The organism is Microbacterium sp. 22179 (assembly GCF_052045715.1).
In the GTDB taxonomy this organism is placed as follows: domain Bacteria; phylum Actinomycetota; class Actinomycetes; order Actinomycetales; family Microbacteriaceae; genus Microbacterium; species Microbacterium galbinum.
Genome location: NZ_JBQEPJ010000010.1, coordinates 1 through 42,865 on the forward strand (window position 1 = coordinate 1; position 42,865 = coordinate 42,865).

Genomic DNA, 42,865 nt, shown 5'->3' on the forward strand with positions numbered 1-42,865 from the left:
CCGTCAGCACCTGCGCGACCGCCTTGTCGGCCGTGCACGTCGTGACGATGTCGGCGCCGGCGGCGGCCTCCGACGCCGAGGCGCACACCGTGATGTCGAAGCCACGCGGGGCGAGGTTGCGCACGAACTTGGCGGATGCCGCGGGGTCGACGTCGTAGATCCGCAGCCGCGAGACACCCAGCACTCCGCGGAACGCGAGGGCCTGGAACTCGGCCTGGCTGCCCGCCCCGATCATCGCCATCGTCGACGAATCCGCACGCGCGAGCCGCCGGGCCACCATCGCCGACGTCGCCGCCGTCCGCAGCGCCGTGAGCATGGTCATCTCCGCGAGGAACACCGGGTAACCGTTGTGCACATCCGCAAGCACACCGAACGCCGTCACCGTCTGATACCCGCGACCCGGATTGAACGGGTGACCGTTGACGTACTTGAACGCGTAGACGTCGGGATCGCTGATCGGCATCAGCTCGATCACCCCGAACGGCGTGTGGTTGGCGACGCGCTCGCTCTTGTCGAACGACTCCCACCGGCGGAAGTCCGCCTCGATCGTGTCGGCCATCTCCGTCATGATCGTCTCGGCTCCGCGGCGCGAGATCCACTCGACCATGTCACCCACTCCGACGAACGCGGTCATGCGGTCACTTCCTTTCCATCGAGCACGTCGCGGTTCACATCCGCGATGCGATCGGCGAGCTTCGGGTTCTCATAGGGGCCGGGGTTGCGCAGCGCTTCGACGACACGCGCGATCACCTCGGGGGACTTGTCCTGGTGCATCTTCTCCTTGGCCTCGATGCGGGTGGCCCGCAGGCGGAAGCCCACGGTGCCGTGCACGATGCGCTCGGCGTAGGCGGTGTTCTCGAGCGTGCAATGCATCAGGTAGGGGTCGGGCAGCGGGCTCTCGAACCAGCTCACGAGGCGGTCGAGCACCGCGAGGTTCTCGTCGTCGGAGAGGATCTCGGGGGTGCCGAACAGGTGCGCGACGGCGAAGTCCCACGTGGGCACGGCCGGCGAGGTGCCGTACCAGCTCGGCGAGACGTAGCCCTGGGGTCCGTAGACGATCACCATCGTCTCGTGCCGGCCGAGCTGGTGCAGGCGCTCGTCGGGGCGACCGACGTGGCTCACGATCGAGATGCCCTCGGCATCCTCTTCGAGCAGCACCGGGTAGTGCGAGGCGACGAGACCCTCGCCGGGCACGTGGCTGACGATCGTCGCCCACGGGTTCTCGCGCACGAGGGCGCGCACGGTCTCGACGTCGTCGAGGGCGTAATCGGGGTTGTGCCTCACGGTGTCTCCAGGTGGGGGGTGGGGTGGCCGTCAGGCCCAGGTGATGTCGGCGGTGGCCAGCACGACATCGTCGGCGTCGACGGCGGTGACGCGGATGCCGTCGGGCGCGGTGTGTCCGACCAGACGCAGCGGCCGGTCGACGAGCACCGGGGCGATCGCCCGCACGTCGAGACGCGCGGGGACGCGCTCGGGCGTGTGCCGTCGGGCGGCGTCCATCAGCAGGATGCGCGTCAACGGCCCGTGCACGAGCAGGTCGGGCAGGCCCTCCACGTCGCGCGCCCAGGCACGGTCGTAGTGGATGAGGTGCGTGTTGAACGTGAGCGCCGAGAACCGGAACAGTTGGCGGGCGTCGGGCGTGAGCTCCTCGACCCACTCCCCCTCCGCCGCGATCGACGGGTCGGGACGCGGGGCGCGGGCGGGAGCATCCGGATCCGCCGCCTCGAGGAAGACGTCGTGCCACACGCTGCGCACCGCCACCTCGCCTGCGACCGCGTACTCGCGCACGATGTCGACGAAGGTCAGACGCCCGCGCGAACCGGTCTTGTCGACCACCGAGCCCAGCGACGTGGTCTGCACGACCTCGTCCCCCAGGCGGATCGGCCGCAGGAACTCGGTCGTCTCGCCCGCGTACATCCGTCGGGGCAGGTCGATCTCGGGCACCACGCCGTCGCGCGCCGGGGTGCCGTCGGGGCGCAGATCGGCGAGCGGCACCGCGAACGGGAAGAACACGCCCTCCCAGGCGGCGGGTAGCGGGTCGCCCGCGGCGAGCGCCGGATCGGATGCCGCGAACGTGCCGCGGTATGCCTCGACGGTGTCGGTGGTGATGGGCGCGGTGCGCACGACGGGCGCGGGAGTGCTCACGGCAGTGCCCCGGCGGCGCGCAGCTCGGCGATGCGGGCGGCGTCGTACCCGGCGAACCGCGCCAGCACCTCGTCGGCGTGCTCGGCGAAGCGGTTGGCGGTGCGGGCGGGGGTCGCGGGCGTCTCCGACAGTTTGATCGGCTGACCGAACATGCGCAGCACGCCCAGGTCGCCGTAGTCGGCCTCGACGATCATGTCGCGCTCGGCCGTGCCGGGATCGTCGACCACCTCGCCGATCGTCTTCACGGCGGTGAGGGGCACGACGTCGCCCGCGAGGTCCTCGAGCTCCTGCTTGGTGCGGGTCGCGAGCCACCCCGCCACGATCGGCTTGACGCGGCGCTCGTACACATCGGTCTCGAACCGCTTGCGCATGGTGTCGATCTCGGGGTCTTCCTTGAGCTCGGGGGTGCCGAACAGGTCGCAGCTCGCGTTCCAGAGCTTGTCGGTGTAGGCCCCGAAGAAGACCTGACCGTCGGCGCAGTCGAACAGCTCGTAGGGCCGCACCCAGGCGTGCGCGTTGCCCTGCGGCGACGCGACATTGCCCGTGACCGTGTAGTCGACCACCGCGGTCTCGGTGAGGGCGACGATGCTGTCGACCTGCGCGACGTCGACGACCTGGCCGACGCCGGTGGCCTCGGCGTGACGCAGCGCGGCGAGCGTGCCGATCACGGCGAACAGGGTCGCCGAGAGGTCGCCGATCGTGACGCCGACCCGCACCGGCGGATGCTCGGCGTAGCCGTTCATCGACCAGATGCCGCCCGCGGCCTGGGCCGTGTTGTCGAAGGCGGGACGCTTGCTGCGCGACCCCGTGCGGCCGTAGCCGGAGATGGCGGTGTAGACCAGGCGCGGGTTGATCTCGCGCAGCACCTCGTAGCCCACACCGAGCTTCTCCATGGTGCCGGGGCGGAAGTTCTCGACGAGCACGTCGGCGCCGCGCACGAGGTCCCTCAGCACCTCCTTGCCCTCGGGGGTCGCGAGGTCGAGACCGACGCCGAGCTTTCCGCGGTTGTACTGGGCGTAGTACGCGCTGAACTCCTCCTCGCCGTCGGTGAGGTACGGCGGGAAGCCGCGCGACACGTCGGGGTCGCGCGGGTTCTCGACCTTGATGACCGTCGCGCCGAGGTCGGCGAGGGTCTGCGAGGCGTAGGGGCCGGCGAGCACGCGCGACAGGTCGATCACGGTGACTCCGGCGAGCGCGCCGGGGGCGGGGAGGGTGGTGTCGATCATGCGGGAGTGACCTCCTGTGCGGGTTCGGGGGTGTCGAGTCCGGCGGCCGCGAACGCGCGGGCCACGTTCGACGCGGGCCGCACGGTGCGGATGCGGGAGAGCCAGAGCGTGGTGGCGGCCAGGGCTTCGAGATCGAGTCCGGTCTCGATGCCGAGGCCGTGCAGCATCCACACGAGGTCCTCCGTCGCGAGATTACCGGTCGCGCCCTTGGCGTAGGGGCAACGGCCGAGCCCGCCGACCGACGCGTCGAACTCGGCGACGCCCAGTCGCAGGGCGGCGTGCACGTTCGCGAGCGACTGCCCGTAGGTGTCGTGCAGGTGCAGGGCGATCGCCTCGACGGGGATGCCGGCGTCGAGCGCCTCCTCGATGACCGCGATCGTGTGACCGGGCGTGGCGACGCCGATCGTGTCGCTGATCGCGATCTTCCGGGCACCGGCCCCGTGCAGGGCGCGGGCGGCTTCGGTGACGGCATCCGTGTCGACGCTCCCCTCCCAGGGGTCGCCGAAGGCCATCGAGACGTAGCCGCGCACGGGGATGCCCTGCGCGGTCGCCGCGGCGATCACCTCGACCGCGCGGTCGATGGCGCCTGCGCGGGTGGTGTTGAGGTTGGCCTTCGCGAACGACTCGGTGGCGCTGACGACCACCGACACCTCGCGGATGCCGGCGTCGATCGCGCGCTGCAGGCCGCGGAGGTTCGGCACGAGGCCGACGGCGCGGGCGCCCGCGGGCACCTCGAGGCCGGAGACGACCTGCTCGGCGTCGGCGAGCTGGGGGATCCAGGTCGGCGGCACGAAGCTCGTGACCTCGAGGTCACGGCTACCGGCCGCGTACAGCCGCCGGCAGAGCTGGATCTTGACGGCGGCGGGGATGATGTCGGTCTCGGCCTGCAGGCCGTCGCGCGGACCCACCTCGAACACGGTGACGCGCGCGGGGAGCCCGTCCTCGCGGATCACCCGGGGCGCCGGGACCGTGGCGGTCATGCGCCGGCCCCGCCCCCGCGCAGTTCGGCGAGCACCTCGCGGGCGTACTCCACGCGGATGCGGCGGTCGGCGACGATCCGGGCGGCGACCGCGCCGATCTCGTCGACGTCGGCACCCGCGGATGCCGCGATCGTGCGCGCGTGCAGGGTCATGTGTCCGCGCTGGATGCCCTCGGCGGCGAGCGCCCGGCAGGCGGCGAGGTTCTGGGCGAGTCCGACGGCGGCGATGACGCTCGCGAGCTCGCGCGCGGTCTCGACGCCGAGGAGCTTCACGGACGCCTGCGCGGTGGGGTGCGCGCGGGTGGCACCGCCGACGAGCCCGACGGCGAGGGGCACCTCGAGCGTGCCGACGAGGTTGCCGTCGGCATCCTTCTCGAACTGCGACAGCGCCGTGTATCCGCCGGCTCGGGCGGCGTGCGAGTGGCAGCCCGACTCGACCGCGCGGGTGTCGTTGCCGGTGGCGAGCACGACCGCGGTGATGCCGTTCATGATGCCCTTGTTGTGCGTGGCGGCACGGTAGGGGTCGGCCTCGGCGAACGCGCTCGCGGCGACGATGTCGTCGACGACCTGGGGACCGCCCAGCAGTTCGGCGTCGAACACGGCGCGGGCGCGGGTGAGGCGCAGCTCGGCCTTGTTGGTGAGGATGCGCAGCAGTGTGCGAGAGCCGGCGAGCTCGGCGATGCGCGGGGCGATCGCCTCGGCCATCGTGTTGACCGCGTTCGCGCCCATCGCATCGCGCACGTCGACGTGCAGGTGCACGATGACCTGCACTCCGGCGCGGGTGGGGAGCACGCGCACCGAGATGTCGAACGCCCCGCCGCCGAGCGAGACCAGCATCGGGTCCTGCTGGTTGGCGAGCTCGAGCAGCTCGTCCTTCGCCTCGAGCAGGGCGAAGCGCGCGCCGTGCGGGTCGATCGCGTCGAGCACCTGGATCTGGGCGATCATCACATCGCCCGTGTACGAGGTCGTGAAGCCGCCGTGGCCGCGGGCCATGCGGGCGGCGTTCGAGGCGGCGGCGACGACGCTCGGCTCCTCGGTGGCCATCGGGATCAGGCGGTCGCGTCCGTCGATCGTGAAGTTCGTGGCGACGCCGACCGGCACCGCGATGAGACCCACGACGTTCTCGACCATGTGGTCGGCCTGAGCGAGCGAGAGACCGCTGTCGGGGCGCAGCGCCCCCAGAGCATCCGCATCCAGCTCCGCACCCTGCGCGACGAGCGCGAGGCGCTCATCCGGGGTGTGATCGCGGAGTCCGGAGATTCGGCTGTTGATCGACATCGGCCACCTTCCTTCGGGACAGCGACCGGGTCATCGGCGCTGTGGTCAAGGAAGACACTAGGAGCGGGCGGCAGGAGCGACGATGGGTGGAACACTCATCCTCGGGGCCCCGCTGTATGCGGTCGACACATCACCCCGCCTGATCCCGGAACCTAGACTCGCACCATCACCCGGAGCGCGGACCGCGGGTCCCCCGAGCGCGAGGAGTACGCATGCCCTACACCGATTCCGCCGATGTGCGCCTGTACTACGAGGTGTTCGCCGGGGCCGATACCCCCGCCGACGCCCCCGTGCTCGTGCTCGTCTCGGGCGGCGGCGCCCAGCTGCTCAGCTGGGACGAGGAGTTCATCGGCATCCTCACCGCCGGCGGCCTGCGGGTGGTGCGCTTCGACAACCGCGACACCGGTCTCTCGCAGCTCTTCGGCGGACCCGACGACGTCGACGGCGGCTACGACCTCATCGATCTGGCCGAGGACGTGCTGCGCGTGCTCGACGATCTGGGAGTCGAGAAGGCGCACGTCGCCGGGCACTCGATGGGCGGCATGATGGCGCAGATGCTCGCGATCCACCACCCCGAGCGCATCCTCAGCCTCGGGCTGCTGTCGACCATCCCCGGCCAGTCGCGCCGCTGGGTCGCGCACGGCGAGCGCCCCGAGCTCGCCGAGGCGCCCGTGCGCGTCACGCGCGAGCAGGCGGTGGCGTTCACGCGCACAGCCCTCGAGGCCGCACCGGTCGGACGCTTCGACCACCAGGTCGAGTGGCACGTGCGCGCGACCGGCGAGGCCTACGACCGCGGCTACTACCCCGAGGGATTCTCCCGGCAGTGGGCGGCCCTCACGCGCGCGCCCGAGCGCCTCGACGCCCTGCGGTCGGTGACCGCGCCCGCGTTCGTCTTCCACGGTCGCGACGATGACGTGCTGCACTGGGCATCCGCCGTCGACATCGCTGAGGCGATCCCCGGTGCCGAACTGCAGGTGCACCCCGACATGGGGCACCTCATCCCCCACGAGCTGTGGCCCGAACTCGCGGCCGGACTCCTGCGCACTGCCGCACGCGCCGAGGGTCGCGGCTGAGAGATCTGATTTGAGGGCGACCGCGCTCATGCTCGACACTGAAGTCACGCGCCTGTCGGCGCCGCCCTCCCCCGAAGGGACGAAGATGCCCGAGCACGACGACGCCATCGCCTCGCTCCTCGATGCGGCCCACGACCCCGAACTCGTCGGCCCCACCGGTGTCAGCGACGCCCTCCGCGCGCTCGGGGCCAGCGAAGCGGATGCCGCGCTCCTCGCCGAGCGCGTCGCCCGCATCCAGCGCGAGCTGTCGCGGCTGCGCCGCCGCGAGCACGAGCTCACCGCCCTCTTCTCCAGCGCTCGCGAGCTGGCCGAGCTGCGCGACAGCGACGCCGTGCTCGCCCGCCTCGTGCAGCGCGCGCGAGAGATGATGGGCGTCGACCTGGCCTACCTGTCGGAATTCGATCCCGACACCTCCGAGCTGCGGGTGCGCGAGACCAGCGGTTCGGTGAGCGCCTCGTTCCAGCAGTTGCGCGTGCCCCCGGGGCGCGGCCTCGCGAGCGTCGTGGTCGAGTCGCGCACCGCGCAGTGGGTCGCCGACTACACCGCCTACACCGAGGACCGCCACGACACCGGCATCGACGACGCCGTCTCGGCCGAGGGCCTGGTGTCGATGCTCGGCGTGCCGATGCTCAGCAGCGACGACGTGCTCGGTGTGCTGTTCGTCGGCAACCGCGAGACGAAGGAGTTCTCCCCCGACGAGGTCGCGCTGCTGTCGGCGCTCGCCGACCACGCCTCGGTCATCCTGCAGACGACGCAGACGCTGCGCGAGCTGCAGCTGTCGGAGGATGCCAGCCGCCGCACCCTCGAGAGCCTCACCGCGCACCTCGTCGAGCGCGACCGCGCGAACACCGTGCACCAGGAGCTCGTGCAGGCGGTGCTCGCCGGCGGCGGATTCGGGCCGGTGGCCGAGACCCTCGCCTCGGCCCTCGGACGGGCGGTCGCGATCATCGATGCGCAGGAGAACGTGATCGCCGCCGCGGGGCTGCCGCTGGCCCCCGGGATGCTGTCGCTCGACGAGCCCGTGCGCGACGCCCTCGCCGAGAGCCGCCGCAACGGACACTGCGTACCGGTCGCGGGCGCGGGCGTGCGCGCCGTCTCGGCCCTCACCGCCGGCAACCGCCACTTCGGGGCGCTCCTGCTCGGCGACGGCGCCTTCGAGCTCGGCGCCGTCGACTTCCGCACCGTCGAGCGTGCGGCCCAGGTCGGGGCGCTGCTCGAGCTGCAGCAGGAGGCGGCATCCGGAGCCGACCACCGCGTGCGCAGCGAACTGATCGCCGACCTGCTCGACGACGTGCCCGAGCGGCGCTCCGACGTCGAGCGGCGTGCGCGGCGCCTCGGCGTCGACCTCGCGACCCTCGACTCCCTGCTGCTGCTGGCGGTGCCGGGCGATCAGCAGACCGCCGCGGCGCGCGCCGTCGTGCGCTCGCTCGACGACCGAGCGCTGGTCGGCGAGTACCGCGGATTCGTGGTCGCCGCCCTCGCGAGCGACCGCGGCCCCGTCGACCCCGAGCGCCTGCGGAGGGAGGTCGCCTCCGCGATCCAGGAGGCGGTGACCGTCGTCGTACCGCCGCCCGCGAAGGGTCCGCTGCCCTCGGCGTTCCTCGCCGCCCGGCGCACCGCGCGCCTGCTCGCCGCGCTCGAGCTCGCCGATCTCACCGCGCGCGTCGAGGACTTCCTGCCCTATTCGGCCGTGCTCGACACCGACGCGCAGGGGCTCTCGGCGTTCCTGCGCGACACGATCGGGGCGGTGCGCCAGTACGACGCCGAACGCAACGCCGATCTGCTCGGCACGCTGCGGGCGTTCGTGCGCAACAACGCCAGCCCCACCCGCACGGCGCGCGCCCTCAACTTCCACACGAACACGATCCTGCAGCGCCTCGACCGCCTCGACCACGTGCTCGGCGCCGGATGGCGCGACGACGAGCGGATGTTCCGCATCGGCATCGCCGTGCGCCTCGACGAACTGCGCGAGCGCCTGCGGGGCCCCGCCGCGTAACGCGGCTCGTCTGTGTGCACCGATCGGTCATGAATGCCGGTTCTGAGCCATGAAAACCGGCATTTATGACCGATCGGTGCATCCATAGCGCGGATGCCGCGGGGCGGGGCCCTTCGACAAGCTCAGGGACCCAGTGCCTGGCACACCGGGTCACTGGGTCGCTGAGCCCGTCGAAGCGTCCCCCACGCGCGACTCGGGAGGAGAACACAGCCTCCGCAGGAAGCATCCGCCGTTCCGATCCTGCTCAGGCCGCGAACTCCTCCCGAACGGATGCCGCGAGGCGCCCTCACGCGCGACTCCGGCGGAGAACTCCCCGTCGGGCGGAAGCATCCGCCCGAGAACTCCGCCCAACGACGAGAACTCCGCCCATCACGGATCCCGCGAGCGACCCGTCGTCGACCGGTTCCTGAGCGAGCGCAGCGAGACGAAGGGCCCCCGCCCTCACCAACGGAGGAGAACACAGCCTCCGCAGGAAGCATCCGCCGTTCCGATCCTGCCGAACGCGAGAACTCCTCCCGAACGGATGCCCGGGGGCCCTTCGACAAGCTCAGGGACCCAGCTCCTCCTACCGCTCACCCTCCGCGTCGAACGCCTCGACCCCGGTCTGCGGGAACGGATGCGGGCCGCGAGGCCCGAACACGAGCACGAGCTCGGCGACGGCATCCGACTCGTTGCGCACCCCGTGCCGCATGCCCTCGGGCGCGTAGAACGCGTCACCCACCCGCAGCACCCGGCGATCGGACCCCGCCGTGATCACGACCTCGCCGCGCGTGACGATGTACATCTCGTCGGAGCTGTTCGGCGAGCAGCTCGTGGGGTCGTCGTCGAGATGATGGTGCTGCCCCTCCTCGGCGCCCGGCTCGAGCCGGTACATCATGACCGAGGTGGGCAGCGACGACGATTGCTGGAAGTACCACTCGATGCCGATCCGGCCCTCGCCGTGGTACAGCTCCCAGTCGTGCTCGTTGTCGCCGCGTCTCTGCACGCGCATGTGAGACCCCTTTCGAAGAGACCCTCAGCTCCGGTACAGCACCGGCATCGATTCGAGGAGCTTCTGGGTGTACGGATGCTGCGGAGCGTTCATGACCTGCTCGCCGGTGCCCTCCTCGACGACCCGCCCCTGGTGCATCACGGCCACCCGGTGGGCGATGTGGTGCACGACCGAGAGGTTGTGGGTGATGAAGAGGTAGGTGACGCCGGTGTCCTTCTGCAGCTGCACGAGCAGGTTGAGCACCTGCGCCTGCACCGACACGTCGAGCGCCGAGGTGGGCTCGTCGAGCACCACGAACTCGGGTTCGGCGGCCATGGCCCGCGCGATCGCGATGCGCTGGCGCTGTCCGCCCGAGAACTCGTGCGGGTAGCGTCCGGCGGAATCCATCGGCAGCCCCACGCGGTCGAGCGAGTCGGCGATCCGGCGGCGGCGCTCCTTCTGGCCGATGCCGGCGGCCACGAGCGGCTCGGCGATCGAGCGGGCGACCGTGAAGCGCGGGTCGAGGGAGTCGTTGGGGTCCTGGAAGACCATCTGGATACGGCGGCGGTGCGTGCGCAGGGCGCGACCACGGATGCCGGTGACGTCGACGCCGTCGAACTCGATCGTGCCGAGCGTGGGCTTGCGCATGAGCAGGATGGCGCGGGCGAGCGTGCTCTTGCCCGACCCGGATTCGCCGACGAGACCGAGCGTCTCGCCGCGGGGCACGCTGAGGCTCACGTCGTCGAGGGCGGTCATGACGTTGTCGCCGTGCCCGAATCGCTGGGTGATGTTCTTCACCTGCAGCACGTCGTCGGGAAGGGCTGCGGGGGTCTGCAGGGCGTCGGTCACGATGCCTCCTCGAGCACGGCGGGAACGCTGTCGAAGTCGTTCACGGCGGGGATGACGGCGAGCGGCGAGCGCACGGGCACCGAGGGCCGCGGGATGCTCTCGAGCAGCGCCCGGGTGTACGGATGCCGCGGGTCCTCGAGCACGCGTCGGGCCGAACCGGTCTCGACCACGCGTCCGCGGTACATCACGGCGACCCGCTCGCAGAGCTGGCCGATGACACCGAGATCGTGGCTGATGAACAGCACGCCCATGCCGGTCTCGTCGCGGAGGCTCTTGATGAGGTCGAGGATCTGCGCCTGCACGGTCACGTCGAGCGCGGTGGTGGGTTCGTCGGCGACCAGCAGGTCGGGGCCGGCGGCGACGGCGATCGCGATGACGACGCGCTGACGCTGACCGCCGGAGAGCTGGTGGGGGTAGTAGTTCAGGCGCTTCTCGGCATCCGGCATCTGCACGAGCCGGAGGATCTCGAGGGCCCGGGCGCGCGCCTGCTTCTTGTCGGCCTTGCCGTGGATCTGCAGCACCTCGGCGATCTGGGCGCCGATGCGCATGCAGGGGTTGAGCGCCGACATCGGCTCCTGGAAGACCATGGATGCCTTCACCCCGCGCACCTGGGCCCAGTCGCGCTCGGTGGCGTCGTTCATGTCGGAGCCGGCGACGTCGATGCTCGCGGCGGTGACGCGGGCCGAATCGGGCAGCAGCCCCATCATGGCGAGCGCGATGCTCGACTTGCCGCTGCCGGACTCGCCGATCACGCCGACGATCTCGCCCTTGCGCACGCGCAGCGAGACGCCGGAGACCGACGGCGGGGCGCTGCCGTAGGCGATGCTGAGGTCTTCGACGCGGAGGGCGTCGGTGGCGTCGGTCATGCGCGACTCGCTTCTGTGATCGATACGGGAGAGAAAGCGGGGAGGGGTGCCCCGGCGCCTCCGGGGGGGGGGAAGAGGCGCCGGGGCGGGGTGTCACTGCGTCAACCAGGCGTGGTCGAGAGCCGAGCGCGCGTAGAACGCGTCGTTCTCGTAGTCGTGCAGCTTGTTGCTGTCCCAGACCTCGAAGTACACCGGCACCGCGGCGGGCACGAACTCGAGCGCCTTGTCGGCCGCCTCCGTCGCGAGTTCCGCCACGAGCTCGTTGTACTCCTCGGGGGTGGCCGCCGACTTCGCCTGCACGAGCAGTTCGCGGGCCTTCTCGGCGTCGGGGTTGCCGTCCCAGTGGTTGTAGTAGCCGCCCTCGAGCAGCACCGGCTCGAGGTAGTAGGCCGCCGAGGCGCGCGGGCTGCCCGGGATCGCGACGAGGTCGGTCCAGGACTCGCCGGTGGTGAAGATCGGCGAGATCTCGGCGAGCGGCGTGGCCTTGAGGTTGAGGGTGATCCCCGCCTCGGCCAGCTGCTGCTGCATCATCTCGTAGACCGGGTGGTGCGCCGCGGCGACGTCACCCATGTAGCTGAGGGTGATCTCGGGGTTGGGCTGACCGGCCTCTTCGAGCAGACGCTTGGCCTCGTCGACGTCGCGTTCGTGGTACGGGAGCTTCGTGGCGTCGGTGGCGCCGGGGTCTCCGGCGGGCGGCACGAACGAGATGCCGGCGTTGCCGAGCATGGCGGTGTCGACGATCGCCTGTCGGTCGAGCGCGAGCGAGAAGGCGCGGCGCACGTCGACGTCGGCCAGCGGACCCGACTCCGGGTTCACGTAGACGGCGAGGTTCTGACGGAACGCGGCCTCACCGAGCGTGAAGCCCGACGATGCGGCCTGCTGCGCGAGGCTGCCGTCGATGAACGACGCGGCCTGCACGCTGCCCTGCTGCACGGCGGCGAGCAGGGTGTTCTCGTCGGGGTACAGCTCGAACACGATCGTGTCGATGTAGGGCTCCTCGCCCCAGTAGTTCTCGTTCTTCTCCATCGTCACCGAGACGCCCTGGTTCCACTCGGTCACCTGGTAGGCGCCGGTGCCGACGCTCGTGGTCTGACGCTCTTCCTCGGTGGCGTTCCCGTAGGCCTCTTCGCTGACGATGAGGAAGGTCTGCCGCGCGGAGACCGCGTCGAGGAACGTGCCGTCCGGGGCGCTGAAGTGGAACGTCACCTCGTAGTCGCCGGTGGCCTCGACGCTGTCCATCAGGCTGAGGTAGGTGGCGTTCGTGCCGCCGTCCTTGCGGGTCTCGAACGAGTAGACGACGTCACCCGCGTCGAACGGGGTGCCGTCGGCGAACGTGACGTCATCGCGCAGCTGGAACACCCACGTCGTCTCGTCGGTCTGCTCCCACTCGGTGGCGAGGGCCGGCTCGATGGTGCCGTCGTCGTCTCGCGTGAGGAGGGTGTCGTAGGCCATCGAGTAGATGACCTCGGCGGCGATGGCCGAGGCCACCATCGGGTCGATGCCGCCGGCCGAGGGCTCGGCGGGCACGCCCCACGTGAGGGTTCCGCCGGCGACCGGGTCACCGGCATCCTCTCCGCCGGTGCCGGTACCGCCGCCGGACGTGCATCCGGCGATCGCCAGGGTCGCGACGGCGAGTGCCGCCACCCCTGCCCAGTGTCGTCTGTTCATACCTCTACTCCGTTCGGGTGTGCTGCGTGGATGTGGTGGTGCGGTCGGGGTTCGCCGGGCCGCGGCGCTTCGTGCGCCGCCCGAGCGAGAAGGCGGGCTCGCGCCGCGGGGCGAGGTAGTCCTGCATGCCGTCGGCGAGGAGGTTCCAGGCGGCGGAGAGCAGGATGATCACCAGCGAGGGCAGGATGATCAGCAACGGCTGCAGCTGCATGAAGCGGGTGAACTCGCTGATCATGCGGCCGGCCGAGGGCTCGGGCGCCTGCACGCCCTGGCCGAGGTAGCTCAGCGCCGCCTCGATCAGCACGACCTGCGACGCCACCGAGGCGAACTGCACGAACAGCGGGGTGAGCACATTGGGCAGCAGGTGCTCGACGATCACGCGCGCCGGGCGCACGCCGCTGAGAGTCGCCGCGAGCACGAAGTCCCGCTCGCGGAGGGCGATCACCGGAGCCCGCATCACCCGGGCGAAACCGGGGGCGAACACGAGCCCGAGAGCGAGGATCAGCGGCCAAGGCCCGTTGCCGATCACGACGCCGACGACGAGGGCGACGAGGATCGCCGGCAGGGCGAGCACCGCGTCGACGACGCGCATGATGACGGCATCCACCCATCCGCCGACGTACCCGGCCACCAGACCGAAGAAGGTGCCGATCACCGCGCCGAGCAGCGCGGCCGCCCCCGAGATGATGAGGCTGGTGCGGGCGGCGAGCGCGAGGCGGGTGAACGTGTCGCGGCCGAGGTTGTCGGTGCCGAGGATGTGGTCGAGGCTCGGCGCGGCGAGCGCGGGGCCCGAGGCGACGAAAGGATCGTAGAGCGGCGCGACCGTCATCCAGCCGGCGAGGATCAGGATGACGCCGAGGATGCCGGCGCCGCTCCAGAACGCGGGGCCGAACTTGCGGCGGGCCGGGCGCTTGCCGGCGACCTTGGCGAGGGCGAGTTCTCTTGTGACGGTCATCGCGTGTGCACCCTCACTCGGGGATCGATCAACGGATACAGCAGGTCGACCACGAAGTTGATCACCACGTAGACGACACCGATCAGCAGCACGGTGGCCTGGATGATCGGATAGTCGGAGGAGCGGATGCCGGTCAGCAGCAGTGAGCCCATCCCCGGCAGCGAGAACACCGCCTCGATGACGACGGTGCCGCCGACGAGCGCCGCGAGCTCGATGCCGATGACGGTCGTCACCGGGATGAGCGCGTTGCGCAGCGCATGCCGGCCGACCAGTCGTCCGGGCGACGCACCCTTGGCGCGGGCGGTGCGCACGAAGTCCTGACCGAGGGTGTCGAGCAGGGTGCCGCGCGTGTACCGGGCGACGATCGCGGCGAGCACGATACCGATCAGCAGGGCGGGCAGGATCAGCACCCCGATCGCCCGCAGGGGATCGTTCGCCGCCCCCGCGTATCCCACGAGCGGGAGTCGGAGGGTGAGCGAGTTCACCAGGATGAGCACGGTGCCGAGCACGAACGGCGGCGTGGCCAGCAGCACGAACGACAGACCGCGCACGACGTGGTCGGGCAGGCGGCGCCAGCGGGTCGCTGCCAGCACACCGGCCGGGATGCCGAGCACGGTGCCGAACACGGTCGCCATCACCGCGAGGGTGAGGCTGAGCGGCAGGCGCGTCGCGATGAGGGTCGACACCTCGCCCGGCACGGTGATCGCGCGTCCGAAGTCTCCCTGCACGACGCCCAGCAGCCACGAGAAGTACTGCGTGATCCACGGCTGGTCGAGACCGAGCTCGGCGCGCAGGGCCTCGAGCTTCGCGGGGTCGGGGTTGGCCGGGTCGACGAACGCGGCGAGCGGGTCGCCCGGGATGATCCTCACCATCGAGAACACGATGATCGAGAGGATGAAGAGCACGAACAGCGACGAGAGGATGCGCTGGATGATGTAGCGGGTCACCGTCGTGTCACTCCCCCGTGCTCATCACGCGGTGGCGTGCGCCCGCTGTCGCGTGCGTGCGGGGTCCGAGAACGGAGGGTGTCGTCGATGACATGGCGGTCACGCTACCCAGCGCGCGAGGGCGTCTGTACGGTGCGGCGGCCCAGGGGAACGGTCGCATGATGGGCGAAACCTCCATAGCAGGGGCGGAAGAAGGACGCGGCGATCGGGATGCCGCGGGCAGGCGGGTCAGACGACCATCGAGTCCGCCGCGGCGAACTCGCTCAGGTCGTCGGTCGACTCGCCGTCCAGGGCGAGCTCGGCGAGCACCCGACCGAGGGCCGGCGTGAACTTGAAGCCGTGACCCGCAGCGAGGCCGACGATGATGTCGGGGTGCTGCGGCAGCGCGCTGAGCACGAACCGGCGGTCCTTGGTGAGCGCGTACTGGCAGGTGACCGTGCGCAGTTCGGGGCCGGATCCGGGGATCACGTCGTGCATGAATCCGGTGAGCTGTTCGATGAGCTCGGGCGAGGGGACGAACGACCGGTTCTCGGGCGTCATCCGGTTCTCCGACACGTCGCGGGCGGCCTTGATGGTCGGCTCGCCGTAGGTCGGGAACCCGTAGTAGCACTCGTCGTCCTCCCAGATCCACACGGGGAAGACCGAGCGGTCGTAGTTCTCCGGCTCGGCGGGGCGGAAGTAGCTGACCTGCTCCTGCATGATGTCGAGCGGGATCGTCGCACCGAGCGGGTCGAGGAGCGTGTTCGTCCAGGCATCCGTCGCGAGGATCACCTTGCCGGCGCGGATGTCGCCGTTCGACGTGTGCACGATCACGCCGTCACCGTCGGGCGTGAGGCGCTCGACGGCGGTGCGGTCGCGGATGTCGGCGCCGTGCACGCGGGCGCGCATCTGCAGCGTCGCGACCGTGCGGGAGGCATGGGCGATGCCGGTGTCGGCCGTGTAGACCGTCTCGACGTTCTCGGGCACGCGGAACTGCGGCCAGCGCGCCTGCACCTCGGCGGGCGAGAGCAGCTCGTGCGCGACGTCGCACTCGGTGAGGGCGGTGGTGAAATCGGATGCCGAGTAGGGGCCGTCGGAGGGGATGAGGATCACGCCGCCGGTGATGGTGAGCAGGCGCTCGCCCGATTCGGCCTCGAGGTCGGCCCAGTCGCGGTACGCGGACTGGGCGAGGCGCACATAGGCGGTGGATCCGTACGAGGTCCGCACGATGCGCGAGGTGTCGTGCGAGGCTCCCCGCACGTGACCGAGCTCGTACTGCTCGAGCGCGACCACCTTCGCTCCACGACGGGCCAGGTGGTAGGTGGCGGCGCTGCCGAGCGCTCCCATCCCGACGACTGCGACCTCGAACGACTCCATGATGCTCCGTCTCTTCCGCGGACGGTGCACACCACCGGCCTGTTGTCGTTCAGTGTGGATGCCGCCGCGGGGCCGTTGCTATGGGGCGATGTCCCATGTTGTTCGCACAGGAATGTGCCTTCGATACGCGTCCGACCCCGCAGATGACAAGCGTGGGCAGAAGGTGTTTCCGGCGCGTTTCGGCCCTTCGTCTCGTCGCTTCGCTCCTCGCTCAGGAACCGGGTGTCCGAGTAGCCCCGGTTCCTGAGCGAGCGCAGCGAGACGAAGGGCCACCCACGACGAAGCCCCCGCAGACGTGCTGTCTGCGGGGGCTCGGCCGGTCTCGGTAGCGGGGGGGGGTTACTTCGAGACGAGCTCCGACGGGAGGTCCTTCGCCGTGGCGACGGCGCGATGCTGCCGCACGGTCATGGTGAGGATCGCGCCGAGGATCATGATGCCGCCCGTGATGTACAGGGCGACGGTCGCGACGCCGGTGGTGTCCTTCACGAAGCCGATCAGGTATGGGGCGGCGAAGCCCGCGAGGTTTCCGGTCGAGTTGATGAGCGCGATACCGCCGGCGAGGGCGGTGCCGGCGAGCATCGAGGTCTGGAAGCTCCAGAAGATCGCCGGGATCGACAGGGCGCCCGCGTTGGCGAGGCACAGGCCGATGATGCCCCAGACCGGGTCGGTGCCCGCGATGATGCAGATCGCGAAGCCGGTGGCGCTGAGCAGGAAGGCTGCGGCGATGAACTTGCGGCGCTCGCCGGCGCGGTCCGACAGGTAGCCGAACGTGACCATCGAGATGATCGCCGCGAGGCTGGGCAGCGCGCTGAGGAAGCCGATCTGCACGGTGTCGGTGATGCCCAGGTCGCCGATGAGGGTCGGCAGCCAGAAGCTGATGCCGTACAGGGCGAAGTTGTACGAGAAGTACACGGCGGTGAGCAGCCAGATCAGCTTGCTGGTGAAGACCTTGCGCAGAGGGGTCTCGGCCTCGTCGACGCGTTCGGCGGCGAGGAGGGAGCCGAGGCGATCACGCTCGGGTTCGGTGAGCCAGGTGACCTTGCGGTAGTCCTCCTGCAGGCAGAAGAGGATGACGATACCGAGGAGCACGGTGGGGATCGCCTCGATCACGAACAGCCACTGCCAGCCGGTGTGGCCCCAGACGCCGTCCATGCCGCTGAGGATGAAGCCCGATACGGGGCCGCCGATGAGGCCCGACGAGGCGAGCGCGATGTAGAAGATGCCCCAGGCGCGTCCGCGGCGGCTGGCCGGGAACCAGTGCGCCATGTAGAAGAGGATGCCGGGGATGAAGCCGGCCTCGGCGACACCGAGCAGGAAGCGCAGCAGGTAGAACATCCACTCGCTGTCGACGATGAACATGAGGCCCGAGATGAGGCCCCAGGTGATCATGATGCGCGCGATCCACTTGCGCGCGCCGACCTTGGCGAGGATGAGGTTCGAGGGGATCTCGAAGATGAAGTATCCGATGAAGAACAGGCCGGCACCGAGACCGTAGACCACGTTCGAGAAGCCGAGGTCGGCGCTCATGGTGGCCTGCGCGTAACCGATGTTCACACGGTCGAGGTACGAGAGGAAGAAGCCGAGCATCGCGAGCGGGAGCACGCGCAGCATCACCTTCCGAAAGAGCTTGTCGTCGTTGACGGTCGTCATGGGGGGTCCTTCGTCGGTCGGATTTCGGGTGGGAGGGAGGGTGGTGGGCTCAGCCGATCGGGAGCGGCGCGTAGACGCGCTGCGCCGTGTCGTGGAACACCGAGCGCTGCGCGGCCGGATCGAGCTCGGCGAGGATGGTGCGGTAGCCGTCGATGAGCGCGGGGAGAGTGGTGAACATGCCGTCCACCGGGAAGTTGCTCCCGAACATCACGCGCTCGGCGCCGAAGATGCGCACGAGATCGAGGATGGGCCCGCGGTTGGCCTCGACGGTCCAGGGGGTTCCGGCGACGCAGAGCCCGGATGCCTTGATCACGACGTTCGGGGCGTCGGCGATGTGCTCCAACGCGGCGCGCCAGCCCGCGAGCGTCTCGGGGTCGCGATCGGCCAGCACTCCGGCGTGGTCGACGATCAGCGTCGTGTCGGGGAAGTCGTCGACGAGACGCCGGGCTTCGCCGAGATTCCACCACGGCGTCTGCAGGTCGAAGTGCAGTCCGTGGTCGCCGAGAAGCGCATAGCCCTCGCGCCAGGTGTCGTCGCTGAGCAGGGAGCGCACGCCGTCGGACGCCTCGACCGGGGAGGTCGCGCCGCCGGGCTTGTGCCGGACGCTCTTGACCGCCGGGACGGCACCGAGGGCGGCGAGATCGGCCGCGGCATCCGCAGCGTCGAGCCGCGCCTGCGACACCATCGAGCCGGGCACCCCCGAGCTCTCGCGATAGCGCTCGATGAGGGCGACCTCGGCGAGACCGTCGCCGGGGGTCCACTCCGCCTCCATGTAGACCGAGGCCACGATCCCGGTGCCGGCGATGTCGCGCAGGTAGTCGGAGGGGAGGTAGTCGTGCTTGATGGCCTCGTAGTCGCCGTAGCGATGGGCGACGCGACCCTCCGGCGCGAGCCACGGATGCCGACCGAGGGAGAGGTCCCACACGTGGTGGTGCGCGTCGACGATCGGACCCTCGTAGAGGTCAGGCATGGACGGCCGCCTTGCGCACTCCCCGGCCCTCGAAGTCGATCGAGAGAGATCCGATCAGGTAGATCGCGGCGCACACCGCGAGGTAGATCAACACGGCGGTGTATCCGCCGGTGAACTGCACGAGGAGTCCGGCGACGATCGGAACGACGATGCCGGCCGAGGTGCCGGCGAAGTTCATGACGCCGCCGACGATGCCCACGCGCTCGGGCTTGGCCAGACGCCCCGGGATCGTCCAGTACAGTCCGCCGAAGAGGTTGAAGAACACCCCGATGCACAGCAGCGTCACGGCCATGCCCGCGTCGCTGACGAACGGCAGGGCGGCAAGGGCGAGAAGGCTCAGCGCGCCGGAGCCGCCGAAGAGCAGCTTGAACGCGCGGTTCGGGCTCATCCGCTTCTGGAGAGCGTCCGCGAGGATTCCGCTGAGGATCTCACCCGCTGCACCGCAGAGGAAGATGAGGAAGGTCGCGAAGCCCATCGCCGAGAGGTCGAGGCCGCGGGCCTGCGAGAGGTAGGTCGGGCCCCAGGTGACGAGCCCCCAGAACACCATCGCCCAGCCGATGCGGCCGACGACCATCCAGAACACGGTGGCGCGGCTCATGCCCGGCGCTTCGACCTTCGGCCGCTCCTCGACCTCGCCGGCGTCGATGAGCTTCTCCTCGGCGCGGTTGACGAGCGGGTGCTCGGACGGGTGGTTGCGGATGAACAGCGCGACGCCGATGCCGATCACGACGGTCGCGAGGCCGATGATGATGAACGACCAGCGCCACGAGCCGGTGGCCGTGATGAGCCCCGTGACCACGAGGGCGCCGAGTGCCGAGCCCAGCGGGGCGCCGGAGTCGATGAGGGTCACACCCGTGGAGCGGTGCTTGGCGGGGAGCCAGCGGGTGACCAGCTTGTTGGCGGAGGGCATGTAGGGCGCCTCGAACGCGCCGAGGCCCAGACGGCTGAGCACGAGCATCACGGCGTTGACGGCGAGGCCGGCGAGCGCGGTGAACGAGCCCCAGATCACGGCGGCGACACCGATGACGCGGCGTGGACCGAAGCGGTCGGCAGCCGCGCCACCCGGGATCTGGAACAGGCAGTAGGTCCAGAAGAACGCCGAGAGGATGACGCCCTGCACCGCGGGCTCGAGCAGGAACTCCGCACTGATCGTGGGCAGGGCGACCGACAGCGAGGCGCGGTCGATGCAGTTGATCGTGTAGAAGACGAACAGAACGACGATGACCCACCAACGGATCCTCGTCGGGCGAGCGGTACGGGCGGCGGTGCCCTGTTCGGCGGTGGTCATCGGTGATCCTCGGGGTGTCGGGTAACGGGTCAGACGGCGGGCACGTCGAGTCGGTAGACCCGTGCGGCGGTGCCGTGGAAGAGGGCGTCGAGTCCCGCGGCGTCAAGGCCGGCGGCACCGGTGAGGATCGTGTCCATCACCTCGTCGAAGTCGGGGGCGGTCAGGGTCGCGACCGGCATGTTGGAGGCGAACAGCGCGCGGTCGGCGCCGAAGATCGCGAGGGTGTCGCGCACGACCTCCTCGTTGGAGGGGCGGTCCCAGCGGTTGCGGTACAGGCCGAGCTCCGAGACCTTGACGGCGGTGCCGGGCAGCGCGGCGAGGCGTTCCATGCCGTCGCGCCAGACGCGCAGGGCGTCGGTGTCGCGATCGAGCGGCAGGCCGCAGTGGTTGATCACGACGGTCAGCTCGGGGAAGTCCGCGAGGACGTCGGCCGCTTCGGCGAGGTGGTAGTACGGCACGCGCAGGTCCCACGAGAACCCGTGCGCCGCCAGCGCCGCGATGCCCTCGACCCACGCGGGGTCGTGGAGGGTGCCGGGACCCGTCGCGGTCTCGTCGGCGCGCGCGGCGATGACGGGCTTCGATCGGATGCCGCGCACGATGGAGCGCTGCGCGTGACCGGCGAGCACCTCGTCGCGGTCGGGCTGCAGGAAACCGACGTGGGCCACGGCGGCGATCGGGAAGCGTCCGCCGGTGGCGTCGCTGAGCCCCTGCAGGAAGTCGTCCTCCGCGACCTGTTCGCTGCGGCTGCGCTCGGCCTCGCAGTGCACGGTGCCGAGGATGTTCCAGCCCGCGGTCTCGGCGAGGTACTCGCGCGGCAGGAAGGTGCGGCGCATGGCGTTGTAGTCGCCGAGGAAGAACTGCTCGTTGTACTCGTCCTGGATCCAGGGCCAGTGGCCGTCGCCGTCGAGGTCCCAGAAGTGGTGGTGCGCGTCGATGATGCGCAGATCGTGCCCCTCGGGGAGGCGCGCGTCCTGGATCCGGCGAGCGTTCTCGATGCTCACAGCCGCACACCCTCCACGAAGGCGGTGCGCACGTCATCGGCCACGCCCGCGAGGTCGGCGAGGCGGATGAGCTCGCCCTCGGCGATGTCGCGCACGAGGCGTGCGCCGGAGAGCAGGTAGTAGGCGGCCGCGAGCGTGTCGTCGGCGTCGGTGACGGCATCCACCCGATCGATGATGACGGGTGCGACGCCGTCGATCTCGTGGTGGTGGCCGCGCACCTCGAACGTCTCTCCCGCGGCGAGCGCGCGGGCGGCGCGGGCGGCGAGCACCGTGTGGTGCCGGGGCTCGGCGAAGGTAGAGGTGCCCTCGACCAGAGCGTCGATCGTGAGCGGGGTCTCGACCCCCATGAAGTGGTACGGCCAGTAGATGCAGGCGTAGCGGCCCGAGCGCGAGACGATGTGGCCCTTGCCGGCGAGCAGGTCCCAGGTCTCGGGGTCGCCGGTGGTGACGATCGCGAACACGCCGCCGGCGAAGCTCGTCTCGCCGGGCAGGCGCAATGCCGAGAACACGTCGACCGCGCGGTCGGTGCCGATGATGCCGCCGTCGGCCCGGCGGGCGTAGATGTCGGCCAGCTCGCTGGGGCGGGCGACGGGGTAGTGCATGCGCTCGGTGTCGGCGGTGGCGCCGGCGTACAGCGAGACGACGGCCATCTCGCAGGAGTCAGCGGCGGCGGCGCGCTTGAGCGGTGCGACGACGGATGCCCGGGCGGCGAGCGTCTTGTCGATGTCGTCGCCGAGGAACAGGTGGTCGGTGAGGGCGGATGCCTCGATCCGCTCGCCCTGCTGCTCGAGTACTCCGGTGGCGGGGTCGAAGACGAGATCGTACTCGCCGGACTTGCCGAGGGCGACGACCTCGAGGCCGACGCGCTCGACCCAGTCGAGCAGGCGCAGCAGGTTGGCGGGCTGGTCGCCGTCGCCGGGCAGGTAGCCGACGCCCTGGGCGCGGGCGGCGCGCGCGAGCGAGACACCGGCGACGCTCTCGATCTCCTTGCTGACCATGACGACGTGGATGCCGCGCTCGATGGCCTCGGCGGCGTAGCGGTAGCCCGCCTCGACGCGACCGGAAGCCTCGACGAGCACGTCGATCTCGTCCCAACGGACGTCGTCGTGGCCGGGGATCGGCTCGGCGTCGGGGAGGCCGCCGAGGTCGGCGATGAGGGTGCGCACGCCGTCGACATCGGGGTCGATGAGCTGCGTGGCCGTCATACGGTCGATCGAGCGCAGCTGGGAGAGGAACGTGCGGCCGAAACCTCCGCGTGCGCCGGTGAGAGCGACGCGGATAGGAGCGCGGGTCATCGGTGGTCCCCTCTGCACGGGACATTCCGTGCGGTCGTACGAGAGCTGCGGGAGCGGGTTCTCCCTGCGGCCTCGAACACTGTTTCATAGTCGTAAACATTTCTCAAATTTGTTCACAACAGTTCACACGTGGTGGAATGGGGGCACCCACTCCCGAGGAGGAACCGTGATCGACATCGGCGCCGTCGCAGACGACTTCACCGGCGCGACCGACCTCGCCATCGCGCTGCGCCAGCGCGGGTTCCGCGCGGTCGTCTCGATCGAGGACGCCCCGCTCGACCCGGCCGAACTCGGCGATGCGGATGCCGTCGTCGTCGCCCTCAAGACCCGGACCGCCCCGGTCGGAGACGCGGTCGCCCAGTCCCTCCGCGCCGTGCGCGCCCTCGAGGCCCTCGGCTCCCGCCGCTACTACGTGAAGTACTGCTCGACCTTCGACTCCACTCCCGAGGGCAACATCGGCCCGATCCTCGACGCCGTGCTCGACGAACTCGGCGAGACCCGCACGATCGTCGTGCCCTCGTTCCCCGACAACGGCCGCACCGTCTACCGCGGACACCTGTTCGTGCACGACGAGCTCCTCGAGCACTCCCCCATGCGACAGCATCCGCTCACGCCGATGACGCAGTCGCGCCTGCGCGACATCCTCGCCCCGCAGACCGCGCGCCCGATCCACGAGGTGGGGGCGGATGCCGTGTGGGCGGGCCCCGCGGCCCTGCGCAGCACCCTCGGCTCCGAGCCGGCCGGCTACACCGTCGTCGACGCGATGACCGACGCCGATCTCGAGACCATCGCGACCGCCGTCTCGGACTGGCGCGTCGTCACCGGCGGGGCGGGTCTCGCCCTCGGGATGACCGGACCGCGCCCCGGCACCCTCTCCCAGATCGAGGTCGCCCCCGGCCGCCGCCTGATCGTGTGCGGCAGCGCCTCGGCGAAGACCCGCGCGCAGATCGCGCACGCCGCTCACACGCTCCCCAGCCGCAAGCTCGACATCGAGGCGATCGCAGACGATCCCGAGCAGGTCGTGGCCGACACGGTCGCATGGCTCGGGACGCTCGACGCCGACAGCATCCCGCTGGTCTACACCGTCGGGTCGCTCGACGACATCCGCCGCGGCCCCGAGGGCAACACCGTCTCCGGCCGGATCGAAGAAGTGCTCTCGGCGATCGTCGACCGCGCCACCGCCGAGCTCGGCGTCACCCAGGTGATCGTCGCCGGCGGCGAGACCTCGGGCGCGGTCGTGCAGCGCCTCGGCATCCAGCGTCTGCTGATCGGACCGCGCATCGCCCCCGGCGTGTGCTGGAGCGCCGCCGAAACCGCGCACGGCCCCGTCACCATCGCTCTCAAGTCGGGCAACTTCGGCGCCGACGACATGTTCACCACCGCCTGGAGGGCGCTCGATGACCACTCCCACTGACGCACTCATCGCGGCCGGCGCACGCGTCGCCGCCGCCGGCATCAGCCCCGGCAGCAGCGGCAACGTCAGCATCCGCGTCGACGACGTCGTGTACATGACCGGCACCGGCACCGACCTCGGCCGCCTCACCGACGCCGACATCGCGGTCGTCACCCGCGGCGGCGAGCACCTGCGCGGCGCGAAGCCGTCGAAAGAGCTCAGCCTGCACCTCGCGTTCTACGCCAAGAACGTCGAGCACACCGCCGTCGTGCACCTGCACTCGCCGTTCGCGGTCGCCGCGAGCTGCCTCGAGCCATGGTCCGAGTACAGCGCCATCCCGCCCCTCACCCCCTACTTCGTGATGCGCGTCGGCCAGACGCCGCTGGTGCCGTTCCGCGTGCCGGGCGACCCCGACCTCGCCGCGCAGATGCTCGCGCTGCCCGGCCCGTTCCGCGCCGCACTGCTCGCGAACCACGGTCAGATCGTCTCGGCACCCGACCTCGATGCCGCCGTCGAAGCGGCGATCGAGCTCGAGGAGGCGTGCCGCATCGCGCTGCTCACCGACGGCAAGCCCCGCCGCCTGCTGCCGCCGGAGGACGTGCGCGCCCTCGCCGACCGCTGGGGCACCCCCTGGACCGAGGAATCCACCCTCGTTCGCTAGGCTGACGACGACATGACCCCCTCCGACGACGCCACCGCCACGCCGCTCATCCCCGAGCAGCGGCGAGAGCTGATCGTCAAGCACCTGCGCCGCGAGGGCGTGCTCAGCTACCGCCAGCTCACCGGCATCCTCGGCGTCAGCCACATGACGATCCGGCGCGACATCGCCGTGCTCGAAGAGGCCGGCCGCGTGCTCGCGACCCCCGGCGGAGCGAAGATCGCCTCACGCCTGGTCACCGAGCCGTCGCGGTTCGAGAAGGCTCGTCAGGACGTCGCCGAGAAGGACGCGATGGCCCGCCACGCGGCATCCCTCGTCACCGAGTCGATGACCATCTACCTCGACGCCGGCACGACCATCCAGGCGATGCGCCCGCACCTCGAGACGGTGCAGGACCTCACGGTCGTGACCAACGACCTCGCCATCATCGCCGCGTTCCTCGACCACCCCACCGCCGACATCATCGCCATCGGCGGACGCGTCGAGAAGGCCAACCAGTCGACCACCGGGCGTCTCGCCGCCCTCACACTGCACGAGCTGTCGATCGACATCGCCTTCCTCTCGTCATCGTCGTGGGATCTGCGCCGCGGCGTCACGACCCCGACCGAGTCGAAGATCGCGCCGAAGACCGCGGCGATCGAGAGCGCGAGCGAGACGGTGCTCGTCGCCGGCAGCTCGAAGTACGGCTCGTTCGGCCGCTACCGGGTGTTCGACCTCGAAGACCTCGACGTGATCGTCACCGATGCGGGCCTGAGCGACGCCACCGCCGCCGGCATCGAAGAACGCGGCGTCACGGTCGTCCGCGCCGGCGTCTAGACCCGGCGGGGCCCTTCGACAAGCTCAGGGACCCAGTTCCTGAGACGGCTCCGCCGACCCACCGACCGGGTCGCTGAGCCACCGACCGGGTCACTGATCCCCCGACTGGGTCGCTGAGGCACCTACTGGGTCGCTGAGCCTGTCGAAGCGTCCCCCACAACACACCCCTACGCCACCAACTCCCCCGCACGCACCGCCCGCAGCAGCGCGCCGAACTGCGTAGCGGCGGTGAGCGGATGCTCGGGATGCCACTGCACCCCCAGCAGGGGCAGGGTCTCGTGGGCGATGGCCTCGATCACGCCATCGCCCGATCGCGTGAGCACCACGAGCCCCTCGCCGAGTTCGTCGATGGCCTGATGGTGCGTGCACAGCGCAGGCGGCGCGAGGCCCGGCGCGACGGCCGCGAAGTCGAGTGTCGTGGGGATGAACGGCTCCGCCCCCGGCCCCCGGTGCCCGGGAACGTGCTGCAACAGGCTCCCGCCGAGGGCGACGTTGAGAAGCTGATGCCCTCGGCACAGTCCGAGGAGCGGGCGCCCGGCGCCGACAGCATCCATGATCACGGCGATCTGCAGCCGGTCTGCCCGGCGTTCGTACGGCGACCTTCGCGGCCGGCGGTCCTGCTGACCGTAGAGTCCGGGTTCGATGTCGTCGCCGCCGAGGATCACGACCACATCGGCATCGCGCGAGGCCTGCCGCAGCTCGGCCTCGGGGTCTTCGGCCGCGGCGTGCAGCGAGGCGGTCCATCCGAGTCCCTCGACGGCGGCGACGGCCGCCTCGTTGAGCGAGTCGAGGAGGGCCTGGTATCCGGCGGCGGCGCGGGGACGGTGGGTGCGCACATGGAAGAGAGCGACGTGCGGGGCGGTCATGCGGATGCCTCGGTCATTGGTACTCCTCCAGCACCAGGAAACCGTGCGAATAACCCCAGGTCAAATGCGTTATTGATACCTTTTCGCTCGCAATCTCCCCGTAACGGAGCGGTAATACGAGACACGTATCGTGCCCTCATGGAGCTCCGTCAACTGCGCTATTTCATGGCCGTCGCCGACGAGCTCCACTTCGGCCGCGCGGCCCAGCGGCTGCACATGTCGCAGCCCCCGCTGAGCGTGCAGGTGGGCAGGCTCGAGCAGGAGGTCGGCACCGCGCTGTTCGAGCGCAGCACCCGTCGCGTCTCGCTCACCCCGGCCGGTCGGCATCTGCAGGAGCGCGCCCGCCGCATCCTCGACGAGGTCGAATCGGTGCGCTCCGACATGCGCGACTACGTCGACGGCCTCGCCGGTCACCTCACCGCGGGCTTCGTCAGCTCGGCGAACTACACGCTGCTCCCCGGCGTCGTGCAGCTCTTCCGCGCCCGCCGCGAGAAGGTCACGCTCAGCCTCGTTCCGCTCACCTCGGGCGAGCAGTTCGCCCGGCTGCGCGAGGGCACGCTCGACGTCGGCATCGTGCGCGACGAGGTGCCGCCGCAGGGGCCGGCATCCGTTCCCCTGACCTGCGAGGTCGTTTTCGAGGAGCGCCTCGTCGCCTGCCTGCCCGTCGACCATCCGTTGGCCGGCCTCTCCGAGGTCACGGCCGAGCAGATCACCGGTGTACCGATGATCACCTACCCCCGCGCGCTCATGCCGGGCTTCGTCGATCGCGTGGCCGAGGTGCTCGGGGCGAGCGGCCGCACGCCCCGCGTGATCGAGGAGGTCGCCCACCAGGAGACCGCGCTCGGCTTCGTCGCGGCAGGCATGGGTGCGAGCATCCTGCCCGAGTCGGTGCGCCAGCTCGTGCCGCCGTCGATCGCCGTCGTGCCGCTCACCGGCTCACCGACGACCCGGCTGCTCGCCGTTCGCCAGGCCCGGGCCGGTAGCCCCGTTCTCACCGCGTTCATCGACTGCCTGCACGACGCCGCCCGGTCGCTGCCCGTCTCGGCGTAGCCCCCGGCACCGGCTTCTCACCCCGGACCCGCCGAAAACTCACCCCGACGGTCGCGTCACGAAAACCGATATACGGCGTCTTAACCGGTGAAGGGCTTCTTGCCTTCGCCGGCCTCCCCGCCGGCAGCCGGCCTCCCCGCCGGCATCCGATCCAGGTCCCCACGACCGGATCTCGAGGGAGGGTGCCCCAACGCCCTCCCTCTTCTCTTCGCCGTCGGCGCCCGCACACGTCTCGATGAGCGGATGCCGCCGCTCAGGCGCCGTCCAGAATCAGTCCGTATCGTCGCCGACTCGCTGTCCATCCTGGGGAGGGTCGACGAGCGAAAGGCACGACATGACTGTTGCCACGATTCTCCACGCTGCACCCTCGACGATGTGGGCGTTCGTTCTGGGTGCACTCGTCGTCTCGCACCGAGAAGACAGACGGGCGCGACGACGACTGACCGCAACGATTCTCGCCTCGATCTGGCTGACGTTCTGCGCCGCGAGCCTCTGGCAGACTCCGGCGATCGAGCCCCTGTGGCTGCAATACCTCCTCCTGATCGCGCTGCCCGCGGTCGTGGGGGCAAGCGTCGCGTGGATCGTCGGCCGTGTGCGGGCCAGCCGCTCGACCGCTCCTCACGAGGATCGCTCGGTCTCGGAGGGAGCGCGATGACCGAACAGCTCGCCACGACCATCAGCGTCGCCGTCGCGATCGCGCTGGCACTCGTCTCGCTCGCGTACGGCCTCGCCCTCGGCCACCTCCGCCACCACAAGCGGGAAGCGCGCGGCCCGGCGCGGCCCCGCAACCTCGGGGCGATGGTCTTCTTCTCCGCCGCGATGCCCGGAGGCATCGTGTTCCTCTGGAATCGCCCCCTCTTCGATCCGGTGCTGCAGATCGCGCTGCTCTGCGTCCTCCCCGCGCTGATCGGCTACGGCATCCACGCGGTGGTCCGTCGACGCCGGAGTCCTGAGCAGCCGTCGCCCTGATCTCCCTGTTCCGCGAGAGGATGGTGTCGGCCGACCCTCGAGGAGACCCATGTCCGCAGCATCCGCTCCCCTGTCCCAGCCGCTGTACCGCGCGACGTTCGCGCAGGCGGTGAGCCGGTTCTTCCGTCAGTTCGCGACGTTCACCGGGCGGGCGTCGAAGAGCGAGTTCTGGTGGGTGGCGCTGTTCGTGTTCCTCGTGACGCTCGTACCGAACACCCTCCTGACCGTCGGCCTCACCTCCGGCATCACGCACTCGATCGCCAGCCAACTCACGGTCTCGGCCGGCACCGAGCTCGACTCCGCTATGCCGGTCGGCACGTCGGGCGCGGCGATCCTCGACGACCCCACGGCCGCGCTGCTCATTCCGCTCGGCGCCGCGATCGGCGGCGTCATCGCCCTCGCGCTCGTGGTGCCGTGGCTCGCCCTGACCTGGCGCCGCCTGCACGACGCGGGCCTCGCCGGGGCGTGGTTCTTCCTGTCGTTCCTCCCCGCCGTCGGCGGTCTCTTCCTGCTCGTGCTCATGCTGCAGCCCGCCAAGCGAGAGGGTCGCCGGTTCGACCCGGCACCGTGATCCGCCGGGCGCCGTAGCCATCTGCAGGGAAGAAGCACACGTGCAGGGAGAAAACGCCCGATACCCCCTGCAGGTGGAGAAACTCCCCGCAACTCGCACCCGAGCCCGGCCCCTCACGCCCCGCGCCGTCGCCGTGACCGTGCCTCCTCGTCGAGCATCCGCCACCGCTCCCGCCATCCCAGGAACAGGGCGACCGAGGCGACCACCAGACTGACGAGCGCGGCGACCCCGACCCACACCCCCGCGGATCCGACCACGAGCGCGAGCCCGAACAGCACACCCGCGGCGAGCAACAGCACACCCTGCACCAAGAACCAGCGCCAGCGCGGCATCCGCCCGTCCCTCAGCCCTCGCCCCGCACGGAATCGGATGTCGCCGCCACCGCCCGATACCGGCGACTGCTCGGCCGGCGCGGGGTCACGCGTTCGCGCGCCCGCTCGCGCAGCGCGAGCGCGAACCCCAGCGCCGAGATCGAGAACACCAGGATCAGAGTGAGGATCGCCTCGATGACGTGCCGATCGTCGCAGGCGAGCAGGAGCATGACGCCGACGACGAGGAACACGACTCCCTGCAGCAGGTACGCCTGCGTCGTCGTCACGGGCGCCGTTCCGTGTGGGTCACCCGACGCTCACGACGGCGCTCACGCAGCGCCCGGGTGAGCATGATCCCCGATGACAGGAACGCCGCGGGCACGACGAGAGCCACCCACCAGCTGGCCCCGACCGCCGCGATGACGAGGGAGAACACCACAGCGCCGAGGAACAGGATCCCCGCCTGTCCGAGCTTCCACTTCCACTGATCCATGACCGTTCCCCCTCGCTTCGTGCCGGCGTCGCCTCACACGCACGCCCCCTCATCCACATGACGAGATCGGCCTCGGGATCGGTCGCGCTGCGTCCTATGCGGCTCGATTTCGAGCACCCGCGTAAGAAATCGCCCCCTCACTCGTCTCCTAAGGGGACATCGCGCCCGCATCGTTCGAACTGGGGAAAGGAACGACGACATGAGCGAGGGAATCCCTCTCTGGTCACCGGGTTTGCTGACCGCGCCCGACTCCGCCGCGCACGCGCGCTTCCACGTGCGCGCCGACGCGGATGCCGTGGCCACCGCCGTCGAACAGATCGTGATCGGCGGTGAGCACACCGATCTGCAGGTCGACGATTCGCGACAGCATCTGCGATTCCGCACGAAGCGCACGATCTGGAACTGGGAGATGGAGGTCGGCGTGACCTCGACCCCGATGCGCCGCGGGTGCGAGGTGCAGATCTCGCTCGACGTCGCGCCCGACCGCCCGTTCAGCACGCACGACGCCGAGAAGAATGCGGCCGCGCTCGAGCAGCTCCGCTGGCAGCTCGAATCCGCCGTCGGTTGATTTCCGGAATCCGCGACAGATTCCTGCACTCCATCCGTCAATAGATGTGGAAGCGGAGTCTCGGTCTCCGCTTCCGCCCTCGATCCGGGAATATCGAGGCCACAGGTGGGCGACATGGGGGTGTCGCCCACCGCAGGTGGCCGGCATCTCTCGCATGCGGATGCCGGCCACCCCGGTGGGGATTACTCCCCATGTCCAGAGCCATAGCGGCCGCACAGGTTTCGCTATGCTCGGGCGCATGACTTTGGCTACCGTCCAGCATCAACTGTCCACGCCCGAAGGTTTCGCGAAGGCCGTCGACGGCAAACGCACCGTCTCGAGCCTCGGCTGGACGAGCCTCGGGCTCGGCGCCGCGGCGTTCGCGTTCAACCTCTTCTCGACCGGTCAGGCCGTGGACTGGGCGTGGGAGTACATCCCGCAGCTGCTCTTCCGCCCCGACCTCTTCGAGTACTCGAGCGGGCGCAGCGAGGTGTGGTCGTACGTCTACTCCTTCGCCCCACTCATCCTCGTGCCGCTGGGCATCATCCTGCTGATCGTGCACTTCGCGACGCGCAAGAACGCCGGCGCGAACCTCTTCACCGACTTCCAGTCACGCGGCTGGGTCGGCAAGCAGCGCTACACCGGGCTGCAGGTCAAGAACGGCAACCAGACGGTCGACACCGTGCTGATCTCGCACCCGAGCATCCCCGACGAGAGCTTCGACGCGATCGCCCTGCAGTTCCAGACCTACGTCACGAGCCTCGACAAGAAGGCGCTCAAGGCGTTCACCACCAGCGCGACCAAGGCGGGCGTGCTCACCGGCATCCCCGCCGCGGTGATCGCACCGGGCATCCCCGCCGAGGTCGTCATCGCCCCGACGCAGGGCAAGAGCGAGTTCGCCGTCGTCGTTCCGCCCGCTCCGGGCACGTCCGGCAAGTTCAAGGTGCTGCCGATCAAGAGCTGATTTTCTGCACTCAGTCGCCAATTCGACGAGCGAGCGTCAGATTCCTGATGCTCGCTCGTCAATCTTTTGAGGGGTAGTCGGTCCCCTCATCTACGCGGCGGCTCCAGGGGAGTGTCGCGTGAAGGGGGCGGAGTGTGGTGCGCCGCTCCCTTCACCCTCCACAGTGAGTCGATTGGTGATAGATGAGCGTCATCCTGGACGAAGTCCGCGTACGGCCCCGCAGTGTCCTGAAGGTTCCCCACCCGGTCGAGGATCTGGCCCCGGCCGATCCGAGCCCCGAGATCCCCGCCACTCCACGGCAGGAGATCTACGACGGCTCCGAGCTTCGCCGCGAGCGCCGTTTCCTCGGTGATGACGCCTTCTCCGAGATCGGATCGGCGATCGCCTCCGGCTCCCTCGAAGACGGTGAGCTGCTGCGCGACCGCGAACTGGCCGAGCAGATGGGCATCTCCCGTACGCCGGTGCGCGAGGCCATCCTGCAGCTGCAGCAGATCGGGCTCGTCGAGATCCTGCCGTCGCGGCGCACGCGCGTGACGCCGCTGACCCGCCAGATCGCCGAGGACTGCCGGCGCTGGGCAGGCTACTGCGGGGGCATCGCCGCCCGGCAGGCGGTCGCGTCGCTGTCGACGACGGATGCCGAGACCGCCGTCTCCCGCATCGATGGGCTGCTCGAGGCCATCGGCTCGCCCGCCGAGGCGGCGACGGCCGCGCTCGAACTCCTGCTCTTCCTGTCGGCACGCGCCGGCAGCCCGATCCTCCACGCCGAGATCACCGAGCGCCAGTTCTCGCTGTTGCGGGCACTGCGCCGGCTCTCGTACTCGTCGCACGAGGTCGACGCCGCGCGCACGGCCAGCCGCGAACTCGCCACCGCGATCGCACGCCGCGACGGCGACGGCGCCGAGACGGCGATGCGCCGCATCTTCGGCATCCGCTAGATGTTCGTCGAAGGGCCCGAGCACACACAGTCTCGGGCCCTTCGTCGTATGCCGGTGCGTGGGGGTGCTTCGACAGGCTCAGCAACCCAGTGAAGAAACTGGGTCCCTGAGCCTGTCGAAGGGCCCCACCACGAGATTCAGCGGCTTTCGGGCGTCTCGATCTCGGCATCCGTCGGCTGCGACTCGCGGCGCGCGTACCCGACCCATGCGTCGCGCTTGGCGGCTTCCTCTGCGGCGCGACGACGGCGCTGCAGCACGATGAACACCACCGCGAGTCCGATCAGCACGACGATCAGCCCGATTCCCACCGCGAGCAGGATGCCGGGCAGCGGACTGACCTCGGTCTGCACGTCGTCGACGCCGTCGATCACATCCGCCGAGGCGGTGCGCACGAGCGGATTCGCCCCATCGCCGACGTAGAGGCTGAGCAACGCGGTCGCCCGCAGCTCGGCCTCGGGGATGTCGCCGATCCGCGCGGGGATCTCGATCGTCTTCGTCTCAGCCGCTCCGAGGGTGAGCGACCAGGTCGCCTCGTTTCCGTCGACCTCGGCCCCGTCGAGCGAGCCGAGTGCGACGTAGGTGGGCGGGGTGAGCACCACGCGGGCCTGAACGGCCTCGCCCCTGTTCACGATCTCGGCGGTGTAGGTGATCCGCTCCCCCGCGGCGAGAGCCTCGGCGTCGCTCGTGAGCGTGACCGCGATGTTCGGCGCCGACTGCTCGGCGGCGGCCGCCGGAGCCCCACCGAAGCCGAGCAGGCCCAGCACCGGCAGTGCGATCGCGAGCACGGCTGCAAAACGGGTGACAGTTAAGAGATGTATGCGTGACATGTCGTGGATGCGGTGAACGGGCGAGGCCTGATGGCCCCGCCCGTTCACCTCTGCCTTACTTCTCGATTACTCGGTGATGTTCTGACGACGGCGCACCAGGAGCAGCGCGAGTCCGGCGAGGATCGCCAGCGTCGCGACTCCGAGGCCCCCACCCACGATCCACGGGTTCAGACCCGTGGTCGCCAGCGGCGGGGCCGGCGGCGTGACCGTCGTGGTGACCGAGCACGCGTCGCCGCACGCTCCGCCGTCACCGGGGAGCACCGCGTTCACGAGCTCACGGTCGCCCGTGAGGGGATCGTTGACCGTGACGCTGTAGGTGACCGAGACGACCTGGCCGACCTCGAGCGCACCCGCCCAGCTCAGCACCGGAGCGGTGTAGGTCGCCCCGTTCGTCGCGTCGCCGTTGTAGGTCGCGTCGTCGAGCACCTCCGACAGGTCGTCGGTGAACGATGCCGGCGTCTCGTCGGTGTACGCGACCGCACCGGTGTTGCCGATGGCGATCGTGTAGGTCACCTTCTGACCCGCGGCCGTGGTCTCCGTGTCGACCGATTTGGAGACCTCGTACGCGGAGATCGGCGTGTTCGTGACGCACGAGCCCTCGTCGAGGCACTCGCCGCCATCACCCGGGGTGACGGCATTGGCGAGGTCGAGGTCACCGGTCGCGGGGGCGTTCACGGTCACCGAGTAGGTCAGCGTGACGCTGTCCTCGACGGGGATCGCGAGCGACCACGACAGGATCGGGGCGGCGTAGGTCGCACCGTTCGAGGCGTCGCCGTTGTAGGTCGCATCGTCGAGCACACCCGAGAGATCATCCGAGACCGTGGCCGGGGCATCCGCCGTGAAGGCAGCGGCACCGGTGTTGGTCACGACGATCGTGTAGGTGAGCGTCTGGCCGAGGTTGACCGTGGTGGCCGATGCGGACTTGTCGACCGTGAAGGAGCGGAGCGCGTCGGTGGTCGAGCACTCGGCCTCCGGGTCGCACCCGCCGCCGGGACCGGTGGGGACGACCGCGTTCGTGAGAACACCGTCGCCGGTTCCGGCGGCGAGCACCGTCACCGAGTACGTGATCTCGAGGGAAGCGCCACTGGGGAGGGCTCCCGACCACGACAGGGTGTTTCCTGTGACGGTGGCACCTTCGGACGCGTCGTCGTTGTACGTCGCGTCGTCGAGCACGGCCGACAGGTCATCGGTGAAGGAGGCGGGCTCCTCGTCGGTGTAGTCCACCGCACCGGTGTTCGTGATGGTCACGGTGTAGGTGACCACGTCGCCCACGGTCACCGAGCCGCCGGCCGACGACGTCTTCGAGGCCGTGTAGGCCTGGAGGGCGTCTTCGGTCGAGCACTCGCCGATGCAGGTTCCGCCGTCACCGGGAACGACCGCGTTGGTCAGGATGCCGTCGCCGTCGCCGGCCGCGTTCACGGTCACCGAGTAGGTGATGGTGATCGTGGCGCCGGCGGCGAGCGGGCCCTCCCAGCTCAGCGTCGTGCCATCGACGGTCGCGCCCTCGGTCGCGTCGTCGTTGTACGTCGCATCGTCGAGCACGGCCGACAGGTCGTCGGTGAAGGATGCCGGGGCGTCCTCCGTGAAGTCGACGGCGCTGTTGTTCGTGACGGTGATCGTGTAGGTCAGCACGTCGCCCTCGTTGACCTCGCCCGCGCCGGACGATGCCTTCGAGACCTGGAACTGGCCGATCGGGGTGTCGGTGGCGCACTCGCCCTCGGGGTCGCAGTCGCCGCCCGGAGCCGTCGGGACCACGATGTTGCCGAGGTTGAGATCGCCCGCACCCGAGCCTGCCGGGTTGACGGTGACCGAGTACGTGATCTCGATCGAGCCGCCCACGGCGAGCGGGCCCGACCACGAGAGCGTCGTACCGGTGACGGTGGCGCCGTTCGAGGCGTCATCGTTGTACGTCGCGTCGTCGAGCACGTTCGCGAGGTTGTCGTCGAACGAGGCGGGCTCGTCGGCGGTGTAGTCGATCGCACCGGTGTTGGTGACGGTCACCGTGTAGGTGATGACGTCGCCGGGCAGCGCGCTGGTGGCCGAGGCATCCTTCGACACGGTGAACGACCCCGACGGGATGTTCACGAGGCAGGCGGGGTCGGTCGAGCCGGGCTCGCAGTTTCCGCCGTTCTCGGTGACCACCGCGTTGTCGATCTGGCTGTCACCGGTGACCGGGTCGTTCACGGTCACGGAGTACGTGAGCGTGACCGTCTCGCCGACAGCGAGCGGGCCGGACCAGCTGAGCACGGGAGCGGCGTAGGTCGCTCCACCGGTGACGTCACCGTTGTACGTCGCGTCGTCGAGGACCTCGGAGAGGTCGTCGGTCAGCGCCGCCGGGGACTCGGCCGTGTAGGCCGCCTCGCCGGTGTTGGTGATCGTCAGCGTGTAGGTGATCGTGTCGCCCGGGATCACGTCCACGGCATCCGCCGTCTTGGTGACCGTGTACGACTGCACCGGAGTGACGGTCTCGCAGACCTCTGCGGGGTCGCACGATCCGCCGTCGCCGGTCGGGACGACCGCGTTGGTGAGCACGTTGTCGCCGGTGTTGGGGCTGTTGACCGTCACCGAGTAGACGATGTCGATCGACTCACCCGCAGCCAGCGCCCCCGACCAGGCGAGCGTGTTGCCGGTCACCGTGGCGCCGTTCGTCGCGTCGTCGTTGTACGACGCGTCGTCGAGCACGGCCGACAGGTCGTCGGTGAAGGATGCCGGAGCAGCCGTCGTGTAGTCCACGCCACCCGTGTTGGTCACCGTCACCGTGTAGGTGATGGTGCCGCCGAGCTGCACCGACGTCGCCGATGCCGTCTTCGAGACGGTGTAGGACTGCACGTCGGTCGTGGTCTCGCACTCACCGATGCAGTCTCCGCCGGGGCTCGTCGGAACGACCGCGTTGGTGAGCACGTTGTCACCGGTGTTCGGGTCGCTGACGGTCACCGAGTAGGTGATGGTGATCGACTCGCCGGCGGCCAGCGCACCCGACCAGCTCAGCGTCGGGTCGGTGAACGTCGCGCCGTTGTCGGCGTCGAGGTTGTAGACCGCGTCGTCGAGCACGGCCGACAGGTCGTCGGAGAAGGATGCCGGGGCACCGTCGGTGTAGTCCACCGAACCGGTGTTCTCGACCGTCACCGTGTAGGTGATGGTGCCACCGGGGACGACGGTCGACGCGGAGGCTTCCTTCGTCACCGTGTACGCCTGCACCGGGGTGACCGTGCCGCACTCGTCGGGCACGCACTCGCCGCCGGGGCCGTCGGGGACGACCGCGTTGGTGAGCACACCGTCACCCGAGACCGGGTTGTTGACGGTCACCGAGTAGGTGATGGTGATCGATGCACCGGCGGCCAGCGGGCCTTCCCAGGCGAGCGTGCTGCCGGTGACGGTCGCACCCTCGGTGGCGTCGTCGTTGTAGGCGGCGTCGTCGAGCACGGCCGACAGGTCGTCGGAGAAGGATGCCGGGGCATCCTCCGTGTAGGCGACGTCACTGTTGTTGGTCACGACCACCGTGTAGGTGATGGTGTCGCCGGGGACGGCGCTCGTCGCGGATGCCGACTTCGACACCGTGTACGACTGCACCGGGGTGACGGTCGCGCACTCGTCGGGGGCGCACTCGCCGCCGGGGCCGGTGGGCAGCACCACGTTGGCGAGCTCTCCGTCACCCGAGCGCGGGTCGTTGACCTCGACCGAGTAGGTGATCGTGACGGTCTGGCCGACACCGATCGCACCCGACCAGTTGAGGTTCGGCGACGCGAACGTCGGAACCGGCAGCGTGATGCCGGGCTGTCCGACGACCACCGCGGTGGGCGTGCCGGTCAGCGTGGCGTCGTCGAGCACGGCCGACAGGTTGTCGCTGATCGTCGCCGGGGTGGCCGACGTGTAGGCGGCGCTACCGTCGTTGACGATCGTGAGCGTGTAGGTGACGACGTCACCCGGGTTCACGGTCTCGGGCGTGCTCGCCGCGACCTCCTTCGACACGGTGTAGTGGCGAACCGGGTTCTCGGTCTCCTCGCAACCGGCGGGCGGGCAGGTGCCGTCACCGTTGCTGAGCACGTTGCCGAGCACGTGGTCGCCCTGGTCGGCGTAGTCCGCGACCGTCACCGTGTAGGTCACGGTCAGGGTCTCGCCGACGGGCACCTCACCGGTGATGGCGAGGTCGGTGCCGGTGAGCGTCGCGGTGAGGCCGGCGTCGGCCGTGGGGCCGGCGGTCAGCGACGCGTCGTCGAGCACGTTCGCGAGCGAGTCGAGGGCGTCGACCGTGGCCGGCGCTGCTCCCTCGTTCGTGAACGACAGGGTGTACGTGACCTCCTGGCCGGCGATCACGGCGGTGCCGGATGCCGGGTTCACGGTCTTGTCCATCGACAGTGCGGCTGCGGGCACCTGTGCGAAGTCGCACGCGGCATCCGGGTCGAGGGCATCCTCTTCCGGCACGCAGACGGTGTTGATGAGCACGTTGTCACCGGTGGAGGCGTCGTACGTGACCGTGTAGGTGATCGTCGCGGACGCCCCGGCGGCGAGCGGACCCGACCAGCTGAGCTCGGGAGCGGCGTACGTGACGGTTCCGGCGGATGCCGTGGCGTCACCGTTGTACGTCGCGTCGTCGAGCACCTCGGTCATGTCGTCGACGAAGGTCGCGGGCGACTCGGTTGTGAACTCGCCCGGGCCCTCGTTGGTGACGACGACCGTGTAGGTGACGGAGTCACCGTCGGCCGGCAGCTCGTCGGTGCTCGCGGTCTTGTCGATCGTGAGACGCGGGAGCAGGTTCTCCGTCGAGGCGCAGACCTCACCGGTCACCGGGTCGGTGCCCTCGCCGGTGGCGGGGTCACAGGTCGGCACGTCGGTGGGCGGGTTACCCGGGGTCGGCGGGGTGGTCGGCTGCCAGGCGACGTTGCGCACGACACCGTCGCCACCGGCCTGCAGCGTCACCGAGTAGGTGAGCGTGACCGAGTCGCCGGCCGGCAGGGCGCCGGACCACGAGATGAAGCCCGGGTCGATGTACGTCGGGTTCGAGCCGACGGATGCCGTGGCGTCGAGGTTGTACTCGGCGTCGTCGAGCACTCCGCGAAGGTCGTCGAACACGACGGCCGGGTTGAGGGCCGTGTAGCCCGCGGTGCCGGTGTTGGTCGCGGTCACCGTGTAGGTGACGACGTCACCGGGGCGGCTGTCGGCGGTCTGCGTCGACTCCTTCTCGATCTCGAGAGCGCGGTCGGCGAAGACCACGGGGTAGTCCTCGACCTCACCGCCGGTGGCGACACCGAGCGGCTGCGGGTCGGCGACGACGCCCGGGAAGAGGCGGAAGCGCGCGAACGAGTCGGCGGTCGGCGTGCCGATCGGGAACGTCAGCGTGTAGTCGGCGGTGCCGCTGTTGGCGGGAACCTGCACGACCACGCGCTCTCCGGCGTCGAACGTGCCGTTGTTGTCGAGGTCGATCCAGCCGGCGAGGGTCGCGACCTCGTCGGTCTCGTTCGTCACCGAGACGGTGACCACGGTCTGCTCACCGGGGATGATCTCGATCGGAGCATCCACGCCGTCCTCGTCGGCGATGCCGTTCACGTCGTCGCCGTCGGCGTCGGGCGTGGGCTGGCCGTCGAGCTCGGCGTCGATCGCCGTGCCGATGGTCAGACCGGGCAGCAGCGCGTGGCTCGGGCCGTTCTGGGCTGCGGTCGTGCCGTAGCTGTCGGGTGCGTCACCGTAGTCGGCGCAGAGCGGACTCGGGACGACCTGGGCGTTGAAGCCCTCGTTCGTCCAGAAGCTCTTGATCTGCACGATGATCACGTTCGTGCCGGTCTGCCAGCTGTTGTCGAGCAGGGTCGTCGCCTGCGCGCCCGCGACGAATCCACCGTACCGGTAAGGGTCGGTCGTGTTCTGCGGCAGGTTCGCACCGGTCTGCTGCTGGCCGTTGACCCACACAGCGGCGACGCTGTTGTCGGCGAGCCAATTCATCGTGAGAGAGAACGCCGAGGGGTTGACGGCCGGGTCAAGGTCGAACTGGAAGCGGTAGTACCAGTCACCGCTGCCCTGGGTCTGGTTTGCTCCGCCGACTCCGGTGTAGTTCGCGCTGATCCACTGGGCATTGCCCGACGGGCTGGGGATCCAGGCGTTGGGCACCTGGTTTCCCACCTCGGCGTCGAGCCAGAGCGCGTCGGCCGCGGGGAGCGAGGTGGCCGTCACCGGAGTCGTACCGTTCGGGTGGAAGAAGCCATCGACACCGCCGGCGACCTGCCAGTTGGCATCCGATGCACCGTTCGCGAGAACACCACCGGTCGCGGCGTTGTAGCCGGTGTTGAAGATGTTGGGGTCCGAGGTGCAGGTCACGATCGGCAGCTCGGGCTCGAGGAACTCGACGGTCGCCTCATTGGGCTGGTCGAGACCGGTCGGCGTGATGTTGTCGGAACCGTTGGTGTACGAGCCGACCGTCGACGAGGTGACGTCGACCGTGATGGTGCACGAGGCCTGGCCGGCGGCGAGTGAGCCGTTGGTGACCGTGATCGAGGTGCCGCCCTGCGGTGCCGAACGCGTCGCGACACAGGTGCCGCCGAGGTTCGGGAACGGAGCGATCGTCAGCCCTGCGGGCAGTTCGTCGACGAAGCCCCAGCCGGCCTTCGCGGCGAGCTCGCTCGTGTTGGTGACCGTGAGCGTCAGGGTCGAGGTCTGGCCGACGAAGCGGGTCGCAGGAGAGAACGACTTGTCGAGCTGCGGGGTGACGTCGAGGATGCGGATGTTGTCGAAGGCCGCGTCGTTACCGGTGCCGCTGCCGTTGGCATTGGTCATGCGGATGCCGACGGACGAGCCGCTGAAGAGCAGCGACCCGTTGGACGTGTACGTGCCGACGTTGATGGCTGCCGCCGGGAGGGTGCCGGAAGCGGGCGCGTTGACCGTCTTGGTCGACGTACAGGCGTTGATCTGTCCACCGACCGCGGTGGCCGCGCCGGTCGAGGAGAGCAGCGAGAAGTTGTAGAGCGGCGCGGAGACGTTGCAGTTCTTGGCTGCGGCGTCGACGCTGAAGGTGAGGTAGCGTCCGTTCGCCGACGCGAGCGGCACCGGGTTCACCGTCTGGAACTCGACCTGGTTCGCCCCCGGGTTGCCCTCCGTGTAAGCGGCAACGGCGTTGTTCGTCGCCGGAGTCGGCGAGCCCACGTGCGCGCCGAGTGCGTAGACAAGCTGACGCAGATTCTGCGCGCTACCCAGGTTCGCGCAGTTCCCCTGGGTCGTCGGAGGGATGTTGAAGTTGACGATCTGGCCATTGCAGTTCGCCAGCCACGGGGCAGCCGCGGTATAGGTCTGGCCGCCGGCGCCGGTGTAAGCGCTGAGCACCACCGGCGCATTGCCCGCGACGTTCTCGAAGTTCTCCTGGAACAGGGTGATCGGCGCCGAGGGAACCCCCGGGTTGCCCGGGGCGAGCTTCGCGATGAGACCTGCGGCCGTGGGGCCGTCGATCGCCGCACCGACCGCGTTCGTCGCGGTGGTAGGAGCCGCGAACGCGGCATTCGGCACGAAAGCCGCCATCAGGCCGACGACCAGCGAGGTCACCGCGACGACGGCGAGTGCCGGTCGCTTCCTGCTGAGTCCGTTGTTCCGAGAGTCCGACTTCCGTCGGCTCCTCGTGAGTCTCCCCTGAGCACGCATACTGTGTTTCCTCCCCGACTGCCGGACACGAAGACGTCACGACAGTTCAGCGCCAGTATTCCGATGAGCAGCTACTCAGGAAAAGCTCAGGAAACCAATATCACCCTCTCAGGGTGCAAAATTCACCCCGGCACTCACCCCGAGGTGTGTCGGGGGGTGTGCCCGCGCCGAAGATGGGCGGATGCCTCGAGTGCAGCGTCGCGGCTCGAGACGCCGAGCTTGCGGTAGAGCACGCGCAGGTGCGTCTTGGCGGTGTTGCGCGAGACGAACATGGCATCGGCGATCTGCTGCACCGAGGCGTGCGCGGCGAGGAGGCCGAGCACCTGCTCTTCGCGCGGGGTGAGCGACACCATCGGCGGTGGCACGAACCGCGCCGTGCCGTCGCCTGGCAGCGGAGCATCCGCGGTGATCGCCTGGCGGACGCCCGGGATGGCCTCCTGCGCGGCGTCATAGGCCTGCGACTCGTCGAGCGCGGCACGCACGCGGGCGAGCAGAGCGTGCCCCGTGGGCGTCGCCCGGGCGAGGTGTGCGAGGTTGGCGCGGATCACGCGCCAGCGCGCTGTCTCGGTGAAGCCGGGCGGCTGCTCTGCTCGGGTGCGGTCGAGGAGCTCTGCGGCGTCGTGGGCGCGCCCGTTGATCATGAGGGCGCGCGCGGCGCTGACGGCGAGGTACGGGTCGGTCTGCGCCCGCGTGCTGGGTTCGACGATGTACAGTGCGGCGTCGATGTTACCGAGCGACTGGTGCAGGTCGGAGATGTCGGCCCGCAGCAGGGCGCCGGCGAGGGAGGCCGGCGGGGTGAGCGACGGGAACGAGTTCAACGCGTGTTCGAGGTCGCGCAGTGCAAGGGCGCGGTCACCCCAGAGCAGGGCGTGACGTGCGCGGGCGTGGATCTCGACCCACCACAGGTCACCCGACTCGATGCCGCGGCCGACGTCGGCGAGGATCCCCTCGCTGCCCTCACGGTCGAGCCGGCCGATCGCGATGAGCGCTCGGGCGAGGAGCCCGGCGTATTGCATGCGGTAGGTCATGACGTGGGGGTCCGTTTCGACGGGCACGACGCTGCGGTCGGCCCATTCCTGCGCGTGCGCGTTGTCGCCGGCGAGGGCGTGTGCGAGGGCGCAATAGCCCGCGAGGTACGGAGTGATGGGGTGCGGCAGACCGCTCGCGCTCCAGCGCCACGCTTCTGAGAAGGCTTCGGCCGCTCGGCGCGTGTCGGCGACGACGAGGCGGGCGAGTCCGACGTGCAGCAGCACCATGCCGAGCACGTCGTCGAACCCGTCTTGCTCGGTGGCCTGACGGATCGCCCGCTGGGCGTCGTCGGCGGCGTCGTTCGCGCGGGTGAAGCGCCCCGAGACGAGGTGGTGCCGGATCTCCATCGCGTGCACGCCGATCGTGTCGCGCGCGGCGGGCCTCTCCTGCCCGAGCACCCAGCGGGTGAAGGTGCGCTCGACGCGCTCTTCGAGGCGGTCGGCGGAGCGCCAGATGGCGTGCGTCAACGCGGAGGCCACCATCTGACGCGGATGCTCGGCCACCCACTCCCGCGGAATCTGCAGCCAGGCCTCGATCAGCACGTGCGGTTCGGCGGCGGTGAGGGCGAAGAAGTAGTCGTCGATGATGGCGGCGAAGTCGTCCCAGCGCTCGGCGGCGACGGCAGCGCGGATCTCGGCGACGATGCGCTCTCGCTCCTCGCGCGGCCAGGTGTCGGAGACTTCGGCGGAAGCGGGGTCGCGGGAGTCGTCGGTCATGCGGCTCGGGATTCTGCTGCTGCTGCGGAGTGGAGCGTCGGGTGCGTTGAGGTGAGCGGACTCGTGTGACGGATCAGCATCGCCGCGATCGCGAGCAGGAAGGTCGCGAGCATGCCACCCCACTGCAGGGTCGAGTGCTCGGTGAAGACAGTGGCGTCGTTGAAGAACGCCCAGGTCATCCAGACGGTGTGCGCGGCGGTGGCCACGGTGACGGCCGCTCCGAGGGCGCCGAGGGCCTGCGCGCGGTGGCCGAGGAGCGCGAGGTTGCCGAAGAGCGCTGCGGCGAAGCATCCGGTGCTGAGGGTGACGACGGTCGCCGCGGCGAGGCCGGCGGCTGCTGCTCCGCGGATGTCGGCGACGAGCAGAATGGCGATGATCGTCGCGAGGCCGAGCGACACGATCGAGACGGTCGAGACGACGCGGCGGGCCTGCTCGTGGCGGCGGCGCGTGGCTTGTGTGCGGGCCGCGTTCGCAGTGGTGACGTGCATGGGGTTCCTCGGTGGGGAATGTGATCGAGAGGGCGGTGGCGGGTACACCGGGGGGGGGGGGGGGGGGGGGGGGGGGGGGGGGGGGGGGGGGGGGGGGGGGGGG

Annotated in this window: 38 protein-coding genes; 12 read left to right on the top strand and 26 right to left on the bottom strand. The window is 70.0% G+C overall.

Annotation, left to right across the window (positions count from 1 at the left end; all coding sequences use genetic code 11):
* From ACTJKK_RS16335 to ACTJKK_RS16360, 6 genes are all read right to left on the bottom strand, one after another.
* The coding region (locus ACTJKK_RS16335; RefSeq protein ID WP_440748743.1) for an ornithine cyclodeaminase at nucleotides 1–634 on the bottom strand (634 nt) is incomplete at its 3' end.
* Nucleotides 631–1,284, bottom strand: coding sequence for an FMN-binding negative transcriptional regulator (locus tag ACTJKK_RS16340; protein WP_440748744.1), 654 nt, complete (start codon nucleotides 1,282–1,284; stop codon nucleotides 631–633). The genes ACTJKK_RS16335 and ACTJKK_RS16340, both read right to left, overlap by 4 nt.
* A gap of 30 nt (nucleotides 1,285–1,314) precedes the next feature.
* A complete protein-coding gene (locus ACTJKK_RS16345; RefSeq protein WP_440748745.1) occupies nucleotides 1,315–2,145 on the bottom strand; it encodes an FAS1-like dehydratase domain-containing protein in 831 nt (276 codons plus the stop codon).
* Nucleotides 2,142–3,371 (bottom strand): CaiB/BaiF CoA transferase family protein, encoded by a 1,230-nt coding sequence (locus tag ACTJKK_RS16350; RefSeq protein ID WP_440748746.1) that lies wholly within the window; start codon nucleotides 3,369–3,371, stop codon nucleotides 2,142–2,144. Before ACTJKK_RS16350 ends, ACTJKK_RS16345 begins: the two co-directional genes overlap by 4 nt.
* Nucleotides 3,368–4,351, bottom strand: a complete 984-nt coding sequence (locus tag ACTJKK_RS16355) for a hydroxymethylglutaryl-CoA lyase (RefSeq protein ID WP_440748747.1) — start codon at nucleotides 4,349–4,351, stop codon at nucleotides 3,368–3,370. The genes ACTJKK_RS16350 and ACTJKK_RS16355 overlap by 4 nt, the downstream gene beginning before the upstream one ends.
* Entirely contained in the window at nucleotides 4,348–5,628 is a 1,281-nt protein-coding gene (locus tag ACTJKK_RS16360) for a hydroxymethylglutaryl-CoA reductase, degradative (protein ID WP_440748748.1), read from the bottom strand. Before ACTJKK_RS16360 ends, ACTJKK_RS16355 begins: the two co-directional genes overlap by 4 nt.
* 212 nt (nucleotides 5,629–5,840) lie before the next feature.
* On the opposite strand from ACTJKK_RS16360, the gene ACTJKK_RS16365 reads away from it, so the two are divergent.
* Nucleotides 5,841–6,701, top strand: a complete 861-nt coding sequence (locus ACTJKK_RS16365; RefSeq protein WP_440748749.1) for an alpha/beta fold hydrolase — start codon at nucleotides 5,841–5,843, stop codon at nucleotides 6,699–6,701.
* Between the two features lie 28 nt (nucleotides 6,702–6,729).
* Nucleotides 6,730–8,697 carry a helix-turn-helix domain-containing protein gene (locus tag ACTJKK_RS16370; RefSeq protein ID WP_247633615.1) on the top strand — a complete coding sequence of 656 codons (1,968 nt, stop codon included), beginning with the start codon at nucleotides 6,730–6,732 and terminating at the stop codon, nucleotides 8,695–8,697.
* 565 nt (nucleotides 8,698–9,262) lie between these two features.
* On the opposite strand, the gene ACTJKK_RS16375 is transcribed toward ACTJKK_RS16370, so the two are convergent.
* The 12 genes from ACTJKK_RS16375 to ACTJKK_RS16430 all read right to left on the bottom strand — a co-directional run bounded on the left by ACTJKK_RS16375 (nucleotide 9,263) and on the right by ACTJKK_RS16430 (nucleotide 22,512).
* Nucleotides 9,263–9,688, bottom strand: a complete 426-nt coding sequence (locus ACTJKK_RS16375; protein WP_247957106.1) for a cupin domain-containing protein — start codon at nucleotides 9,686–9,688, stop codon at nucleotides 9,263–9,265.
* A 24-nt stretch (nucleotides 9,689–9,712) separates the two neighbouring features.
* Nucleotides 9,713–10,516, bottom strand: coding sequence for an ATP-binding cassette domain-containing protein (locus ACTJKK_RS16380; protein WP_440748750.1), 804 nt, complete (start codon nucleotides 10,514–10,516; stop codon nucleotides 9,713–9,715).
* Nucleotides 10,513–11,382, bottom strand: a complete 870-nt coding sequence (locus tag ACTJKK_RS16385) for an ABC transporter ATP-binding protein (RefSeq protein ID WP_247624270.1) — start codon at nucleotides 11,380–11,382, stop codon at nucleotides 10,513–10,515. Before ACTJKK_RS16385 ends, ACTJKK_RS16380 begins: the two co-directional genes overlap by 4 nt.
* Before the next feature lie 93 nt (nucleotides 11,383–11,475).
* Nucleotides 11,476–13,050 (bottom strand): ABC transporter substrate-binding protein, encoded by a 1,575-nt coding sequence (locus ACTJKK_RS16390; RefSeq protein ID WP_247624269.1) that lies wholly within the window; start codon nucleotides 13,048–13,050, stop codon nucleotides 11,476–11,478.
* 4 nt (nucleotides 13,051–13,054) lie between these two features.
* Nucleotides 13,055–14,005, bottom strand: coding sequence for an ABC transporter permease (locus ACTJKK_RS16395; RefSeq protein ID WP_247633611.1), 951 nt, complete (start codon nucleotides 14,003–14,005; stop codon nucleotides 13,055–13,057).
* A complete protein-coding gene (locus ACTJKK_RS16400; RefSeq protein WP_247624267.1) occupies nucleotides 14,002–14,952 on the bottom strand; it encodes an ABC transporter permease in 951 nt (316 codons plus the stop codon). Before ACTJKK_RS16400 ends, ACTJKK_RS16395 begins: the two co-directional genes overlap by 4 nt.
* Nucleotides 14,953–15,180: 228 nt before the next feature.
* Nucleotides 15,181–16,308 carry an N-methyl-L-tryptophan oxidase gene (solA, locus tag ACTJKK_RS16405; RefSeq protein WP_247624266.1) on the bottom strand — a complete coding sequence of 376 codons (1,128 nt, stop codon included), beginning with the start codon at nucleotides 16,306–16,308 and terminating at the stop codon, nucleotides 15,181–15,183.
* A 339-nt stretch (nucleotides 16,309–16,647) separates the two neighbouring features.
* On the bottom strand, nucleotides 16,648–17,958 hold the full coding sequence (locus ACTJKK_RS16410; RefSeq protein ID WP_440748751.1) for an MFS transporter: 1,311 nt from the start codon (nucleotides 17,956–17,958) through the stop codon (nucleotides 16,648–16,650).
* Nucleotides 17,959–18,007: 49 nt separating this feature from the next.
* Nucleotides 18,008–18,928, bottom strand: a complete 921-nt coding sequence (locus tag ACTJKK_RS16415) for an amidohydrolase family protein (RefSeq protein ID WP_440748752.1) — start codon at nucleotides 18,926–18,928, stop codon at nucleotides 18,008–18,010.
* Nucleotides 18,921–20,216 (bottom strand): MFS transporter, encoded by a 1,296-nt coding sequence (locus tag ACTJKK_RS16420; protein WP_440748753.1) that lies wholly within the window; start codon nucleotides 20,214–20,216, stop codon nucleotides 18,921–18,923. The genes ACTJKK_RS16415 and ACTJKK_RS16420 overlap by 8 nt, the downstream gene beginning before the upstream one ends.
* A 29-nt stretch (nucleotides 20,217–20,245) precedes the next feature.
* The gene (locus tag ACTJKK_RS16425) at nucleotides 20,246–21,217 is read right to left on the bottom strand and encodes an amidohydrolase family protein (protein ID WP_440748754.1); all 972 of its coding nucleotides are present in this window, start codon (nucleotides 21,215–21,217) and stop codon (nucleotides 20,246–20,248) included.
* Nucleotides 21,214–22,512 carry a homoserine dehydrogenase gene (locus ACTJKK_RS16430; protein ID WP_440748755.1) on the bottom strand — a complete coding sequence of 433 codons (1,299 nt, stop codon included), beginning with the start codon at nucleotides 22,510–22,512 and terminating at the stop codon, nucleotides 21,214–21,216. The genes ACTJKK_RS16425 and ACTJKK_RS16430 overlap by 4 nt, the downstream gene beginning before the upstream one ends.
* A gap of 166 nt (nucleotides 22,513–22,678) precedes the next feature.
* On the opposite strand from ACTJKK_RS16430, the gene otnK reads away from it, so the two are divergent.
* The 3 genes from otnK to ACTJKK_RS16445 are packed head-to-tail and all read left to right on the top strand — an operon-like array spanning nucleotide 22,679 to nucleotide 25,379.
* Nucleotides 22,679–23,926, top strand: coding sequence for a 3-oxo-tetronate kinase (gene otnK, locus ACTJKK_RS16435; protein ID WP_440748756.1), 1,248 nt, complete (start codon nucleotides 22,679–22,681; stop codon nucleotides 23,924–23,926).
* Entirely contained in the window at nucleotides 23,910–24,566 is a 657-nt protein-coding gene (locus ACTJKK_RS16440) for a class II aldolase/adducin family protein (protein ID WP_440748757.1), read from the top strand. The genes otnK and ACTJKK_RS16440 overlap by 17 nt, the downstream gene beginning before the upstream one ends.
* 12 nt (nucleotides 24,567–24,578) lie before the next feature.
* On the top strand, nucleotides 24,579–25,379 hold the full coding sequence (locus ACTJKK_RS16445) for a DeoR/GlpR family DNA-binding transcription regulator (protein ID WP_440748758.1): 801 nt from the start codon (nucleotides 24,579–24,581) through the stop codon (nucleotides 25,377–25,379).
* Nucleotides 25,380–25,546: 167 nt separating this feature from the next.
* Here the strand turns inward: ACTJKK_RS16445 and ACTJKK_RS16450 are convergent, their stop codons facing one another.
* Nucleotides 25,547–26,245 (bottom strand): gamma-glutamyl-gamma-aminobutyrate hydrolase family protein, encoded by a 699-nt coding sequence (locus ACTJKK_RS16450; RefSeq protein ID WP_440748759.1) that lies wholly within the window; start codon nucleotides 26,243–26,245, stop codon nucleotides 25,547–25,549.
* A 138-nt stretch (nucleotides 26,246–26,383) separates the two neighbouring features.
* On the opposite strand from ACTJKK_RS16450, the gene ACTJKK_RS16455 reads away from it, so the two are divergent.
* The 4 genes from ACTJKK_RS16455 (at nucleotide 26,384) to ACTJKK_RS16470 (ending at nucleotide 28,835) form a co-directional block, all read left to right on the top strand.
* On the top strand, nucleotides 26,384–27,295 hold the full coding sequence (locus tag ACTJKK_RS16455) for a LysR substrate-binding domain-containing protein (RefSeq protein WP_440748760.1): 912 nt from the start codon (nucleotides 26,384–26,386) through the stop codon (nucleotides 27,293–27,295).
* A 334-nt stretch (nucleotides 27,296–27,629) separates the two neighbouring features.
* Nucleotides 27,630–27,950: a hypothetical protein gene (locus ACTJKK_RS16460; RefSeq protein WP_440748761.1), complete on the top strand. Its 321-nt coding sequence runs from the start codon at nucleotides 27,630–27,632 to the stop codon at nucleotides 27,948–27,950.
* Nucleotides 27,947–28,264 carry a hypothetical protein gene (locus ACTJKK_RS16465; RefSeq protein ID WP_440748762.1) on the top strand — a complete coding sequence of 106 codons (318 nt, stop codon included), beginning with the start codon at nucleotides 27,947–27,949 and terminating at the stop codon, nucleotides 28,262–28,264. Before ACTJKK_RS16460 ends, ACTJKK_RS16465 begins: the two co-directional genes overlap by 4 nt.
* Before the next feature lie 49 nt (nucleotides 28,265–28,313).
* Nucleotides 28,314–28,835 carry a DUF805 domain-containing protein gene (locus tag ACTJKK_RS16470; protein ID WP_440748763.1) on the top strand — a complete coding sequence of 174 codons (522 nt, stop codon included), beginning with the start codon at nucleotides 28,314–28,316 and terminating at the stop codon, nucleotides 28,833–28,835.
* Nucleotides 28,836–28,948: 113 nt separating this feature from the next.
* Here ACTJKK_RS16470 and ACTJKK_RS16475 read toward each other — a convergent pair whose 3' ends face one another.
* The 3 genes from ACTJKK_RS16475 to ACTJKK_RS16485 are packed head-to-tail and all read right to left on the bottom strand — an operon-like array spanning nucleotide 28,949 to nucleotide 29,639.
* The gene (locus tag ACTJKK_RS16475) at nucleotides 28,949–29,167 is read right to left on the bottom strand and encodes a hypothetical protein (RefSeq protein WP_440748764.1); all 219 of its coding nucleotides are present in this window, start codon (nucleotides 29,165–29,167) and stop codon (nucleotides 28,949–28,951) included.
* An 11-nt stretch (nucleotides 29,168–29,178) separates the two neighbouring features.
* Nucleotides 29,179–29,433, bottom strand: coding sequence for a hypothetical protein (locus ACTJKK_RS16480; protein WP_440748765.1), 255 nt, complete (start codon nucleotides 29,431–29,433; stop codon nucleotides 29,179–29,181).
* Entirely contained in the window at nucleotides 29,430–29,639 is a 210-nt protein-coding gene (locus ACTJKK_RS16485; RefSeq protein WP_440748766.1) for a hypothetical protein, read from the bottom strand. Before ACTJKK_RS16485 ends, ACTJKK_RS16480 begins: the two co-directional genes overlap by 4 nt.
* 199 nt (nucleotides 29,640–29,838) lie before the next feature.
* On the opposite strand from ACTJKK_RS16485, the gene ACTJKK_RS16490 reads away from it, so the two are divergent.
* From ACTJKK_RS16490 to ACTJKK_RS16500, 3 genes are all read left to right on the top strand, one after another.
* On the top strand, nucleotides 29,839–30,207 hold the full coding sequence (locus ACTJKK_RS16490; protein WP_440748767.1) for a hypothetical protein: 369 nt from the start codon (nucleotides 29,839–29,841) through the stop codon (nucleotides 30,205–30,207).
* A gap of 238 nt (nucleotides 30,208–30,445) precedes the next feature.
* Entirely contained in the window at nucleotides 30,446–31,150 is a 705-nt protein-coding gene (locus ACTJKK_RS16495; protein WP_440748768.1) for a hypothetical protein, read from the top strand.
* A gap of 182 nt (nucleotides 31,151–31,332) precedes the next feature.
* Complete coding sequence (locus ACTJKK_RS16500; protein WP_440748769.1) at nucleotides 31,333–32,085, top strand: GntR family transcriptional regulator; 753 nt, start codon at nucleotides 31,333–31,335, stop codon at nucleotides 32,083–32,085.
* A gap of 137 nt (nucleotides 32,086–32,222) precedes the next feature.
* On the opposite strand, the gene ACTJKK_RS16505 is transcribed toward ACTJKK_RS16500, so the two are convergent.
* The 4 genes from ACTJKK_RS16505 to ACTJKK_RS16520 form a co-directional block, all read right to left on the bottom strand.
* Nucleotides 32,223–32,912: a hypothetical protein gene (locus ACTJKK_RS16505; protein ID WP_440748770.1), complete on the bottom strand. Its 690-nt coding sequence runs from the start codon at nucleotides 32,910–32,912 to the stop codon at nucleotides 32,223–32,225.
* A gap of 66 nt (nucleotides 32,913–32,978) precedes the next feature.
* On the bottom strand, nucleotides 32,979–40,433 hold the full coding sequence (locus ACTJKK_RS16510) for a GEVED domain-containing protein (RefSeq protein ID WP_440748771.1): 7,455 nt from the start codon (nucleotides 40,431–40,433) through the stop codon (nucleotides 32,979–32,981).
* A 230-nt stretch (nucleotides 40,434–40,663) separates the two neighbouring features.
* A complete protein-coding gene (locus tag ACTJKK_RS16515; RefSeq protein ID WP_440748772.1) occupies nucleotides 40,664–42,274 on the bottom strand; it encodes a response regulator transcription factor in 1,611 nt (536 codons plus the stop codon).
* Nucleotides 42,271–42,762, bottom strand: coding sequence for a hypothetical protein (locus tag ACTJKK_RS16520; RefSeq protein WP_440748773.1), 492 nt, complete (start codon nucleotides 42,760–42,762; stop codon nucleotides 42,271–42,273). The genes ACTJKK_RS16515 and ACTJKK_RS16520 overlap by 4 nt, the downstream gene beginning before the upstream one ends.
* Nucleotides 42,763–42,865 lie beyond the last annotated feature (103 nt).

Bases quoted from the DNA above. Each gene is read 5' to 3' on its own strand.
- ACTJKK_RS16350 (WP_440748746.1), bottom strand. From the start codon at position 3,371: ATGATCGACACCACCCTCCCCGCCCCCGGCGCGCTCGCCGGAGTCACC.
- ACTJKK_RS16355 (WP_440748747.1), bottom strand. From the start codon at position 4,351: ATGACCGCCACGGTCCCGGCGCCCCGGGTGATCCGCGAGGACGGGCTC.
- ACTJKK_RS16360 (WP_440748748.1), bottom strand. From the start codon at position 5,628: ATGTCGATCAACAGCCGAATCTCCGGACTCCGCGATCACACCCCGGAT.
- ACTJKK_RS16365 (WP_440748749.1), top strand. From the start codon at position 5,841: ATGCCCTACACCGATTCCGCCGATGTGCGCCTGTACTACGAGGTGTTC.
- ACTJKK_RS16370 (WP_247633615.1), top strand. From the start codon at position 6,730: ATGCTCGACACTGAAGTCACGCGCCTGTCGGCGCCGCCCTCCCCCGAA.
- ACTJKK_RS16375 (WP_247957106.1), bottom strand. From the start codon at position 9,688: ATGCGCGTGCAGAGACGCGGCGACAACGAGCACGACTGGGAGCTGTAC.
- ACTJKK_RS16385 (WP_247624270.1), bottom strand. From the start codon at position 11,382: ATGACCGACGCCACCGACGCCCTCCGCGTCGAAGACCTCAGCATCGCC.
- ACTJKK_RS16390 (WP_247624269.1), bottom strand. From the start codon at position 13,050: ATGAACAGACGACACTGGGCAGGGGTGGCGGCACTCGCCGTCGCGACC.
- ACTJKK_RS16395 (WP_247633611.1), bottom strand. From the start codon at position 14,005: ATGACCGTCACAAGAGAACTCGCCCTCGCCAAGGTCGCCGGCAAGCGC.
- solA (WP_247624266.1), bottom strand. From the start codon at position 16,308: ATGGAGTCGTTCGAGGTCGCAGTCGTCGGGATGGGAGCGCTCGGCAGC.
- ACTJKK_RS16410 (WP_440748751.1), bottom strand. From the start codon at position 17,958: ATGACGACCGTCAACGACGACAAGCTCTTTCGGAAGGTGATGCTGCGC.
- ACTJKK_RS16415 (WP_440748752.1), bottom strand. From the start codon at position 18,928: ATGCCTGACCTCTACGAGGGTCCGATCGTCGACGCGCACCACCACGTG.
- ACTJKK_RS16420 (WP_440748753.1), bottom strand. From the start codon at position 20,216: ATGACCACCGCCGAACAGGGCACCGCCGCCCGTACCGCTCGCCCGACG.
- ACTJKK_RS16430 (WP_440748755.1), bottom strand. From the start codon at position 22,512: ATGACCCGCGCTCCTATCCGCGTCGCTCTCACCGGCGCACGCGGAGGT.
- ACTJKK_RS16440 (WP_440748757.1), top strand. From the start codon at position 23,910: ATGACCACTCCCACTGACGCACTCATCGCGGCCGGCGCACGCGTCGCC.
- ACTJKK_RS16445 (WP_440748758.1), top strand. From the start codon at position 24,579: ATGACCCCCTCCGACGACGCCACCGCCACGCCGCTCATCCCCGAGCAG.
- ACTJKK_RS16450 (WP_440748759.1), bottom strand. From the start codon at position 26,245: ATGACCGCCCCGCACGTCGCTCTCTTCCATGTGCGCACCCACCGTCCC.
- ACTJKK_RS16455 (WP_440748760.1), top strand. From the start codon at position 26,384: ATGGAGCTCCGTCAACTGCGCTATTTCATGGCCGTCGCCGACGAGCTC.
- ACTJKK_RS16460 (WP_440748761.1), top strand. From the start codon at position 27,630: ATGACTGTTGCCACGATTCTCCACGCTGCACCCTCGACGATGTGGGCG.
- ACTJKK_RS16465 (WP_440748762.1), top strand. From the start codon at position 27,947: ATGACCGAACAGCTCGCCACGACCATCAGCGTCGCCGTCGCGATCGCG.
- ACTJKK_RS16470 (WP_440748763.1), top strand. From the start codon at position 28,314: ATGTCCGCAGCATCCGCTCCCCTGTCCCAGCCGCTGTACCGCGCGACG.
- ACTJKK_RS16475 (WP_440748764.1), bottom strand. From the start codon at position 29,167: ATGCCGCGCTGGCGCTGGTTCTTGGTGCAGGGTGTGCTGTTGCTCGCC.
- ACTJKK_RS16485 (WP_440748766.1), bottom strand. From the start codon at position 29,639: ATGGATCAGTGGAAGTGGAAGCTCGGACAGGCGGGGATCCTGTTCCTC.
- ACTJKK_RS16490 (WP_440748767.1), top strand. From the start codon at position 29,839: ATGAGCGAGGGAATCCCTCTCTGGTCACCGGGTTTGCTGACCGCGCCC.
- ACTJKK_RS16495 (WP_440748768.1), top strand. From the start codon at position 30,446: ATGACTTTGGCTACCGTCCAGCATCAACTGTCCACGCCCGAAGGTTTC.
- ACTJKK_RS16500 (WP_440748769.1), top strand. From the start codon at position 31,333: ATGAGCGTCATCCTGGACGAAGTCCGCGTACGGCCCCGCAGTGTCCTG.
- ACTJKK_RS16505 (WP_440748770.1), bottom strand. From the start codon at position 32,912: ATGTCACGCATACATCTCTTAACTGTCACCCGTTTTGCAGCCGTGCTC.
- ACTJKK_RS16515 (WP_440748772.1), bottom strand. From the start codon at position 42,274: ATGACCGACGACTCCCGCGACCCCGCTTCCGCCGAAGTCTCCGACACC.
- ACTJKK_RS16520 (WP_440748773.1), bottom strand. From the start codon at position 42,762: ATGCACGTCACCACTGCGAACGCGGCCCGCACACAAGCCACGCGCCGC.